We start from the raw sequence: 53,313 nt of genomic DNA, 5'->3' as shown, positions 1-53,313 counted from the left end.
TGATCGGCGGCCGCGCCGGATGCGAGTACTGGACCATGCGCTGCACCGATTGCGGCGGCATTCATCTCGATATCCTCGAGCCGAACGTCACCGCCGGAGACGAGGGGCCGCGACCGACGGCGTGAACCGCAAGGCTGCTGCCAACCTGCTGTCAGCAGCCTGCATCGCGACGGGCATTCGCCCTTTATCGCGGGGCGGACTCGTCCCATATTCGCTCCATGGCGAAGAAACCTGCATCCTCCGAAAAATCCGGCAAATCCCCCAAGACCAAGGCTCCGAACTCGAAGGCGCATCGCCCCGATGTGCAGCCGATCGGGCCGGCGCTGGCCGAATTGCTCAATCCCGCGATCAATCGCGGCGATGCGGGCCTGGGATCGGGCACCGGCCTGCAGCCGCCGCCGGACAATTCGCGCGACCGCCGTGCCGGGGGCGAGGCCGCCGCGCATCGCGCGCGGGCTTCGACGCCGAAGGAGTTTCCGCAAGACGCGGCGCGGCCGATGCCGCTGCGGCCCAATCCGCAACCGCCGGGCGCCCGGCAGTCCAGTGAGCTAGCTGGGCTGGAGGAGGCGCCGCAGGCCAATTACGGAACCGCGGCCACCATTCCGACACTCGATCCGGAACTGGCGCGGCAACTCGGCTTGCCCACCGAGGAGGACGATGCCGAGGCGCTGGCACGGCCGCCGCGTTCCAAGATGGAGGCACTCGGCGTCAAGGCCACCGCGGACGCGCTGGAATCGCTGATCCGCGAGGGCCGGCCGGAGTTCCGCAAGGACGACGGCTCCATGAAGGTGTGGACGCCGCACCGGCCGCCGCGCCCGGAGAAGTCCGAAGGCGGCGTGCGCTTCGAGATCAAGTCGTCCTACGAGCCCAAGGGCGACCAGCCGACCGCGATCGCCGAACTGGTCGAGGGCATCAACCGCAACGACCGTTCGCAGGTGCTGTTAGGCGTCACCGGCTCCGGCAAGACCTACACCATGGCCAAGGTGATCGAGGCGACGCAGCGCCCGGCCCTGATCCTGGCGCCGAACAAGACGCTGGCCGCCCAGCTCTATGGCGAGTTCAAGAACTTCTTCCCTGACAACGCGGTCGAGTATTTCGTCAGCTATTACGACTACTACCAGCCGGAAGCGTATGTGCCCCGCACGGACACGTACATCGAAAAGGATTCGTCGATCAACGAGCAGATCGACCGCATGCGCCACTCGGCGACGCGCGCGCTGCTCGAACGCGACGACGTCATCATCGTCGCCTCGGTGTCCTGCATCTACGGTATCGGCTCGGTCGAGACCTACACCGCGATGACCTTCGCGCTGAAGAAGGGCGAGCGCATCGACCAGCGCCAGCTGATCGCCGATCTCGTCGCGCTGCAATACAAGCGCACCCAGGCCGATTTCACCCGCGGCACGTTTCGCGTGCGCGGCGACGTCATCGACATCTTTCCGGCGCACTATGAAGACCGCGCCTGGCGCGTGAACCTGTTCGGCGACACCATCGAGAATATCGAGGAGTTCGATCCGCTCACCGGCCACAAGCAGGACGAGCTCGAATTCATCAAGATGTACGCCAACTCGCACTATGTGACGCCGCGGCCGACGCTGGTGCAGGCGATCAAGTCGATCAAATCAGAGCTCAAGCAGCGGCTCGACCAGCTCCACAACCAGGGGCGCCTATTGGAAGCGCAGCGGCTGGAGCAGCGCACCACCTTCGATCTTGAGATGATGGAGGCGACGGGCAGCTGCGCCGGCATCGAGAACTATTCGCGCTACCTCACCGGCCGCCGCCCCGGCGAGCCGCCGCCGACGCTGTTCGAATACGTGCCCGACAACGCGCTCATTTTCGCGGACGAGAGCCACGTCACCATCCCGCAGATCGGCGCCATGTTCCGCGGCGACTTCCGCCGCAAGGCGACGCTGGCCGAATACGGCTTCCGCCTGCCGTCCTGCATGGACAACCGGCCCTTGCGCTTCGAGGAATGGGACATGATGCGGCCGCAGACCATCGCGGTCTCGGCAACCCCGGGCAGCTGGGAGCTGAACGAGAGCGGCGGCGTGTTCGTCGAGCAGGTCATTCGCCCCACCGGGCTGATTGATCCTCCCGTTGATATTCGCCCCGCCCGCACGCAAGTCGACGATCTCGTCGGCGAAGTCCGCGCCACCGCGCAAGCGGGCTATCGCTCGCTGATCACGGTACTCACAAAACGCATGGCCGAGGACCTCACCGAATATCTGCACGAGCAGGGCATTCGCGTCCGCTACATGCACTCGGACATCGACACGATCGAGCGCATCGAGATCATCCGCGATCTGCGGCTCGGTGCCTTCGACGCGCTGGTCGGCATCAACCTGCTCCGCGAAGGCCTCGACATTCCCGAATGCGCGCTGGTCGCCATTCTCGACGCCGACAAGGAAGGCTTTCTGCGCAGCGAGACCTCGCTGATCCAGACCATCGGCCGCGCTGCGCGCAATGTCGACGGCAAGGTGATCCTCTACGCCGACCAGATGACCGGCTCGATGGAGCGCGCCATCGCCGAGACCAACCGCCGCCGCGAGAAGCAGGTCGAGTACAACAACGCCAACGGCATCACGCCGGAGAGCGTGAAGAAGCAGATCGGCGACATCCTCAACTCGGTCTACGAGCGCGACCACGTGCTGGTCGAGGTCGGCGGCCACGACATGACCGACGACGTCATTTCGATCGGCCACAATTTCGAGGCGGTGCTCGCCGATCTCGAAACGAGGATGCGCGAGGCCGCCGCCGATCTGAATTTCGAGGAAGCCGCGCGCCTGCGCGACGAGGTCAAGCGCCTGCGCGCCACCGAGCTCGCCGTGGTCGACGATCCCACTGCCAAGCAGCGCATTGTCGCGGGCAAGGCCGGCGCCTATGCGGGGGCGAAGAAATATGGCGATGCCGCCAACCTCCCCGTCAGCGCCATGAAGAACAAGAGCGCCGCAACCGCGCTCAAAGCCGGCGGGGCTAAGGGCTCCCGCGTGCACAAGCCGCATCTCGACGAGATGCACGGCCCGGAATCGCTGCCCTATCGCGAGAGCCGCGCGCTGCCGTCAAAGCCGTTCGGGAGCACCAGCCGCATCATCCAGCCGACGGATTCACGGCAGTCGGGGCCGGAGTTCGGGCCGGCGCCGAAGTCGACGGGCGGCGCGCCGGGCCGGCGCGGCGGGTGGAAGAAGAGGTAGGCGCGCGTAGGGTCATCCGCGACGTTCGTGGTTATGGAGTCTCAGATGCGCAATTGCGCATCATGGCTCGCCGCTCTGCGGCGCCCCGGAATGACACGAGGAGAGATTATCCCTCACCCCACGCTCGCCGTCACGACCGCCATCACCGACAGCAGCAGCACAATCGTCACCAATTGCAGCGAGGCCGCCGGCTGGGTGCGCCAGGCCGTGATCTTGTCGTCGAGCGACAGATGGGCCTCGAAAAATTTCGGCTCATAGACGGTCTTGAACAGGTGCGGGAAGCTCGGACCCAAGGTCACGGCCAGCATCGCGTGGGCGAGCGAGGCAACCGCGACGAAGATGGCGACGCCGGGATCGCCGACGAGGTCGTGGTCGCCGCAGAGCTTGAGCAGGAAGGCCGCAGCGGCGAAGGTCGGGAAGCTCTGCAGGGTCGCGGTCAGCGCGAGGCCTTCGAGCGCGTTATGCAGGCGGGACTTTCTGGCGGTGGCAATGGCGGCCATGGCACGTCTCCCTGATGACATGCCGATGACGGTAGTCGCAGCGCCGGTGGGGTGATGTGAGATGGGTCACGCGGGAGCGGCGGCGCTCTTCGGATGCGGTCAGTCTCCGCGAACCCACTCAGCGGCCCCGGAGAGACTTCCACGCGACAGGGCAATCGCATTTGAATTTTGCAGAGGTCGTCACGCCCGGGCTTGTCCCGGGCATCCACGTTCTTGGTGCGGCGTGGAAAGACGTGGATGGCCGGGACAAGCCCGGCCATGACGCTGTGGAGACAGCTGATCGAGGTGACCTTGCGCACGGCTCCATGCGCGTTGCGCGCCAGGCCACCGCATGCCGTGCGGATTCGTGCAGCCATGCCGTGACTCAACCGGTAATTGCACACCATGAACCGGGCATTGCGCTCCTGCGTCAAACCCTGTGAAATCTTCCGATTGTCGATCGGCGATGCCACGCGTTAGCGTTGCGGACCGCCGCGGAGCCTAATCAGGGCGGGGCGGAATGACGGTGGAGAAGCTGAATCGCCAACGCGTCGTGCACCTGCTCGATGCCTTCGCGCGCGGCGATATCGAGGCGGCGCTGGCCTGCTGCACCGACGACGTCGACTTCCTCACCCACGCGCCGATCGACGTGCTGCCGCACATGGTGCCGCGCCATGGCAAGCAGGAGCTGCGCGATCTCTGGCAGACGGTCTGGTCGCGCTATTCGGAAGTTCGTTACAAGACGCCGCACATCGTCGCCGAGGGCGAGGCGGTCGCGACCTACATGCACGCTTATTTCAAGAAGCGCAGCAACGGCCGCATGGTGCAGTTCGACATGGCGGTGTTCTATACCTTCCGGGGCGCCCTGGTGGCTGAGATCCGCGAGATCATCGATTCCTACGACCTGGTGCAGCAGGTGCTGGAACGGGAGATCGGGCCGCTGCTCGCCGGGGTGGAGTGAGCGTCGGGACCGGACAATTACGGGGTTCTATTGTAAATTTCACAAAGAACGATCAAGTGTGCATTGCGAAAACGTGAATAGCGTTTTGGCCGAAATCTGCTAATTTATTCGTATACAAATGAGTTGAGCCCCGGCGCCCGAGTGTGCGTGGGGTTGTTTGCCGTTTTTCCGTAAAGCCAGCTTCAGGACTGCCCCAAATGACAGAGCACAGCCTCTGGCGTTTCTCGCGCGCGTTGCACCGCGCGATCAACGACCGGCATTTCAGGGATATCGAGGCCTTGATCGACGAGGACGTCGAATGGGCGCTCTACGGCCCGATCGACATGTTTCCGTTCCTCGGCGCGCGCCAAGGCAAGGATGCCGTGCTCGACGTCATCCGCCAGCTCGCCGACAATTTCCACGTCCGCCGCTTCGACCGCGAGAGCATCATGCTGGGCGTCGATTCCGCCGCCTCGATGCTGCGCTATTCGCTGACGGCGCTCGATTCCAACAAGCCGATCAGCTTGCGCGTGGCGCAGTTCGCCCAGTTCAAGGCGGGCAAGCTGATCAGCATGCGCGTCCTGATCGACACGTTCGACCTGGTCGAGCAGGCACTCGGCCGCGCCATTCATCTGCCGAAGATGACGAGCGTCGGCTAACGCATGATCCGGCCCCGAAGGGCCGCGTTAGCGCAAAGTGCGGAGCGGTCTTCCGAAAAGATCCTGCGCAAACAACAACCTGAAGCGCGATGATGATCATCGCGCTTTAGGGGGGACGCCAACGGGCCCCGCTGTTCGGGACCGATGACGAGGCGATCGCGACATCCCGGCCTCCAGCCCCGCCGGATGCCATCGCATCACGAGCTCGTCATCGGGCGCGCGCCTTTCGCGCGGCCCGTTGGTTCGCGCCCCCTGGCGAACCGCCACAATTCCGCAACGATAAATCGGCACTTTTGGCGGCGGAATGGCGCATGGTCAGTGCGGCCGCTACAGTGAGGCGGATAGCATGCGCTGGGGCTCGTGGGCAGGACGATGGAATTCTCGACAGGGTTTGGCTGGACCAGGCTGCCTTTGCTGGCGGCCGCATTCATCCTGGGCTCGGTGCTGACGTTACAGGCACAGATCATTCCGCCCTTCTCCTCACCGGCAGCCGACGACGAGGCCGAGGCGGCCGAAGCCCCCGAGGTCAATGATCCCGACATCATGAAGGGCATCGACGTCGACAAGCTCGACTGGAGTCAGCTCGCGGTCGATGCCGGGACCGGCATCGACCCGATGGCCGCCAAGAAACGCGCGCAGGCCGCCGCCAGGGAAGGCCTCGACTGGTCGTCGAACCCCAATGCCAACGGCTCCTCGGCGGTGACCGTGAAGCAATCGGTGTCCTCGTTCTGGGATGCGCGGATCGGTGCCGACATGACGGTGACGAGCGAGCCCAGGACGATGTCCGAGCTGCTGGCGCAGAAGGCCACCAACGGCGGCAGCCTGCCGCAATCCTCGGGCAGCGCCTGGGCGACGGCAACCGCGCCGGGCGCGGGCGCGATCTGGGACAAGACCGCGGTGGAAGCCAGGGTCGATCCCGGCGCCGAGCACAGCAAGATCGGGGCGTCACTGACCAAATCGGTGCCGCTGTCGGGCGACACCTCCCTGACGCTGCGAAACGGCTACAGCGTCAACCAGCAAGGCACCACAGCGGTCCCGGGCATCGGCGGCCACGTCACGCGCAATTACGAGACCGACCAGAGCGCCAAGGTCACGGTGACCGACACCGGCACCAGCATCATTGCCGGCCAGACGCTGTCCACCACCGATGACAAATGGCTGCGCAAGCTCGGCGCGGAGCAGAAGCTGTTCGACAACGTCACCGTATCAGGCTCGGTCGGTGAAACCCCGCAAGGCACGCTGAACAAGAGCGTGACGGCGGGATTCAAGAAGAGCTGGTGAGCCGAAGCCTCCACTCTTTCCCCTCATCCTGAGGGGCTCCGAAGGAGCGGGTCTCGAAGGATCGAAGCCTGCGCTGCTACGGCGGGGCCTGCATGGTTCGAGACGCGCGCGAAGGGCGCGCTCCTCACCATGAGGGGTAGAGGTTCGGTTTCCGGCCCCCCATTCACACTTCCCTAACCATACGCCACGGCAAAACCCCCGAATCGTCCGGCCTTGCCGCATCTCGGCCCATTTGCGGTCAAAATCGGACGCCCTGATGCGGCCTGCCTCACAGACGTCGTCGTGCGGGGGACACTCGCGCTGCGCTCAACGCGAACAGGGGAACAACGATGAACGCCATGCGTCCTGAAAAGGTCGAAGCCACCGAGACCGAAACGGTCGATACCAACCTCGCCGCCGTGACCGAGGTCGAAGCCGGCATCCGCGATTTCGTCCGCAACGACATCGCCTATCTACGCCGTCCGGCGTCTGGCACCACCGACGCGCCGCCGCTCGACCCGAGCGCCGAAGCCACCGTCAACAACGTCAACTCGCTGATCCAGCGCGTCGCCGGCACCTCGCTCGCCGAGATCGAGAACCTGATCTCCGAGCTCGAGAGCCTGCGCGACCTGCTGCACGCCGAAGGCCAGCGCGTCCAGCGCGAGATCTCCGGCTACGCCCAGCTCAGCCAGGCCGCGATGAAGTCGACCCGCATGATCGCCGACAACGTCGCGCAGTGGAAGCGCGCCGCCGACGGCCTGCGCAACAGCTGATCGCCAGCGCGAACGCATCATTGGCCGCCGCGTTCCGGAAGGGACGCGGCGGTTTTGATTTGGTTGGTCTCGTGCCCCGGACGCGATGCGGCACGCAGTGACGCGTCGCAGAGCCGGGGCCCATGTCTCAGCATTTCTCCAGTGTGGCCACTGGGTCCCGGCTCTGCGCAGCAGCGTTGCACGCTGCAGCGCGTCCGGGACACGAGACTCCGCTTTGAACCCTCCGCCCCTTCCCGACGACCAACGCCAATTGCCCGTGCAGCTACGGCCGGGCTCAGGGGACATTTCAGATGGAAAGCATTCGGCCCGACACCACGGATCCGATCCCGTTGCGGCCCGCGCCGAATCAATTCGGCACGATCATGCTGCGCTTTGTCGGGCTGCTGGCGGTCGCGATCGCCATCCTGGCGTTTGTCTATAGCCGCTGAGCTGCGGCCGGATGCCGGCCGCGATCGTTAACGAATTCTTACCGGGCCGCTTCCACGGTCGAGGCTTCCAGGGTGTAGGCGCCATCGGCATAGCCCTTCACCACCATGCCGGCGACGAGCATCACGGCCAGCGTCGCAGTCGCGAAGATGAATCCAACAAATTTGAGTGCGCCGCGGTCAGCCATGGTCCTCGTCCCCTGTCGTCTGCCAATTCGTTTCAAATAGACAGCGACAGGTTCATAATTAGTTAGCAACTCACTGGTTCCGCCAAAACGCGGGGTCACCATGTTGCGCAGGCTTATGGCAGCCACCCGGAATCGCGTCCATAGCGCGCGGGCAACACTCGGCTGGTTTCTCTTCTCCCTCTCCCCGTTCTTACGGGGAGAGGGTTGGGGTGAGGGGCCTCTCTCCGCAGATGCGGTTGTCGAAAGCTCTGTACCCCCTCACCCGAATTCGATCTGCGATCGAATTCGACCTCTCCCCGCGAGCCGGGAGAGGTAAAGGAATCGCGATCAGCTCGATCGATTCTAAATCACCCCTTGCGCAGCGGCACGAAGGCAGTCGCGGTGATGGAATAGACCTCCTCGCCGCGCTCGTTGGTGCCGGTGGTGCGGACCGTCAAAATGCCCCAGCCGGGACGCGATGCCGAGGTGCGCTTGTCGACGACCTCGCTGACGTAATTGACCGTGTCGCCCGCGAGCACCGGCCTGATCCAGCGCAGGTCGCGAAAGCCCGGCGACGGGCCCCACACCGCAACCTCTTCGCCGCGCGAGACGGCCTCGCGCGCCAGATGCTGGCCGTCGGCGACAAGCAGGCTCATGCAGGCCGAGCCGACATGCCAGCCCGACGCGGCGAGCCCGCCGAACAGCGAGTTCTTGCCCTCCTCCTCGTCGAGGTGAAAGCGCTGCGGATCGAACTTGGCGGCGAATGTCTTGATCGACTCCGCCGTGAACGTATAGGTGCCGATCTCGCGGCGCTGACCGATCGCAATGTCTTCGAAAAACCGCATCAGGCCGCTCCCTCGCGCCGCTTGATCAGGATCGGCGAGGTCATCTCGGCGAGCGCCTGCCCCGCCGCATTGCGCGCGGTGCATTTGAACTTGACGATGCCGAGCTCAGGTCGGCTCTTCGAGACCCGCGCCTCCACGACGTCAACATCAAGCGTGAGATCGTCGCCGGGCCGCAGCGGCGACAGCCAGCGCACCTCGTCGACGCCAGGAGATCCCAGTGACGCGGCGCGCGTGATGAAGCCGTCGGCCATCATCCGCATCATCAACGAGCACAGGTGCCAGCCCGAACCGGACAGGCCGCGCAGCATGCTCTTGGCCGCTGCCGCCTCGTCGAGGTGCATCGGCTGCGGATCGAACTCGGCGGCAAAGGCCAGGATCTCGTCGCGGGTGACATGGCGCGGGCCGAACGTTCCGAACCGGCCGGGCGGGAAATCTTCGAAGGTCAGGGTCATCTCGGGAAAGCTTTGCGGGAATGACAGATTGTGGCCGCACTTTGCGGCAATCTCAACCCGCCGGCCCGCATGGCTCGTGCTACATACTCGGGATCGGCGTTGATTTGAGTCGGATCGGTCGACGGCCGAAGCCCGATTTGAAGTCCCGATTTGAAGTCCCGATCTGCCCTGGGGAGAGCAATGTTTTCATTCAGCGACCTGTTCCAATGGGACCGCTTCATCACGCCGACGATCATCAAGACCTTCTACTGGCTGGTGATCGCGCTGATCTGCCTGTTCGGCCTCTCCGGCATCTTCTCAGGGTTGGCTGCGATGGCGATCAGCCCGTTCGGCGGCTTTCTGGTGCTGCTGTCGTCGATCGCCAGCGTCGTCGTCGGCATCGTGTTCTCGCGCATCGTCGCCGAGCTGATCCTGATCGTCTTCCGCATCAACGAGCATCTCGGCGCCATCAGGGACCAGGGATCAGGGATGCGGTAGCCCGTCATTCCGGGGCGCGCGCAGCGCCGTAGGGTGGGCAAAGGCGCAAAGCGCCGTGCCCACGATCATTCCGCGATATGAGGAAGGCGGTGGGCACGCTTCGCTTTGCCCACCCTACAGCACCGATGTTGGTGCCTACGTATTGAACCTGAAATGCATCACGTCGCCGTCGGCGACGACGTAGTCCTTGCCTTCGAGGCGGAGCTTGCCGGCATCGCGGGCACCGGCTTCGCCGCCGAGCGCGACGTAATCGTCATACGCGATGGTCTCGGCGCGGATAAAACCCTTCTCGAAATCGGTGTGGATCACGCCGGCCGCCGCCGGCGCCTTGGTGCCGCGATGGATGGTCCAGGCGCGCGCTTCCTTCGGGCCCACGGTGAAGTAGGTGATGAGGTCGAGCAGGGTGTAGCCGGCGCGGATCAGGCGATCGAGGCCGGCTTCTTCGAGGCCCAGCGTCTCCAGGAAATCCGCGCGCTCGTCACGTGAGATGGTCGCGATCTCGGATTCGATCTTGGCGGAAATGACGACAGCGACCGCGCCCTCCTTCGCCGCCTGCTCCTCAACCGCCTTGGAGAATGCGTTGCCGGTTGCAGCCGAGCCTTCCTCGACGTTGCAGACATAGAGCACGGGCTTTGACGACAACAGGCCGAGCATCGAGAACGCCCGCTCCTCCTCCGCCTTGCGCTCGACGAGGCGCGCGGGCTTGCCGTCACGGAGCAGCACCAGGGTGCGGTTGACGAGATCGAGCTGCTCCTTGGCGTCCTTGTCGTTGCCCTTGGCCTTCTTGGTGAGATTGTCGACGCGCTTCTCGAGACTGTCGAGGTCGGCGAGCATCAGCTCGGTCTCGATGGTCTCGATGTCCGCGAGCGGGGCGATCTTGCCCTCGACATGGGTGATGTCGGAATCCTCGAAGCAGCGCACCACATGCGCGATGGCGTCGACCTCCCGGATATTGGCCAGGAACTGGTTGCCGAGACCTTCACCCTTGGAAGCGCCGCGCACGAGCCCGGCGATGTCGACGAAGGTCAGCCGGGTCGGGATGATCTGGCCCGACTTGGCGATCGCCGCGAGCTTGTCGAGCCGCGGATCAGGGACGGCGACCTCGCCGACATTCGGCTCGATGGTGCAGAACGGATAGTTCGCGGCCTGCGCCGCGGCCGTCTCGGTCAGCGCATTGAACAAGGTCGACTTGCCGACATTGGGCAATCCGACGATCCCGCATTTGAATCCCATGGTGGTCCTGGCCTCCGCGCTCCGCGCGTCAATGTATTCCGAAGTCGTCATGCGCGGGCTTGACCCGCGCATCCATCGTCTTCGCAGGATGGATCGCCGGATCAAGTCCGGCGATGACAGGCGTTATTCCTTGCCGTTCTCGTCCTTGGTCAAAAATCCCTTCGCCTGCATGGCCAGATGCACCCTGTTGGCGAAGGTCGCATCCGTACCCTTGGCAAGCAGCCCGGCGTGCTCGGCCACCGCGTCGCAGAGCGTCGTCACCCATTCGTTGTCGGCCTTGGCGAAGTCCGACAGCACGTGGCCGTGCACCAGTTCCTTGACGCCGGGATGACCGATGCCGAGCCGGACCCGGCGATAATCGTTGCCGATATGCGCCGAGATCGAGCGCAGGCCGTTATGGCCGGCGATGCCGCCGCCGATCTTCACCCGCACCTTGCCCGGCGGCAGCTCGAGCTCGTCGTGGAACACGGTGGTGTCGCCTGGGGCGATCTTGAAGAAGCTCGCCGCTTCCTGAACGCTGCGGCCGGACTCGTTCATGTAGGTCGTGGGCTTGAGCAGGATCACGCGCTCAGGTCCGAGTGCACCTTCCGAGGTCTCGCCCTGAAAGCGGCGGCGCCACGGCGCAAAGCCATGACGCCGCGCGATTTCGTCGACGGCCATGAAGCCGATGTTGTGCCGGTTGCGTGCGTATTTCGCGCCGGGATTGCCAAGCCCAACAAAGAGTCGCATGACGCGGCGCGCCCCTCGCTCGGCGCGCGGCGAGGAGCCGCGCGCCAGCTTTGAGAGATTACTTCTTCTTGTCGCCGCCGGCGGGAGCCTTGGCAGCAGCGGCGGGAGCAGCAGCAGCCGGAGCCGCGGCACCAGCGGCCGGAGCTGCCGCAGCGCCCGGGGCCGCACCAGCAGCGGCAGCCGCAGCAGCAGCCTTCTGCTCTTCGGCGTACCCGGACGGCGGCACGATGGTGACGAGGGTCGCGTCCTCGCGGGTCAGCGCCTTGACGCCGGCCGGCAGCTTGATGTCGGCCAGATGCAGCGAGTGGCCGATCTCGAGCGAGCCGACATCGGCCTCGATGGATTGCGGGATGCTCTCGACGCCGCATTCGAGCTCGATCGCGTGGGCGACGATGTTGACGGTGCCGCCGCGCTTCACGCCCGGGGAGGTTTCCGCCTTCACGACGTGCAGGGGAACGCTGATGCGGATGGTGGCGCCTTCACCCAGCCGCATGAAGTCGACATGGATCGGGAAGTCCTTGACCGGGTCGAGGTGGTAGTCGCGGGGAATGACGCGGTGCTTCTTGCCCTCGAGGTCGATGTCGACCAGCGTGGTCAGGAACCGGCCGGCAAGGATGCGCTGGCGCAGTTCACGATCCTCGATCGAGATCGTGAGCGGGGGCTGGTTGTTGCCGTAGATCACTCCGGGCACTCGCCCGGCGCGACGCTCAGCCCGGGCGGCCCCCTTGCCGCTCTTCGGACGTGCGGTCGCCTTCAATTCCTTGACGGTCGTCGCCATGTCGTTAAGTCCTTGTTTTTGCAAAAGTTAATGGGCCGCAAGGCGGCCCATGGCATGGTCCGCAGCAAGCCTCCAGGGGTGCGGGGGCCGCGGACGTGGCGGGCTTTTACCCGGAAGCTGCGGAAATGACAAGGAGAATGGGCTGGTACCCTCCCCTGGAGGGGGAGGGTTAGAGAGACCGCGCTTTACGACGTCGGGGTCCCCCCCAGCCTTGCCTCCAGCGCTGCGATCCGCGCTTTCAGCGCCTCGTTCTCCTCGCGCGCCAGGCGCGCCATGTCCTTGACCGCCTCGAACTCCTCACGCTTGACGAGGTCCATGTCGCGCAGGAATTTTTCGGCCTGGCTGCGCATCACGGAATCGAATTCGCGCTTGACGCCCTGAGCAGCACCGGCGGCGTCGTTCATCAGGCGGCCGATCTCGTCGAAAAACCGGTTGCTGGTCTGGGTCATTGCGGGCCTCCGATAAACTTTGCGCGAACTCACCGAGACAATGGCAATCCGACGGGGTCGGTTCAAGGGCGAAGCGGGCGGTATCCTTGTCATGCGCCGGTTTCCTTGCAATCGTATTCAACGTCCCTGCATAAGAGGAATCACGGGGCGTCAGCCGGCGCCCGACCGCCGCGACCCCGCTTCGACATAGAAGGCGCGATGCCGCTTCTGCTGATCGACTTCCCCGCCTTCAACCCGATCGCGCTCGAGATCGGTCCATTCGCGATCAAATGGTACGCCCTGGCCTATATCTGCGGCATCGTATTCGGCTGGCTCTATGCCCGCGCGCTGCTGAAGAGCGAACGCCTGTGGGGCGGACCGGCACCGATCTCGCTGGTGCAAATCGACGACTTCATCCTGTGGGTCACGCTCGGCATCATCCTCGGCGGCCGCGCCGGCTACGTGCTGTTCTACAACCTGCCGTTCTTCATCGATCATCCCGCCGCGATCTTCAAATTGTGGGAGGGCGGCATGTCGTTCCACGGCGGCTTCCTGGGCTGCGTCGTCGCGGTGATGTGGTTCGCCCACCGCAATGGCATCTCGATCCTGTCGCTTGGCGACATCACCACCGCGGTCGCCCCGGTCGGGCTCTTGCTCGGACGCATTGCCAATTTCATCAACGGCGAATTGTGGGGCCGCGCCACCGACCCGAGCCTGCCCTGGGCGATGATCTTCCCCAACGATCCGACGCAGCTGCCGCGCCATCCGAGCCAGCTCTACCAAGCCGGCATGGAGGGCATCCTGCTGTTCACGGTGCTGGCGATCATGATCCGGTTCGGTGCGCTGAAGCGGCCCGGCATGATCCTTGGCGCCTTCATCCTGGTCTATGGCCTGGCCCGCATTGCCGGCGAGCATTTTCGCGAACCGGACGCGCAGCTCGGTTTTCTCTGGGGCGGATTAACCATGGGCATGCTGCTGTCGATTCCGATGCTTATTGTCGGCCTCATACTTATTGTATGGGCTGTCAGGCGCGGTGCGCCGACGCCCGTCCAGGCAATTCGTTAATTCATTTCGAGAAGATCGCCGTGACCGACCAGCCGCTCCTCAACGAGATCAAGGCGCTGATCAAATCATCCGGGCCCATGCCGGTCTGGCGGTACATGGAACTGTGCCTGATGCATCCGCGCTACGGCTATTACGTCTCGCGCGATCCGCTCGGGCGCGAGGGCGACTTCACCACGGCGCCCGAAGTCAGCCAGATGTTCGGCGAGCTGCTGGGCCTGTGGACCGCCTCGGTCTGGAAGCAGATGGGCTCGCCGCAATTCTTGCGGTTGATCGAGCTCGGCCCCGGCCGCGGCACCATGATGGCGGATGCGCTGCGCGCGCTCCGCGTGCTGCCGCCGCTCTACCAGGCGCTCCACATCCACATGGTCGAGGTCAATCCCGTGTTGCGGGAACGGCAGAGCGCGACGCTCGCCAACGTGCGCAACATCGCCTGGCACGACAGCATCGACGAGGTGCCGGAGGGCCCGAGCGTCATCCTCGCCAACGAATATTTCGACGTGCTGCCGATCCACCAGATGATCCGCCACGAGAACGGCTGGCACGAGCGCGTGATCGAGATCGATCCCAACGGCAAGCTTCAGTTCGGCGCGGCGCCGGAGCCGACGCCCCGCTTCGACGTGCTGCTGCCGCCCCTGGTGCGCGCCGCCCCCATTGGCGCCGTGTTCGAGTGGCGGCCGGACGGCGAGATCATGAAGCTCGCCACGCGCGTGCGCGACCAGGACGGCGCGGCGCTGATCATCGATTACGGCCATCTGCGCAGCGATGCCGGCGATACGTTCCAGGCCATCGCGCGCCACACCTTCGCCGATCCCTTGAAGGCGCCGGGCCAGGCCGACGTCACCGCCCATGTCGACTTCCAGGCGCTGGCGCGCGCGGCCGAAGATGTCGGCGCGCGCGTGCATGGGCCGGTGACGCAAGGCGACTTCCTCAAGCGGATCGGCATCGACACCCGCGCCGCCGCCTTGATGCAGAAAGCAGCGCCCGACGTCGCCACCGACATTTCGGTGGCGCTCAAGCGCCTGACCGATACCGGGCGTGGCGGCATGGGCTCGATGTTCAAGGTGCTCGGCATCTCCGAGCCGCGACTGACAGGTCTTGCCGGCCTCAGCGATCTCGAACAGGCAGGAGAGGCCTCATGACGATTGCTTCGTCGCTGCTGTCCGCCGTGCCCGGCCTGCGCCATGCCTTCTTCACCCGCGAAGGTGGCGTCTCCGGCGGCATCTATTCCGCGCTGAACGGCGGGCTCGGCTCCAACGACGATCAGGCGCTGGTCGCCGAGAACCGGCGCCGCATGGCCGAGCATGTCGGCGTTGCGCCTGAGCGCTTCCTCAGCCTGCACCAGATCCATTCGCCCGACGTGCTCATTGCGGAGACACCGTGGCCGAGCGGACCGCGGCCGAAAGGCGATGCGCTAGTGACGAAAACGCCAGGCATCGCACTCGGCGTCTCCACCGCCGATTGCGGGCCGGTGCTGTTCGTCGATCCGAAAGCGCGGGTGATCGGCGGCGCGCATGCGGGGTGGAAGGGCGCGCTGACGGGCGTGCTGGAAGCCACCATCGCGGCGATGGAGAAGCTCGGCGCCACGCGCGGCGGCATCATCGCCGCGATCGGCCCGTTGATCCGCCAGGACAGCTACGAGGTCGGCAACGAATTCGTCGCGCGCTTCATCGAGGCGGATGCGGAGAACGCCATGTTCTTCATCCCCTCGGTGCGCGAGGGCCACGCGATGTTCGATCTCGCCGGCTACATCCGCCAGCGGCTGGAAGCCGCCGGCATCCTGATGATCGACGACCTCGGTCTCGACACTTACGCCGACGAGCGCTTCTTCAGCTATCGCCGCTCGGTGCATCGCAAGGAGCCCGATTACGGCCGCCACGTTCACGCCATCGCGCTTGAAGCGTGAACACAGGGGCAACCCCGTGTCATTCCGGGGCTCGCGAAGCGAGAACCCGGAGAAATGGATTCCGGGTTCGCGCCAAGTAGGCGCGCCCCGGAATGACCGTGCGCAGACAGTGGCCTGTGTCGCGCCCGCCCTAGACCTTAATCGATTTTAACGATATCGCTGCCCTCCATAATGAGGGACGCGTCATTCATCTTCCGCCGCGCGGGTTCGCGCGTGCTGGCCGTCATGCTGCTGGCGGCAGCGGCCGCGCTGGGCGGCTGCGCCGGTGGTGGCGGCAGTGCCGTCAATTCCTATGCGATGGCCCCGAGCGCCAGCAGCGGAGCCACGGTCGCCTTCGAATCGATCGACGGGCCGCCACCGCAAGTGTTCGACCGCATGGTCGGCGTGCTCGACAGCGAATCCAAGCTGCGCAGCCTGTCCGTGGTCTCCCGCGAGGGCACGGCTGCCTATCGTGTGCGCAGCTACCTCTCCGCCCAGGTGGTGCGCGGCAAGACCGTGATCGCCTGGGTCTGGGACGTCTACGACGCCAACCAACAGCGCGCGCTGCGCCTGTCCGGCGAGGAACCGACCTCGGCCAAGGCTGGGCGCGACGCGACACGTGATGCCTGGGCTGCTGCCGACGACCTCGTGCTGCGGAAGATCGCCCAGGCCGGATTCAGCGGACTTTCCAACATGATCAACGGAACGCCGGATGCCCCTGGCGCGGCTCCGGCATTGCGGGGACCGGCGGTGGCCGGTGTCGTCAAGGACGCTCCCGCGCCGGATATGTCGGCATCAGTGCTCGGCTATGCCGAGCCATAACCCCCGCTAAACCACGGCCCCAACTTGCGGCCAAGCCGTTGGCCCGACTCAGGATTTTCAAAGGGAAAACGTAGCATCCCGGGTTGCCATTGCGGCCTTCCGCCTGATATTTCCTCGCCCGTCGTAACCGTGCTGCCAGCGGGTATTTTCTGATGTTGAAGGTCGTATCCAGCAAAGCGCGGGAGGAAGCGTCCATGTCGGCCAAAAACGGCTCCATCAAGCTCGTCGCCGGCAACTCCAATCCGGCCCTCGCCCAGGCGATCGCGCAGGGCCTCGACCTGCCGCTGACCAAGGCGGTGGTGCGGCGCTTCGCCGACATGGAGATCTTTGTCGAGATCCAGGAGAACGTCCGCGGCTCGGATGCCTTCATCATCCAGTCGACCTCGTTCCCCGCCAACGACCATCTGATGGAATTGCTCATCATCACCGACGCGCTGCGCCGCTCCTCGGCGCGCCGCATCACCGCGGTGCTGCCCTATTTCGGCTACGCCAGGCAGGACCGTAAGTCCGGTTCGCGCACGCCGATCTCGGCCAAGCTCGTCGCCAACATGATCACGCAGGCCGGCGTCGACCGCGTCATGACGCTCGACCTGCACGCCGGCCAGATCCAGGGCTTCTTCGACATCCCGACCGACAACCTCTTCGCTGCGCCGCTGATGGTGCGCGACATCAAGGACAAGTTCGACCTGACAAAGACGATGGTGGTCTCGCCCGACGTCGGCGGCGTCGCCCGCGCGCGCGGCCTCGCCAAGCGCATCAATACCCCGCTCGCGATCGTCGACAAGCGCCGTGAGCGGCCGGGCGAGTCCGAGGTCATGAACGTGATCGGCGACGTCTCCGGCCACACCTGCATCCTCGTCGACGACATCGTTGATTCCGGCGGCACGCTGGTGAATGCGGCCGATGCGCTGCTCGCCAAGGGCGCCAAGGACGTCTACGCCTACATCACCCACGGTGTGCTCTCCGGCGGCGCCGCCGCGCGCATCGCCGGCTCCAGGCTGAAGGAGCTGGTGATCACCGACTCCATTCTGCCGACCGAGGCGGTGACCAAGGCGCCGAACATCCGCACCCTGCCGATCGCTAGCCTGATCTCGGACGCGATCGCGCGCACGGCGGCGGAAGAATCGGTGTCGAGCCTGTTCGACTGACACCGTCATTCCGGGGCGGCGCGCCAGCGCCGAACCCGGAATCCATCCTGCAGCAATTTCTTGTCGATCAATGGATTCCGGGTTCGCGCTTCGCGCGCCCCGGAATGACCATTGCCTACCCCACGATCCCCGCCGCGACCTGGCCGCGCAGCCGCTCCAGGCCGTGCAACGTCTCCGCGCAGGCGGTCGCGACCTCGACGCCCTTGATCGCAAAGTGCTTGCGGAAGAAGTCGTAGTGCACCTCGGTCTCGTGGAATTGCTGCGGCGTCAGCACGGCCGAGAACACCGGCACCTCGGTGCGCAGCTGCACGTCCATCAGCGCCTTGATCACGGTGTCGGCGACGAATTCATGGCGGTAGATGCCGCCGTCGACGACGAGGCCGGCCGCGACGATCGCGGTGTAGCGCCGCGTCTTGGCGAGGACCTGCGCGTGCAGCGGGATCTCGAACGAGCCCGGCACCTCGAACACATCGACGTGGGTGAGGTGGCGGGCTTCCGCCTCCTTCATGAAGGCGATGCGGGCTTCCGCGACAACGTCGCAGTGCCAGCAGGCCTGCACGAAGGCCACCCGCTGCGGCTTGGCGAAGCGCGGATGCGAAGGTGCCGGGTCCGCGGGAACCGGCGGCGGCTGTGTGTGGGACGTTTCGGTTTGGGGATCTTGCAGCATCTGATTCATGGCTTTCCTCGGTTTAAGGACCAGAATCAGGGCACACGGAACGACAAAACAGCCGCACCTCGCGATGCGTCTGCCAGCGACCGTTCTCTTTCATCCGGACTTTAACCGTCGGCTTCGGAGTCGCACCGAATCTGCTGACCCTTCCCTTCGGGATAACCCTCGCGGAAGGCGCTCGCGGGCTTGGGCCTTTCGGCCCTTACCGCCGGTGGGGACTTTCACCCCGCCCTGAGAACATCGGCCGTCCGGAATGAACGGCCTGGGCGGAACTATGCCGCCGGCATGGCGGCGCGGCAAGCGCGTTCCGCATGGGCAGAGCGCATGGTCCCATGCCCGCACGGCGGTCCCGCCCTCGCCCGGCGGAATTTGCGGCGGGCGCTTTTGCGGAATCCGATTCCGGTTTGTTCTCGTCTGTTAAGAATTGTGGCGGAGATGAGCTGTGGACGAACGAGTCCTGGCTTGTGGACGGACTCGCGACCCCGTTGCGCAGATTCCGCAAATCACATCACTTGATCCGCGACAGGCCCGCGCTGATCCGAGGGATCGCAACAGCGACTCTGAGGAGATTGCAAAGGCGATTTCGAGGGGACGCCGTAGCGACGTTTAGGGAGCGCGCGTCGGGCCCAACCGCGTGCGTATCAAAGACAACAAGAAGGCAAGAGGTCGAGACGGCATGTCCCTGCTCGAAGGCACTATCGATTCCAGGAACCATCCGCTCGCGGTGGTCGAGGACATCGCCGCCAGCAACAACTGGCCGTTCGAACGTTCCGGCGAGGACGAGCTCACCATTGTCTCCAAGGGGCAATGGACCGACTACCAGCTCTCCTTCACCTGGATGGGGGAGATCGAGGCGCTGCATCTGGCCTGCGCCTTCGACATGAAGATTCCGCTCGCGCGCCGCAGCGAGGTGCAGCGGCTCGTCGCTGCCGTGAACGAGCAGCTCTGGGTCGGCCATTTCGACCTGTGGACCAACACCGGCATGGTGATGCACCGTCAGGCGCTGGTGCTGCCGGGCGGCCTCACCGCCTCGCCCGCGCAATGCGAAGTCATGCTCGCCGGCGCCATTCATGCCTGCGAGCGCTACTTCCCGGCGTTCCAGTTCGTGGTGTGGGCCGGCAAGAGCACGGCGGAGGCGATGGACGCGGCGATGTTCGATACGGTCGGAGAAGCGTAGGGCTCGCAATGCATGGGGAGCCGCAGCTCCCTCCCTACGTCATCCCGGACAAGCGCGCCCAAAGCGCGCGCCGATCCGGGATCCATCCGGCGTGATGGCCACTTGTAGCACGCGGCTTGTTGCCAACACCTCGATCCACTAGAACCGCCTGTGGTTATGGATCCCCGCCTTCGCGGGGATGACGCCTGAGTGTGTGGCAACGGCGATGGCAAACAATCCTCTCCAAAGCATCTCCGGCACCATCCTGCTCGCTGGCGCCGGCAAGATGGGCGGCGCGATGCTCACGGGATGGCTGGCAGGCGGGCTCGATCCGCGCCGCGTCGCGGTGATCGATCCGCACATTGCGCCGGAGATCTCCGCGCTGGCCGCCAAGGGCGTCGTGCTCAATCCTGATGTGAGCACTGCCGGCGTTGTCGAGACACTCGTCGTGGCGGTGAAGCCGCAGATGTTCCGCGAGGCCGGCGCCAAGCTGAAGCCGTTCGTCTCGGACAAGACCTCGGTGGTCTCGATCATGGCGGGCACCACGATCGCCGCGCTCCAGCAGGTCTGCGGCGGCGCCGTGGTGCGCGCGATGCCGAACACGCCGGCCGCGATCGGCCGCGGCATCACCGTCGCCGTTGCGGCGGACGACGTCAGCGCCGCGCAGCGCGCGGTGGCCGATGCGCTGCTGCGCGCCACCGGCGCGGTCGAATGGGTCGAGGACGAAGGATTGATGGACGCGGTCACCGCCGTGTCCGGCTCGGGCCCGGCCTATGTGTTCCTGCTCGCCGAAGAGCTCGCCCGCGCCGGCATTGAGGCGGGATTGCCCGAAGCCCTGGCGACGCGGCTCGCCCGCGAGACCGTCGCCGGCTCCGGCGAGCTGCTGCACCAGTCGGAGCTTCCGTCGAGCACGTTGCGCCAGAACGTCACCTCGCCCGGCGGCACCACGGCCGCAGCGCTCGGCGTGCTGATGGGCGAGCCGGGATTGCGCGATCTCATGATCCGCGCGATCGCCGCGGCGACGCAGCGGTCGAAGGAATTGGCGAAGTAAGACGGTGCGGTAGGGTGGGTTAGGCGAAGCCGTAACCCACCATGGTCTCAGCGATTGCGGAATGAAGTTGGTGGATTACGCCTTCGGCTAATCCACCCTACGAAACTCCGGGCTTTGCCCCCAGTCGCTTGTTGAACATCTCGACATTGACGAGCCCGCGCGCGTGGCGGCCTTCGCCGAGCTTGCGCGTGCCCTCGAACGCCTCGACCTCGAAGCGGATGACGCGGCGCTCGACCGCGACCACCTTTGCGGTGGTCCGCACGGTCGCGCCGACGAGCGCGGCGGCAAGATGGCGGATGTCGACCTCGGTACCGACAGTGACCCAGCCCGGCTGGAGCGCTGAGCGGATCGCATCGCCCGATGTCATCTCCATCTCCAGGATCATCATCGGGGTCGCGTAGACAAACGGCATACCGGGCACGAAATGCCCGACGGTGCGCTCCACCGGCACCACCAGCGTGCGCTCGGCGCTCATGCCTGTTGTGATGAAGTCGCGTGCGTCCATGGACCCTCACACTCAGTGTCGTCCCCGACCTGCGCTGACGCTTGTCCGGGACGACAGCGGCGTTTGCCGCAACGGCAATGGCTATTTTTTCGCGGCCGCCGCGCGCTCCACGAAGGTCTTGCCGCCCTTCATCTTGTGGCGGAGCGGGGCTTCATTGATCTGGATGACGACGGCATCGGCATCGATACCGAGGTTCTTCACCAGCGCCTGGGTGATGTCGCGCATCATGCCGGCCTTCTGCTCATCGGTACGGCCTTCGGCCATGCTGATGGTGATCTCAGGCATCGTCGTCTCCCTGTTGCTCTTTCCTCGTCCACTCGTCATTGCCGGGCTTGACCCGGCAATCCATCATTTTGAAGATGGATGCGCGGGTCAAGCCCGCGCATGACGATCGAGGCGAATAGCTAGCCCCACTTCACGTCATGGCGGGCCAGGACCTCGCGCACCTTGGCGACGAGATCGGCTTCGCTGCACGAGAACTGTGCCGGCCGGGTCTCGCGCCATTCCTGGTTGGAAGCGATCGCGGCGGCCGCCTTGGCGCCTTCGATCAGGTCCTTGACCTGCACCTCGCCGCGCGCCTTTTCGTCCGAGCCCTGGATGATGACGCACGGTGAGTTGCGGCGGTCGGCATATTTGAGCTGGTTGCCCATGTTCTTTGGGTTGCCGAGATAAAGCTCGGCGCGGATGCCGGCGGTGCGCAAGCTCGCGACCATCTTCTGGTAGTCGGCGACGCGGTCGCGGTCGAACACGGTGACGACGACGGGGCCGAATTCGGGCCGCGTGTCGAGCTTGCCGAGCAGCGTCAGCGCCGCTTGCAGCCGTGACACGCCGATCGAGAATCCGGTTGCCGGCACCGGCTCGCCGCGGAAGCGCGAGACGAGGCCGTCGTAACGTCCGCCGCCGCCGACTGAGCCGAACCGCACTGGGCGGCCCTTCTCGTCCTTGGTGTCGAGGAGGAGTTCGACCTCGTACACGGGGCCGGTGTAATATTCGAGGCCGCGCACCACGGACGGATCGATCTTGATGCGATCCGCGCCATAGCCCGACGCGGTGACCAGTTTTGCAATCTCTTCCAGCTCGCTGACGCCGGCCTGGCCGACCTCGCTCTTGGCGAGATAGGCTTCTGCTGCGGCAATTGCTTCTTTCCAATCCTCGCGCGGCTTGGTGATGGCGAGAACAACGTCGGCTTCCGCCGCGCTCAAATTGGCGCCTTTGGTGAAGTCGCCCTTGCCTTCCTCGCCGCCGTCCCAGCGTCCGGGACCGAGCAGCTTGCGCACTTCGTCCGCGGAAAACTTGTCGAGCTTGTCGATCGCCCGCAGCACGGTCAGTCTGCGCGCCGCATTGTCCTCACCCGCAAGGCCAATGGCCTCCAGAACGCCGTCGAGCACCTTGCGATTGTTCACCTTCACCACGTACTGGCCGCGCGCGATACCGAGCGCCTCCATCGTGTCCGCCGCCATCATGCAGATCTCGGCATCCGCCGCCGGCGTCGCCGAGCCCACCGTATCGGCATCGAACTGCATGAACTGGCGGAAGCGGCCGGGACCGGGCTTTTCGTTGCGGAAGACATAACCGACTCGGTAGCTGCGATAGGGCAGAACCAGACCGTCGGTGCCGTAGCGCTCACCGACGTAACGCGCGAGCGGCGCGGTCAGGTCGTAGCGCAGGCTGATCCATTGCTCGTCGTCGTCCTGGAACGAGAACACGCCCTCGTTCGGACGGTCCTGGTCGGGCAGGAATTTGCCGAGCGCGTCGGTGTATTCCATCGCCGGCGTCTCCACCGGCTCGAAACCGTAGAGCTCGTAGACGGCGCGGATCTTCTCGACCATCTCGCGCGTCGCCCGGATCGCGGCAGGATCGCGATCCTCAAGCCCGCGCGGCAGGCGCGCCTTCAGTTTCTGGGGTTTTTTGGGTTTCTCGGCCATGCGCGGCGTTTACCAGCCGGCGCGGGAGGCGGCAACCGCGGCTTAGAGGCCGACGTCATTCCGGGGCTCGCGAAACGAGAACCCGGAATCTCGAGATTCTTAGGTGCGCGATTGCGCACCATAGTTCGCCCCTCGGGCGCCCCGGAATGACGCCCTATACTTACGGCTGCTCCATCCGCGCCCGGAGCGCGTCGGCGTCGGCTTTCGGCATGGATTTGAGCAGCGGCTTGATGGTTTCGCCGCCGACGATCTTGCCGTTCCGCATGAACATCCAGTCCGAGATGTCGGCCGCGGTGAACTTGACCGGGTCGCCTGCGTGTTTGCCCGGCAAATCGCGCGGTTCGTTGGCGAACAGGCCCGAATACGTCCCGCCGGGCTGCTTCTTCAGCTCGCCGATCCAGACATGCTCGCCGCCCCTGCGGGTCGTGAAGTGCACCTTCAGGGCGTGGCCGGTCTCGGACGGCTTTGGCGATTCATAGGAGGTCCAGAAGGTGGGGAGCGTGGCGCGGGCCCGCGCGATCGCAGCGTTCATCTCGGGATCGCTGGTGCGGACGTCGACGATCGGCGAGCGGTCCTGCGCGGCGACCTCGTGGGTCGGGCCGATGGCCAGGATGCCGAAAACGCAAACGCCGGTGATGGCGGCGAGAACGACCCATTTCATGGGTTGGGAGAGCTTTGTCGCCATGACCGCGATATCCAGGATGCGTCAATGTCTACGGGCTTTGTCGCGGGATCGTGGCGGGCCGTTCATGGCATGCCGGCCTGTCGCCTGGTGTTCCCCGGATGCTGCGCAACGCGCCGCCTCTTGGCGGCGTGGTGCGCTGCTAATCCGGGGTCCAGCCGCTGGCACTCTGGGTCCCGGCTCGCGCTTTGCGCGTCCGGGACACGAGACCTCAAAACACCTTGCGGATCCAGTTGTGCGGATCGTTGGTGCGGCCGTACTGGATGTCGACGAGCTGCTTGCGCAGGCCCATGGCGACGGGGCCGGCGGCGCCGCCCGAAATCTCGAAGTCGCCGCTGACCGAACGCACCTTGCCGATCGGCGAGATCACGGCGGCGGTGCCGCAGGCGAAGGCTTCCTTGAGTTTGCCGCTCGCCGCATCCTTGCGCCACTGCTCGAGCGAATAGGGTTCTTCGCGCACCGTCTTGCCGGCATCGCGGGCGAGCGTGATGATGGAGTCGCGGGTGATGCCGGGCAGGATGGTGCCGAGCGGCGGCGTCGACAGCGAGCCATCGTCGAACACGAAGAACACGTTCATGCCGCCGAGCTCTTCGATGTAGCGGCGCTCCACCGCATCGAGGAAGACGACCTGGTCGCAGCCGTGCTGGATCGCCTCGGCCTGAGCGCGCAGGCTCGCGGCATAATTGCCGCCGCATTTGACCGCGCCAGTGCCGCCGATCGCGGCGCGCGTGTAGTTCTCCGACACCCAGATCGAGACCGGCGCAGGCCCGCCCTTGAAGTACGAGCCGACGGGCGAGGCGATCACCGCAAAGATGTATTCGGACGACGGCTTGACGCCGAGGAAGGTCTCGCTCGCGATCATGAACGGGCGCAAGTAAAGGCTGCCCTCGCCGCCCGGCATCCAGGCGCGGTCGATGCGCACGACCTGCTCGACCGCCTCGATGAAGACGTCTTCAGGCAGCTGCGCCATCGCCATGCGATCGGCCGAGTCCCTAAAACGCCGCGCATTGGCGTCGGGACGGAACAGGTTCACGCCGCCGTCGTCGCGCTTGTAGGCCTTCAGGCCTTCGAAGATCTCCTGCGCATAGTGCAGGACCGCGCCGGCGGGATCGAGCTGGAAGTTGGCGCGCGCCTCGATCTTCGCCTCGTACCAGCCGCCCTTGGCCTGGTTGTAGCGGACGATCGCCATGTGATCGGTGAAGACCCGCCCGAAGCCGGGATCCACCAGCTTGGCGACGCGGTCCTTCTCAGGTGTCGGATTGGATGCGGGCTGGATGTCGAATGTCATGCTCATGTCCTTGCCTCCCGCTGCCGGTGGCGGCGCTGTTCTCGCGCCCGCCTTGCCCGTTCGGGCCCGGCTGGCTTGATTGGTTTCTGGCCGGACCGCCGCCAGCCATGTTACGGCCGGTTTCCGCGGCCAGCATGTCGGGCAGGACATGCTTTTGCGGAAGGCGGAAGTCCAGTATGTTTTGCCGAAATGCCGCTCGACAATCGCACGGTAGATCTGCTTCGGCCGTCGCCGCTGCCCGGCTCTCTCCGGCCGTCCTGCTATGATGCCACCCGGCGCGAAACGATCTAAAATTTCGTGCGGGTCGATCGTTTTGTAACATAGAACCCAAGATACGTCAATATGCCTGACATAAATTTCGCAGCCGCTCCTCCTGACGTCGCCGAATCTCGGCCCGCCGCGTCGGATGGAGGCAATTTGCGCTGGGATATCATCGAGCTGCTGTTCTTCGCCTATCGCGATTTCGTCGGCGATCCCGACCAGGAGTTGGAGGCGTTCGGCTTCGGCCGGGCCCACCACCGGGTCATGCATTTCGTCTACCGCTATCCCGGGCTGAAGGTCGCCGACCTGCTCGACGTCCTGCGCATCACCAAACAGTCGCTCGGCCGGGTGCTGAAGCAGCTCCTGGACGAGGGCTACATCGTGCAGAAGACCGGCGACAATGACCGTCGCCAGCGCCTGCTCTACGCGACGCCGAAGGGCGAGGCGCTGGTGCAGAAGCTCGCCGGGCTGCAGACCACGCGGATCACCAGGGCGCTTGCGGAGATGGGTCCGCAGGACGCCGAGACTGTGAAGCGCTTCCTGCGCGCGATGATCGACCGTGACGATCCGGACAAGGTGCTGGAGACGATCTTCGCTTCCGTCAACCAAGACGCCAAGGAGTGACCGTGCCGCTCGCTGCCACGCTCGCCCGCCCGCCGGTGCAACCGGCCGACGATGCCCCGCATCTCTTGCTGGTCGATGACGACCGCCGCATCCGCGACCTGCTCTCGCGCTTTCTTGCGAGCGAAGGCTACCGCGTCACCACCGCGGCGAGCGCCGGCGATGCGCGCTCGAAGCTGCTGGGCCTGCATTTCGATCTCCTGATCCTCGACGTCATGATGCCCGGCGAGACCGGCTTTGACCTCGCCCGCTTCATCCGCACCTCGTCGTCGGTGCCAATCGTGATGCTGACGGCGCGCCACGAGGCGGAAGCCCGCATCGAGGGCTTGCAGATCGGCGCCGACGATTACGTCGCAAAGCCGTTCGAGCCCCGCGAACTGGCGCTGCGCATCAACAACATCCTCAAGCGCGCCGCGCCGCCGCCGCAGGCCACGACGATCGAGAAGATCGCCTTCGGGCCCTATGTCTACCATCTCGAGCGCGGCGAATTGCGCCAGGGCGAGGAGGTCATCCACCTCACCGACCGCGAGCGCGAGATGCTGCGAATTCTCGCGGAGACGCCGGGCGAGACCGTGCCGCGCAGCGCGCTGACTGGCAATGGCAGCGTCAACGAGCGCGCCGTCGACGTGCAGATCAACCGCCTCCGGCGCAAGATCGAGACCGACCCTGCCAATCCGCTGTTCCTGCAGGCGGTGCGCGGCATCGGCTACCGCCTGGTGGCCTCGCCCTAGACCGCAGTGAAGCGCGCCAGATGAGCACGATCGATACCGGCCTGACGCTTCTGAAGAGCGCCGCCGGCCGCGTCTCGGCCGCCAACGGCTGGATGGGCAACGCGTTCAAGGGCTGGATGCCGACCGGCCTCTACGCCCGCGCGCTCCTCATCATGATCGTGCCGATGGTGATCCTGCAATCGGTCGTCGCCTTCGTGTTCATGGAGCGGCACTGGAACACGGTCACGCGCCGCCTGTCGGCCGCAGTGGTGCAGGATATCGCCGCACTCATCGACGTCTACAAGGGCTATCCGCAGGACCGGGATCGCGACCAGATCCGCCGCATCGCGCAGCAGCGGCTCGGCCTCGTCGTCGATTTCCTGCCCGCCGGCGACATGCCGCCGCCGGGACCAAAACCGTTCTTCTCGCTGCTCGACCAGACGCTGTCGGTGCAGCTCGGCCGCCAGATCGGCCGCTCGTTCTGGATCGACACGGTCGGCCGCTCCAACCTGGTCGAGATCCGCATCCAGCTCGACGATGCCGTGATGCGCGTGTTCGCGCAGCGCAGCGCCGCCTATGCCTCGAACTCGGAGATCTTCCTGTTCTGGATGGTCGGCACGTCCTCGATCCTCTTGATCGTCGCGGTGCTGTTCCTGCGCAACCAGATCAAGCCGATCCTGCGCCTTGCCGATGCCGCCGAGAGTTTCGGCAAGGGCCGCGAGGCGCCGAATTTTCGCCCTCGCGGCGCGCGCGAGGTGCGGCGCGCGGCGGTCGCCTTCCTGGAGATGAAGTCGCGCATCGAGCGCACGATGGAGCAGCGCACCGCGATGCTCGCCGGCGTCAGCCACGATCTGCGCACCATCCTGACCCGCTTCAAGCTCGAGCTGGCACTGATCGGCGACAGCCCCGAGCTCGAGGGCATGCGCAAGGACGTCGACGAGATGTCGATGATGCTGGAGGATTACCTCGCCTTCGCCCGAGGCGATTCCGGCGAGCAGTCGCAGCCGACCGACATGGCGCAGGCACTCGAGGAGCTGCGCAGCGATGCCGAACGTCACGGCCACACCGCGACCGTCGCGTTCAACGGCCTGCCCGTGGTGACGGTGAAGCCGGCTTCGTTCAAGCGCTGCCTCGCCAACCTCGTCACCAACGCAGCGCGCTACGGCAAGAACATCGCCATCACCGGCCAGCGCGATCACCGTTATTTGACCGTCACCGTTGATGACGACGGTCCGGGCATTCCCGCGCACTTGCGCGAAGAGGTGTTCAAGCCGTTCCTGCGGCTGGACAACGCCCGCAACCAGGATGAAGGCGGCACCGGCCTGGGGCTCGCGATCGCCCGCGACATCGCCCGCTCGCATGGCGGCGACATCACGCTGGGTGACAGCCCGATGGGGGGATTGCGGGCGAGCGTAAGGATACCAGTGTAGCCTTTCTTGCCTCTCCCCGCTTGCGGGGAGAGGTCGGATCGCTCTTGCGATCCGGGTGAGGGGGTACAGGTCTCGTGACAATCTCATTCGCGGAGAGAGGCCCCTCACCCCAACCCTCTCCCCGTAAGAACGGGGCGAGGGAGCGCACCGGCTGCGCGGCGAGCACACTACTTCGGCAGCAGCGCCTTCAGCTTGTCCATGTCGCGCGTGTTCATCTTGAAGCCGCCGGGCATGACGATGTCGCCGGGCTTCTGATCCGGCTTGCAGGCTCCGAGCCACTTGGCCTGCAAAGTCGTGGTGCTGTCGCGCCCGGCCGCACCGGCAACGCCGCCTTTTGCGTGCGAGGTCGTCTTCACCGTGTAGGCCGAGTTGAAATCGCCTGATATCTCGGCATGCGAGGTCGTGCTGACGCCGGCGACGTTGCACTCGGAATCGCTGACATAGCCGGTCGCGGTCTTCTTGATCTCCTGCTTGGCGCAGATCTGCTTGGCCATCGGGGAGACGTTGTTGCTCATCTCCTTGTCAACAGTCTCGTCGGTGCAGTGCTGCATGGTCATCTCGGGCACGGGCGAACCTGAAGTGATCAGCTTCATTTCCCAAAGACCTGCCTTGCGCAGCGGGAGGTCGTCGGCGTCGGCGCTGCCTGCCGACAATCCGAGGCAAAGCATCCAGCCGAGCAAAGCGAGTTTGCGCGTCATGTCGAAGACTCCCGGCTGAGAGACGTGCGGCGCTACGACAGCGCCTCAGTAGAGCGTGCGGATCGGCCGATCGGCGGCGCCATAGGGCACCCAGCGGCAGGCGAACGAGACGTAGCCGCCCTCATAGGCCTGCACGCCCAGGAATTTCGCGACCTTGCCGTAGCGGGCGCAGTGATCGACCGCGACCTGACGCGCATCGACCTGGGTCGCCATCGAATAGGCGATGATGCCGCCAGTGTCGTTGCCCTTGAACGGCGGCACCGGAGAAAAGATGTCGGCGCGCGCCGACTGGCTCGCCATGCCCGAGACAATCAGGCTGGCAAGAAGGCCCGCGGCCGCAATGATTCGCATTCCCGTTACTCCAATTGGCTTGGGGCCAGTTTACGGTGCCGGGACGGACGTGAAAAGAACCGAACCCCTGTTGGCCGCGACATCCTGGTCAAGTCCTGGCGAAGTGTTGCCGCGCTGCACTTGACCTCCCCCAGCCTTCGCGGCACCGTCCGACCTTCGCAAGACCTTAGCTGCCCGGATTGACCATGCCCGCCCCCTCCCAGAAATCGCTCCGCTTTGCCGCCGTGCTCGGCCTCATGTTCGGAGCACTATCGCTCGGCGAGGCCAAGGCTGCCAATCCGCTCGAGTTGAATTTCTGGCTGAGCGGGCCGCGTTATGACGGTGCCGTCGCCGATTGCGACAGGGCGCTGCCGACGATCGCCACCCAGTTCTGGGAAAAGGAAAGCTCGTTCTGGAATTCCCCGTTGAAGATCACCGGCTTCTCTGCCGTTCGTGAGGTCGCGTTCCGTCCCTGGCAGTCCGACAACATTCCGCGCCGCTATTGCACCGCTGAGGCCATGCTCACCGACGGCAAGGTGCGCAAGGTGCATTTTTCGCTGATCGAAGACGGCGGCTTTGCCGGTTACGGCAACGGCGTCGAATGGTGCGTGGTCGGACTCGACCGCAACTGGGCCTATAACCCGGCCTGCCGCGCCGCCAAGCCCTGATCCCGAAGCGGCTGATTCGGGTTGAACTCACGGCAGACGAGTGCCGCCCGCATTTTGTTCTTGAAATGTTCCAGCTCCCTGCTAGGCTGTGTACACAGTCTAGTTGAGGGGCGTCGTCATGTTTGACTCCAGATTGCGTTCGTTGTCCCGCCTGATGATCTCGCTGACCCTCGCTGCGGGGTTGGCCACCCTCGCCGGCGGTGCGAAGGCGCAGGACAAGCGGCAGAACGCACCGGGCGAGTTCGATTTCTATGTGCTGTCGCTGTCGTGGTCGCCCTCGTTCTGCGAGGAAGCCGCCGAGCGCGGCGGCCGGTCCCAGATGCAATGCGGCGGACGGCCCTACGCCTTCGTGGTGCATGGGCTGTGGCCGCAATACGAGAACGGTTTTCCGGAATACTGCCAGCGGCCGGCGCCGCGGCTGAACCGCAACATCGTCTCCTCGATGCTCGACCTGATGCCGGCGCCGGGCCTGATCTTCAACGAATGGGACAAGCACGGCACCTGCTCCGGGCTCGAGGGCCGCGGCTATTTCGAGACGATCCGGAAAGCGCGCGCCGCGATCAAGATCCCGGCTGAATATCTCGATCTGTCGCAGGCCAAGACCGTGGCGCCGGCGGAGGTGGAGGAGGCCTTCATCAAAGCCAATCCGGGTCTCAGCAATGCCGCCGTCTCGGTCACCTGCAACCGGACACGGCTGTCCGAGGTCCGCATCTGCCTCAGCAAGGACCTGCAATTCCGCGCTTGCGACGAGATCGAGCGCCGCGCCTGCCGCCGCGACCAGGTGACCATGCCGCCGATCAGGGGCGGTTAGTTCTGCGTACGTAGCGCCCGCACCGTCATGGCCGGGCTTGTCCCGGCCATCCACGTTTCACAACGCGGCGCGAAGGACGTGGATGCCCGGGACAAGCCCGGGCATGACGAGTAAAAGATGCTGCGCATTCTCTTTTCTGAGCCGCAGATCTTTCCATGAACTACCGCCACGCCTTCCACGCCGGCAGCTTCGCCGATGTCATCAAGCACATCGTGCTGGCGCGCATCCTCACTTATCTGCAGGACAAGCCGGCAGCGTTCCGCGTCATCGACACCCATGCCGGCGCCGGCCTCTACGATCTCGACAGCGACGAGGCGCGCCGCGGCGGCGAATGGCTGACCGGCATTGCGCGGCTGCTGCAGGCCCGCCTGTCGAACGAGAGCGCGGCGCTGACGAAGCCCTATCTCGACATCGTCCGCGCCTTCAATCCGAAGGGGAAGCTCAAGGTCTATCCGGGCTCGCCGTTGATCGCGCGCGGCCTGCTCAGGCCGCAGGACCGGCTCGTCGCCTGCGAGCTCGAGCTGAAGGCACGGAAAGCGCTGATTGATGCGCTGCGCCGCGACGAGCAGGCCCGCGTGGTCGATCTCGACGGCTGGGTGGCGCTGCCGGCCTTCGTGCCGCCGAAGGAGCGGCGTGGGCTCGTGCTGATCGATCCGCCCTTCGAGGCCAAGGACGAGTTCGAGCGGCTCGGCGAAGCCTTCGCGGCGGCGTTCGCGAAATGGCCGACCGGTATCTACGTAATCTGGTATCCCGCCAAGAACCGGCGGGCCACCGACACGCTGGCACAAACCGTGGCGCGGCTCGCAGCTGCAGCAAAGCCGCTCGGAAAATGCCTGCGGCTCGAATTCAGCGTCGCGCCGCAAGCCGACAGCGCCGCCCTCACCTCCACCGGTCTCCTGATCGTCAACCCGCCCTACACGCTGCACGGCGAGCTCAAGACCATTCTGCCGGAGCTGGAAATACCGCTCGGCCAGGGCGGGGCTGCCAGATTCCGACTGGAGGTGCCCAAGCCTTAACGCCAGGCCGTAACACTCCGGCATTCTTGGGAAAAATATGCAGGACCGGTAGTCAATCTGCAAAGAACCGTATTATGCTATTTCCATGACTGGCTTTACGTTCCGCTTCCGCGAATGGTTGCGGCGGAGTGAAGGCCCTAAGAAAGATCCCGCCGGACCGATAGGTCCGTCCAAGGATGGCCAGCTCCCGGGCTCCGTAAGGCCCGGTCATGTCGTGACGTGAGTCTGCGTCGCGGCGGAGGAGCAATGAGGGGGAGTTTCCCGATGGCCATGACGGGAACGGTCAAGTTCTTCAACGGCGAGCGCGGCTACGGCTTCATCAAGCCTGACGACGGCGGTCGCGATGTCTTCGTTCACATCACCGCTGTGGAGCGGGCTGGACTGAAGGACCTTGCTGAAGGACAGCGTATTACTTTCGAAGTCGAACCGGACAAGAAGGGGAAGGGACCGAAGGCGGTCAATCTGGTGATCCTCTCCTAGCGAGTCTGGCGCGAAAAAAAATCCCGGCCGCGAGCGGCCGGGAGGCTGGTCCGGTATTTTCTTCTTTGGATGTCAGAAGTGATAGTTCACGCCTGCGCGGACAACGCTGGCGCTATAGCCGTTTGACACGCCCGTAATTGCGAACTGGCTGGTCGACAGATCGATGTAGAGATATTCGAGCTTGGCGCTCCAGTTCGGTGCGAGGCCGACTTCCGCACCGGCACCGATGGTCCAGCCGGCGGTGGTGTGCGACTCCGTCCAGCCGAAGGTCTGCGCCCGCAGCTCGCCGAAGGCGAGGCCGGCGGTGCCGTAGAACAGCACGTTGCTGAACGTATAGCCGGCGCGGCCGCGCAGGGTGCCGAACCACGGATTGGAGAATTTCCACGGCGCGAAGGTATCGTCGGCGCCAGCTGCCTGGATGTCGCCCTCAACGCCGAACACCCACGGGCCGTTCTGGAAATTGTAGCCGGCCTGCACACCGCCGACGAAGCCGGACGGCTTGGTGGGGTTGTTGTCGACCGAGCCCCATTCATAGCCGATGTTGCCGCCGAGATAGGGGCCCGCCCAGCTATAGGCATTGAGCGGCTGATTGACGGTGTAGGGCGCACGCTGCCCGTAATTGAGATCGGCGGCCTCTGCCGAAGCTGTCCAGCCGGCTGCAACCAACGCGGCTGCGCCCACAACGAGCCTCTTCATCACTCACTCCAACGCAACTGTCGCAACCCGAGCCATGCCCGCGCCGCCGCGCGAGCAAAACCGCATGGTTACGGAACCAAGAACTTTTCGCGTAGGATTTATCGAGAGTTTTAAGTTAAAGGGCTGTTAAGTCGGGTTACCGCCCGCTTAACAGACTTAAGGAAGCGTTACCGGGAACTGGCCGCCTGTGCGTGCCGCATGGCCGGAACTTCAAATCGGCATCCCCAGCGCCTAAATTCGCTCCATGGTTCACGATTCCTCCGACAATCCGGACGACCGCGCGCGCAAGTCGCCGGCTGCTGCGAGCGACGCGCCGCCCGAGCGGCTGGCCGCGCCGGACGTCGATCCCGCGGCGGCAGGGGGCGATGACGAGGACGATGCCCTGCTGCCGGACATCCTGGAAGAGAGCGGCGCCGTCGGCGAAGGCCCGCTCGCGACCGGTCACGAGGCGATCGAGCGCGCGGTCCGCCTCGCGCCGACCTCACCCGGCGTCTATCGCATGCTCAATGCGAACGCCGACGTGCTCTATGTCGGCAAGGCCAAGAACGTCAAAAAGCGCCTGTCCAGTTATGCGCGCCAGAGTGCGCCGCTGCCGGCCCGCATCCTGCGCATGATCGCGGCCACCGTCACGGTGGAGATCGTCTCGACCGCGACCGAGACCGAGGCGCTGCTGCTGGAAGCCAACCTGATCAAGCAGCTGCGGCCGCGCTTCAACGTGCAGCTTCGCGACGACAAATCGTTTCCCTACATCCTGATCACCGGCGACCATTGGGCGCCGCAGATCCTGAAACATCGCGGCGCGCAGACCCGGCCCGGGCGCTATTTCGGCCCGTTCGCCTCCGCCGGCGCGGTCAACCGCACCATCACGGCGCTGCAGCGCGCGTTTTTGATCCGCTCCTGCACCGATTCCTTCTTCGAGAGCCGCACCCGGCCCTGCCTGCTCCACCAGATCCGCCGCTGCGCCGGCCCCTGCACCCGCGAGATCGATTTCGGCGGCTATTCGACGCTGGTGCGCGAGGCGAGCGACTTCCTCTCCGGCAAGAGCCATGCGGTGAAGCAGGAGCTCGCCGGCGAGATGGAGAAGGCCTCGAGCGAGCTCGAATTCGAGCGCGCCGCGCTCTACCGCGACCGCCTCGCTGCGCTGTCGGCGATCCAGTCGCAGCAGGGCATCAACCCGCGCACGGTCGAAGAAGCCGACGTGTTCGCCATCCACCAGGAGGGCGGCTTCTCCTGCGTCGAGGTGTTCTTCTTCCGCACCGGACAGAACTGGGGCAACCGCGCTTATTTTCCGCGGGCGGAGAAGAGCTTTACGCCTGAGGAAGTGCTCGGCTCCTTCCTCGCCCAGTTCTACGACGACAAGCCGCCGCCGAAGAACATCCTGCTCTCGCACGAAATCGAGGAGAGCGAGCTGCTCGCCAACGCGCTGTCGATCAAGGCCGGCCACAAGGTCGAGGTCACCGCGCCCAAGCGCGGCGAAAAGAAAGAGCTGGTCACCCACGCGCTGACCAATGCGCGCGAGGCGCTCGGCCGCAAGCTCGCGGACACCGCGACGCAAAGCCGGCTGCTCGAGGCCATGGCCGCGACGCTGAGCCTGCCGCACGTGCCCAAGCGCATCGAGGTCTACGACAACAGCCACATCCAGGGCACCAACGCGGTCGGCGCCATGATCGTCGCGGGCCCCGATGGCTTCGTGAAGAACCAGTACCGCAAGTTCAACATCAAGTCGGAAGGGATCACGCCCGGCGACGACTTCGCCATGATGCGCGAGGTGCTGGAGCGCCGCTTCAAGCGCCTGATCAATCCGCCCGAGGACGCCGCCAGCAAGGCCAAGGACGACGATTTCCCGCAATGGCCCGACCTCGTGATCATCGACGGCGGCCGCGGCCAGCTCAACGCCGTGCGCGAGATCTTCGCCAATCTCGGCCTGACCCAGGTGTCGCTGATGTCGGTCGCCAAGGGACCGGACCGGGATGCCGGCCGCGAGACCCTGTTCATGCCGGAGCGCGAGGCGATCAAGCTGGAGCCGCGCGATCCCGTGCTCTATTTCATCCAGCGCCTGCGCGACGAAGCCCACCGCTTCGTCATCGGCTCGCACCGCAAGCTGCGCAAGAAGGACATCCGCGAGGCCGGCTTGCAGGAGATTCCGGGCATCGGCCCGTCACGCAAACGTGCCTTGCTGCACCATTTCGGAACCCTGAAGGAGATCGAACGGGCCTCGATCGCCGATCTCGGCAAGGTTCCGGGGGTGAGCGCCGAGAGCGCGCGCAGGATTTTCGAGTATTTCCATCCCCAGCCGGGATGAACTAAAGGGGGACCGCAGTCATATGATCGTCGTGTCCGCACCTCATTTGGGGCGCGGGACGGTTGACGTTCAGGCAGCAGCGGTATTGGTAGGACGGATGAACATCGCCACCACACGAGGGACGACCAGCCGCGCGATGTCCCTCCCCAACATCCTGACCTATGGCCGGATCGCCGCGATCCCGGTCGTGGTCGGATGCATCTATGCACAGTCGATCCTGGATCAGCCGCTCTGGCTGCGCTGGGTCGCAGTGGCCATCTTCATCGGCGCCGCGGTGACCGATTACCTTGACGGCTATTACGCGCGGATCTGGAATCAGCAATCGGCATTCGGCCGCATGCTCGATCCGATCGCCGACAAGCTGCTGGTCGCATCGTGCCTATTGATGTTGGCCGCGGACGGCATCATCCACGGCTGGTCGCTGTGGGCCGCCATCGTGATCCTGTGCCGCGAGATCCTGGTCTCGGGCCTGCGCGAATATCTCGCCGCGCTGCGCGTCAGCGTGCCCGTGACCAAGCTCGCCAAGTGGAAGACAACTGTTCAGCTCGTCGCTATCGGCTTCCTGCTCGCGGGACCTGCCGGCGACGAGGTCGTGCCTGTCGTCTCGATGATTGGCCTCGCGCTGCTGTGGGCCTCGGCGCTCCTGACCATGTACACCGGCTACGACTATTTCCGCGCCGGCATCCATCACCTCATCAAGGAGGACGAGGGATGAAGGTGAAGTATTTCGCATGGGTGCGCGAGCGCGTCGGCAAGGCCGAAGAGACGATCGAGCCTCCCGCGAGCGTGCGCACCGTCGAGGAGCTGATCGCCTGGCTCTCCGGCCAAAGCGAGGCCTATGCGCATGCGTTCGAGAAGCCGAAGGTGATCCGCGCCGCGATCGACCGCGCTCACGTCAGGCAGGACGCTGCCATCGCAGGCGCCCGCGAGATCGCGTTCTTTCCGCCCATGACCGGCGGCTAGGCTCATGACCTGCCCCGTCACCATCCGTATCCAGGAAGACGATTTCGACATCGCGCGCGAGATCGCGGTCCTGACGAACGGCCGGACCGATAGCGGCGCTGTGGTGACATTTTCCGGCATCTGCCGCGCCGACGAGGACAGCGCCAAGGTCGCCGCGCTGACGCTCGAACATTATCCCGGCATGGCCGAGGAAGAGATCAGGCGCCACGCCGACGAAGCCATGGCGCGCTGGCCGCTCGACGGCATCACGGTGATCCACCGCGTCGGCCGCCTCATGCCGGGCCAGAACATCGTGCTGGTGGTGACCGCCTCGCAGCACCGACAGGCGGCGTTCGCGGCCGCCGAGTTCCTGATGGACTATCTCAAGACCAGCGCGCCGTTCTGGAAGAAGGAAGAGAGCGCCACCGGCACCGGCTGGGTCGAGGCCCATGCCCGTGACGACGAAGCCGCCGCACGCTGGACCAAATCCTGATGGCCAAAGTTACGAAAAAGACCGCGCGCGGCCGCGCCGCGCCGAAGCTCGCGAAGGTGGGACCCGGCGAGCTTCTCACGCTGCTCGACTTCGTCCGCTATGCCGTGAGCCGCTTCGTCGAGGCCAAGCTCGCCTTTGCCCACGGCACGACCGATCCGGTGGCGGAAGCCGCGTTCCTGGTCTGCGAGGCGCTGCACCTGCATCCTGAGCAGCTCGACACCTTTGCCAACGCGCGCGTCACCGCCGCGGAAGGCAAGCGCATCCTCGATCTCATCCATCAGCGCGTCACGACGCGCAAACCGGCCGCCTATCTCGTCAACAAGATCTACATGCGGGGCCTGCCCTTCTATGTCGACGAGCGCGTCATCGTTCCGCGCTCCTTCATCGGCGAGCTCCTGGAGTCGCATTTCGGCGCCGACGGCGAGGCCGGATCGCTGATCGACGACCCGACGGCGGTCGAGCGCGTGCTTGATCTCTGCACGGGCTCGGGCTGCCTTGCGATCCTCGCCGCGCATCATTTCCCGAACGCCACCGTCGACGCGGTCGACATCTCCAAGGGCGCGCTCGAGGTCGCTGCGCGCAATGTCGGCGAATACGGGCTCGAGGACCGCATCAGCCTCTATCGCGGCGACCTGTTCGCCCCGCTCGGCGGCAAGAGATACGACCTGATCATCACCAACCCGCCCTACGTCGACGCCGAGGGCATGGCCGCATTGCCGCCGGAGTGCCGGGCCGAGCCGAAGCTCGCCTTCGATGGCGGCGCCGACGGGCTCGACGTGGTGCGCCGGATCCTGCGCGATGCGCCCGATCACCTGACGCCGGATGGCGGGCTGATCTGCGAGATCGGCCGCGGCCGCGAGCTGGTCGACCAGGCCTTTCCGGAACTGCCGCTGCTCTGGCTCGACACCGAAGAATCCGAGGGCGAGGTGTTCTGGATCGCAGCCGCCGATCTCGGCTGATTCATCGCGGCGGGTCACGCTCCGTCGGAACAAGTCAAATATCGCCACGTTCATCCCCCGACGAATTTTCTAGTCCTTGGAGGATGTCCGCATGCTCGCGCCATCGGGCGAATTGCTGCGCGCCGGGATGGCGCTCAAGCTCAATCACGTCAAACGCGCTGCTCAATCCTATCTGCGTGACCAGACCAGCCAGGCAACGGGCAAGGTGACGTCATACGCGGTGGCCGGCGGGCTGTTCGCGGCCGCCGGCCTGTTCGTGATCGCGGCATTTTTCGTCGGACTGATCGCCCTGTACCGCTGGGTCGGGATCACCTACGGGCAGTTCTGGGGATTTGGCGCCGTTGCCGCAGTCCTGCTGGTGCTGGCTGCAGTCTGTGCCGGGGTGGCCGTGGCCCAGATGAAACGCAAGGCCAAGCCGGTTGTGCCGCTCGCGAGCCGCCTGCGCGTGGCCGTCGCCACGCCCCGGATCCCGCGTGGCACGGTCAAGGAGGCGGTGAAGGAGGTCGCAACGACGATTCCCCTCGCGCCGCTCGCACCCGGCGAGCGCGGCGGCATCAAGACCTGGCCGGCCCGCGCCAATCGGCCCGTGCAGCTTGGCCTGATGCTCGCGGCGGTCGGCCTGGTCGGGCTGACGGCCGCCCGGCGGCGACGCAACAGGCACAGTCTGGGGGCGTGATGCTGGCGCGGCGCTCCGAACAGATCGACTCCCGGATCGATTCCTGGCTGCTGGTGGCGGCGACGGCCGTGTTCGTGCTGACCGCGGAGCGCTACTTCCAGGAGTCCGGCCTGGCGAGGCCGGGGCCTCCGAAAGACCACCGCAAGGGCGAAGCGAATTCCCCGGAAACGCACCCGGCCGGTGCGGCGATGCAGCCGGGCCGCGGCCGCCGGGCGAAAAGTCCGTTCGAGATTCCCTGGGCGGGCTGGACGGATATTTTCTGGCGGACCTATCAGCGCATCGACGAGGATCGCCTGCTCGCGACGGCGGGCGGCGTCGTCTTCTTCGGGCTGCTCGCGCTCTTCCCCGCAGTCACCGCGCTCGTCTCCTCTTATGCCCTGTTCGCCGATCCCGCCACGATCAGCTCCAATCTGCACACGCTTGCCACCATGCTGCCCGAGGGTTCGTTCCAGATCGTCGAGGACCAAGTCGCGCGCGTGGTGTCGAACGGCAATACGACCCTCGGCGTCGCCTTCCTGGTCGGCCTGCTGCTTGCGATCTGGAGCGCCAATGCCGGCGTCAAGGCGATCTTCGACGCCCTCAACGTCGCCTATGAGGAACGCGAGAAGCGCAGCTTCATCCGGCTGAACATGGTCTCGCTGGCCTTCACCGTCGGCGGCATCGTGGCGCTGCTGTTGATGGTGGGAGCGGTCGTCGCCTTCCCGCTTGCGCTCAACCATCTCGGCATGGCGCCGGAAAGCAAGCTGATCGTGGCACTGGCACGATGGCCGCTGCTGTTCGTCATCCTGCTGGTCGCACTCGCCATCCTCTATCGGTTCGCGCCCAGCCGTGACGCGCCGCGCTGGCAATGGCTAAGCCTCGGCGCCGTCACGGCCGCGATCCTCTGGATCGCGGGCTCTGCGCTGCTGTCGTGGTATCTCTCGGAATTCGCCAATTACAACGCGACCTACGGCTCGCTGGGCGCGGCGATCGGCCTGATGATGTGGATGTGGATGTCGGCGATCGTCATCATGTTCGGCGCCGAGCTGAATTCGGAGATCGAGCGGCAGACGCTGCGCGACACCACCACCGGGCGGCCGAAGCCGCTCGGCACCCGGGACGCCGTCTCCGCCGACACGGTCGGCGCCACCGCGCCATTTTGATTGGCGGCGGTCAGGCCCGAGGCCGGCCTGACCGCATCTCAGGCGCGATCAGCGCTTGGTGATCACGGCTTCCAGATATTCGCTGTGCACCACGATCGTGCCGTCATCGGCGTGGTTGAACTCTTCGAGCAGCGCCAGGAGATCGCGCGTCAGCGTGGCCTGCCCGTTCGCGTCGAGCGCAGCAAACGCCTTCAGCGTGGGGCCGTAGAAGGTCTTGAAGATGTCGAGCCAGTGGCCCGGCGAGCGATAGCGGAACACGAACATGCGCGGCTCGGCGGCGATCTCCGCGGCCACGCCGCCGAACATCTCCTTGAGCCGTGCCGTCGTGCCCCACATGGCGGGCGATTTCACCCCCGCCGGCGGCGGCAAGTGCTTGCCGATGGTCTTGAACAGCTGGCCGATGAAGCCTTGCGGCGTCCAGTTGGCAAGGCCGATCTTGCCGCCGGATCTGCAGACCCGCGCGAGCTCGGAAGCGGCCTTGTCCTGATCCGGTGTGAACATCACGCCGAAAGTCGAGAGCACGACGTCGAAGGCGGCATCCGCAAACGGCAGCGCCTCGGCATCCGCCTCGCGGAACTCGACGGCGAGGTGTTCGGCCATGGCGCGCTCGCGCCCGCGCTTGAGCAGCGCCGGCACGTAGTCGGTGGATGTGACGTCACACCAGCGCCGCGCCGCCGCCAGCGTCGCATTGCCGTTGCCCGCCGCGACGTCCAGCACCTTGCTGCCGGCGCGCAAGTCGATGGCCTCGCAGAGCTGTTCCCCGACGATCTGCAAGGTGGTGCCGACCACGGCATAATCGCCCGACGACCAGGCGCCGTGCTGGCGCTGCTTGACGGCGGCAAGATCGGGTTGGGGGGCGGCTGGCTTGAGCGCGGCGGATGTCGACATGGCAATCTCCTGCGGTTGAAAACGCCGGGACGATAGGGCGCATGCGGCTCGCTGGCCTTGAGGGCGGCATGATTTTCCGCTGAGAGCGTCTTGATTTCCGCACCGGAGCCGGAAGACGTGTGACGTAAGGCTTTCGCGGCACGGGCCTGAATCGGCTCCGACACAGTCACTATCCCCTCGAATCAACAATGATGTTAGGCTCATCGATGCTTGGGAAGCATGAGGCGTGACGGTGTCGAGCGCGACCCGTGTTTTCCCGGGTGAGGCAGTCAGCCCTTAAAGGCATAACGCGCGGCATGATTCGCATTTCGACGATCTTCATCGCCATCTGCATGGTCCTGGTCGCGGCCTCGCTCGGGCTCGTGCTCTATTCGGTCGCCGGCATCAGCGGAACGGAATCGGCCATCGTGGCGCTGACCGCGCTGACCTTCCTGATCCTCTACAACGCCGTGTCGATGCGGCTGCGCGACCGCAGCGATGTCGGCGGCCAGATCGCCGACCTGTCGCGCGGCACCGCCGACCTCGCCCGCCAGGTGGCCGAGTTCGGCCGCCGGTTGGCTGCAATCGAGAGCCGCGTCGCCGCGTCCAATTCGACCAATTCCGACCGCATCCAGTCGGTCATCGGCGAGATCAACGAACTGGGCGGATTGGTCAGGCAGCTCGCCACCACCGTGGCGGCTCACGAGGACCTGCTCGTCGGCAACGCGCCGGCACACGCCCCGGTCACAAGGCCCGAGCCGGAAACGCCGATCGACCTGGCTGCCCCCTTCGAGGAGAAGCCAGTCGCTGCTCCTCCGCTTCCGCAGCCCCCGCCACGGCCGGCGCCGCCGGCAGTGCAGGTCCAGGCCGCCACCCCGGTTCAGACCGCCAATGGACGCAACCAGACCCAGTTGCTGGCGACGCTGCGCAATGCGGTCGACGAGAACCGCATCGATATCTTCCTGCAGCCGATGGTGACGCTGCCGCAGCGCAAGGTGCGGTTCTACGAGGCGGTGACGCGCCTGCGCGACGAGCGCGACCAGCTGATCGCCGCCGAGGAGTTCATCAGCATCGCGGAAGCCTCGGGCCTGATCGGGCGCATCGACAACATGGTGATGCTGCGCTGCGTGCAGGTGCTGCGGCGCCTGATGGTGCGCAACAAGGACGTCGGCGTGTTTTGCAACGTCGCGGCTTCCACGCTGGGCAATTCCACCACCTTCGCGCAATGCCTCGATTTCCTGGAAGCCAACCGCGCGCTGGCGCCCTCGCTGGTGCTGGAGTTCAAGCAGTCGACCTTCCGCAATCTCGGCCCTGCCGAGACCGAGAACCTCGCGGCGCTCGCCCAGCGCGGCTTCCGTTTCTCGATCGACCATGTCACGGATTTGCGCATCGAGCCGCGCGAGCTGGCCGATCGCGGAGTCCGCTTCATCAAGGTGCCGGCCGCGTTGCTGCTCGATCCCAAGCAGGCGTCCGCCTCCGACATCCACCCCTCCGATCTCTCCGACCTGCTCGGCCGCTTCGGCATCGACCTGATCGCCGAACGGATCGAAGGCGAGCGCGCCGTGGTCGATCTGCTCGACTATGACGTGCGGTTTGGACAGGGCTTCCTGTTCGCGCCGCCCCGGCCATTGCGGCCGGAGGGGGCATCTGCTACCGGCGGGGCCTCGCCGAACCAGGCGCAGGACATTCAGGGATCCAATGGCTCCGCCACACCCAGCTCAGGCGCGACCTCTTCGGCGCCTCCGCCCCAACGCATCACCGGCAACGCAGCGCTCGCGCGCCGCATCTGATCGGCCGCGCACGTCATGACCGCGCTGCACTTTGCCGAAGGCCTGCGCGAGCTCGTGGCTGGTGTGGAGGTCGTGCTCAGCGATATCTGGGGCGTGGTCCATAACGGGCTGGAATCCTTCCCCGAAGCCTGCGAGGCGCTGCACACCTATCGCAGCCGTGGCGGTACGGTCATCCTGATTACCAACGCGCCGCGCCCGGCCGATTCCGTGCAGCGGCAATTGCGCAAGCTCGGCGTCCCCGATGAGACCTATGACGCGATCGTATCTTCAGGCGACCTGACGCGGCTCTATGTCGCCGAGCATCCCGGCCGCAAGATGTTCTGGCTCGGCCCCGAGCGCGACAACTCGATCTATCGCGGCCTCGATGCGGTGACCGCGCCGCTGGAGGAAGCCGATTACATCGTCTGCACCGGCCTCTACGACGACGAGACCGAGACGGCGGAAGACTATCGCGGCATGATGCTGAAGGCACGCGAGCGCAAGCTGACGCTGGTCTGCGCCAATCCCGACATCGTGGTGGAACGCGGCGACCGGCTGATCTACTGCGCCGGCGCGATCGCGGAGCTCTATCGCGAGCTCGGCGGCGAGGTGATCTTCTACGGCAAGCCGCACCGGCCGATCTACGAGCGCGCCATGGCGCTCGCGGGGGAGCGCCAAGGCTACCAGATCGACCGGAAGAAGGTGCTCGCGATCGGCGATTCCGTCCGCACCGACTTAACCGGCGCCCGCGAATTCGGCATCGACTGCCTGTTCGTCACCCGCGGCATCCATGCCGAGGAGTTCGAGGGCCTCGACCAGCTCGACCCGAATTCGGTGATGGAGCTGTTCGGCCACCCGCCGAAGGCGCTGATGCGCGAATTGAAGTGGTGACGGAATAGCTCGATAAGCTCTGCAGGCTTAGACGAATTGCTAGTTGTTAGACGCCGTCATGGCCGGGCTTGACCCGGCCATCCACGTCTTTCTTCCGGCATCCAAGAACGTGGATGCCCGGGACAAGCCCGGGCATGACGTTCCAAATGGAAAATTGCGTCGGGCGAAGAGCTCGCGCTTACGCGCTCGCCATGTCCGGGAAGACCGCCTCGATCTTGGTCTTCAGCGTCGCCGCGTTGAACGGCTTGACGATGTAATTGTTCACGCCGGCCTTCTTGGCCGCGATCACGTTCTCGGTCTTGGATTCGGCCGTGATCATGATGAAAGGCGTGGTGGCGAGGTTCGGATCCGCGCGGACTTCGCGCAACAGGTCGTAGCCCGTCATCGGCTCCATGTTCCAGTCGGAGATCACGAGCCCGTACTTCTTGCCGCGCATCTTGTTCAGCGCGGCCGAACCGTCGCTGGCATCATCGATGTTCTCGAAGCCAAGCTGCTTCAGCAGATTCCGGATGATACGGATCATGGTGCTGTAGTCATCCACCACCAGAACCGGCATCGACAAATCAACCGCCATCTCGACTCCCCCAACGCAAACCCAGGAATATTACGATCGGACCTGCCAGGCCGGCGCCCGGCAGTTCCACGCCTCAAGGACTAGCACCAAGGCCTTAAACAGCGCGTTAACTGCGGGCGGCCCCGAAGGATTGAAATCTTGTTCAGTGCCCGCCGCTTGACTTCGCAGGGCCGGTCGCGCCACGGTCCGGCCGGTCCTGCCCGGTTCGAGAATTCCCCTGATGGCTCCGCCTTTTACCGTCATCCGCGATACAACGCCGGTTTCCGCGATTCCGAGGGGCGCCGTGGTTGCCATGGGCAATTTCGACGGCGTTCATCTCGGCCATCGCGCCGTCATCGCGGCCGCCTTGGAGATGGGCAGGGCGCATGGCCGGCCTGCGCTGGCCTTGACCTTCGAGCCGCATCCGCGGCGGTTTTTCAGCCCCAACACCCCGCAATTCCGCCTGACGGACGAGCGGGCCAAGCTGCGGCTTCTGGCCGGCACCGGACTTGCCGGCGCCGTGGTCATGACCTTCGACAAGGCCCGTGCCGGAACCAGCGCGCAAGATTTCATTCACCATGACCTGATCGGGCGGCTCGGCGTCAGCGGCATCGCGGTCGGCTACGACTTCCATTTCGGCAAGGGTCGCGTCGGCTCTCCGAGCCTCCTAGTCAACGAGGCGCCCCGGCTCGGCATCGAGGTCGACGTCCAGCCGCATGTCGATATCGACGAGCGGCCGGTCTCCTCCAGCGCGATCCGGATCGCCCTCGCCGAGGGCCAGCTCGACGAGGCCACGACCATGCTGGGCGCGCCTTGGTTCATCACCGGCGAGGTGATCCATGGTGAAAAGCGCGGCCGCGACCTCGGCTATCCCACCGCCAACATCCGCCTGGACGCCAATTGCGGCCTCAAGCACGGCATCTACGCGGTCCGGGTCGGCCGCGGCACCGAGCGTCTGGACGGGGTGGCCAGCTTCGGCCGCCGCCCGACCTTCGACAATGGCGCCCCGCTCCTCGAAATCTTCCTGTTCGACTTCAAGGGCGACCTCTACGGGCAGGCGCTCGACTGCGCCTTCATCGGCTTCATCCGCGAGGAGCTGAAATTCGAGGGCATTGAGGCCCTGATCCGGCAGATGGACGACGATTCCGCCCGCGCCCGCGCCTTGCTCGCCGCCGCCCCGGACGCGTTTCCGCGGCTGGGCGTGATCGATTGAGAGGCGAAACCAGGCCTCGCCGGCCCTTTGCGCTTCCTCCGCCCCCCTGCTATGGAGAGCCCATGTTTGCGCGGCGCATCATAGGGATTAGCGGCCCGGCTTCCGCCTGAGCCTGAAGGCTCGGCGCAAGACCGGGATTTCGTCGTTTCGCCCGCGATTCCGCATCGCCATTCGTTTCCGCGCCCTTTCCGAGCCAGTCAGCCTCATGTCCGAAAAGCCGCAAAAGTCCCCGAAGTCTGAAGCCAAAGACTATTCAAAGACCCTGTTCCTGCCGCAGACCGAATTCCCGATGCGCGCCGGCCTGCCGCAGCGCGAGCCGGAGATCCTCAAGCGCTGGTACGAGATCGGCCTCTACGAGAAGCTGCGCCAGAGTGCGAAGGGCCGCGCCAAGTTCGTGCTGCATGACGGTCCGCCCTACGCCAACGGCAACATCCATATCGGCACGGCACTGAACAAGATCCTGAAGGATCTCGTCACCAAGAGCCAGCAGATGCTCGGCTTCGATTCCAACTACGTGCCGGGCTGGGACTGCCACGGCCTGCCGATCGAGTGGAAGGTCGAGGAGGAGCATTATCGCAAGAAGGGCAAGCAGAAGCCCGACTTCCGCGACTCCGCCGCGATGATCGATTTCCGCAAGGAGTGCCGCGCCTATGCCACGCACTGGCTCGGCGTGCAGCGCGAGGAGTTCAAGCGCCTCGGCGTGATCGGCGATTGGGATCATCCCTACGCCACCATGAGCTATCCGGCCGAAGCCCAGATCGCGCGCGAGCTGATGAAGTTCGCCGCCAACGGCACGCTCTATCGCGGCTCCAAGCCGGTGATGTGGAGCGTGGTCGAGAAGACCGCGCTCGCCGAGGCCGAGGTCGAATACGAGGACCACACTTCCGATACGGTGTGGGTGAAATTCCCGGTGACCTCGCCCGCGCACGGTGCGCTCGCCTCCGCAAGCGTTGTGATCTGGACCACGACGCCCTGGACGCTCCCCGGCAATCGCGCCATCTCGTTCTCGCCGAAGATTGCCTATGGCCTCTACAAGGTGACGGACGCCCCCGCCGACAATTGGGCCAAGACCGGCGACCTCCTCATCCTCGCCGACGCGCTCGCTGCAGACGTTTTCAAGCAGGCGCGCGTGACGGCTTATGAGAAGGTCCGCGACGTCCCCGGCGACACCATGGACGCGATCGAGTGTGCCCATCCGCTCAAAGGCGTCGGCGGCGGCTACGACTTCGTCGTGCCGCTATTGCCCGGCGACCACGTCACCGACGACACCGGCACCGGCTTCGTGCACACGGCGCCCGGCCATGGCCGCGAGGACTTCGACGCCTGGACGTCGCAGACGCGCGATCTCGACGCGCGCGGCATCAACACCGCCATCCCCTATACCGTCGACGAGAACGGCGCCTACACCGATCATGCGCCGGGCTTTGCCGGCAAGCGCGTCATCACCGACAAGGGCGAGAAGGGCGATGCCAACGAGGCCGTGATCAAGGCGCTCGTCGACAGAGGCATGCTGCTCGCCCGCGGCCGGCTCAAGCATCAATATCCGCACTCCTGGCGTTCCAAGAAGCCGGTGATCTTCCGCAACACGCCGCAATGGTTCATCGCGATGGATAAGAACATCGCGCAGGGCGGCAAAGCCAAGAGCGGCGACACGCTGCGCGCCCGCGCGCTGCACGCGATCTCGGTCACCCAATGGGTGCCGCCGTCGGGCGAGAACCGCATCAACGGCATGATCGAGGCACGTCCCGACTGGGTGATCTCGCGCCAGCGCGCCTGGGGCGTGCCGATCGCCGTGTTCGTGCGCGAGAAAGGTGACGGCTCCGCCGAGATCCTCCAGGACGAGGCCGTCAATGCGCGCATCGGCGAAGCCTTCGAGAAGGAAGGCGCCGACGCCTGGTACGCGACGGGCGCGCGCGAGCGCTTCCTAGGGCCCCGCGCGAACGAAGATTGGCAGAAGGTCGACGACATTCTCGACGTCTGGTTCGATTCCGGCTCCACCCACGCCTTCGTGCTGGAAGACCCCGTGCAATTCCCGGGCCTGTCAGGCATCAAGCGCAAGGTCGACGGCGGCGCCGACACGGTGATGTATCTGGAAGGCTCGGACCAGCACCGCGGCTGGTTCCATTCCTCGCTGCTGGAAAGCTGCGGCACGCGCGGCCGCGCGCCTTACGACATCGTGCTGACCCACGGCTTCACGCAGGCCGAGGACGGCCGCAAGATGTCGAAGTCGCTCGGCAACACCATCGAGCCGCAGGCCGTCATCAAGGAATCCGGCGCCGACATCTTAAGGCTCTGGGTCGCGTCCTGCGACTACACCGACGACCAGCGCATCGGCCCCGAGATCCTGAAGAACACCGTCGAGACCTATCGCAAGCTGCGCAACACGGTGCGCTGGATGTTGGGAACGCTACATCATTACAAGCCGGCCGACGCAGTCGCGCCGGCCGAGATGCCCGAGCTCGAGCGCTTGATGCTACACGAGCTCGCGGTGCGCGCCTCTGCCATCGGCAAGGCCTATCGGGAGTTCGACTACAAGACCGTGGTCGCGATCCTGTCCGCCTTCCTGAACAGCGAGCTCTCCGCCTTCTACTTCGACATCCGCAAGGATACGCTGTATTGCGATCCGCCTTCGTCGCTGACGCGCAAGGCGGCGCTGACGACCATCGACCTGTTGTGCGCCTCGATCCTGAAATGGCTGGCGCCGATCCTCAGCTTCACTGCTGAGGAGGCCTGGCGCATGTACCGGCCCGACGCCGAGCCGTCCGTGCATCTGACGCTGTTCCCGACCGATCTCGAAGCCTTGCGCGACGACAAGCTCGCCGCGAAATGGGAGATGATCCGCAACGTGCGTCGCGTCGTCACCGGCGCACTCGAGCTGGAACGCGCCGCCAAGAACATCGGCTCCTCGCTCGAGGCATCGCCGGTGATCTATGTCGCCGATCGCGGCATGCTGGCGACCTTGTTCGACATCGATCTGGCTGAAGTCTGCATCACCTCGAATTACGAGGTGCGGGAGGGCGAGGCGCCGGCCTCGGCGTTCCGCCTCGATGCCGTCCCCGGCGTCGCGGTCGTGGTGGAGAAGGCGGTCGGCACCAAATGCGCCCGCTCCTGGAAGATTTCGCCGGCGGTCGGCGAGGATCCTGAGTACCCCGACGTCACCCCGCGCGACGCCAAGGCACTGCGCGAGTGGAAGGCGCTGGGGGTGAGCGTCTGATCGGTCGGCCATGACCCCACTCCGTGCCGGCATCCTCGCGGCAATGGTCACGCTCGTGGTCGACCAGGCCTCGAAGCTCTGGCTGTTGAACGTGTTCGACCTCGCCCGTCGCGGCGCGGTCCGGGTGACGCCGTTCTTCGACCTGGTGCTGGCCTGGAACATCGGCATCAGCTTCGGTTGGCTCCAGAACGACGGCCAGGCCGCGCAGCTCGCGCTGATGGCGGTCAAAGCGATCGCGGTGGTTGCGCTGGCGATCTGGATGGCGCGCTCGCACACCGTGCTCGCGACCGTCGCGCTCGGCCTGATCATCGGCGGCGCCATCGGCAATGGCATCGACCGCCTGGCCTATGGCGCGGTGGTGGATTTCGCCCTGTTCCACATCGAGATCGCCGGAAATACCTATCATTGGTATGTGTTTAATCTCGCGGACGTGGCCATCGTTGCTGGGGTGGCAGCGCTATTGTATGATTCCTTCCTGGGGGTACCCGCCGCAAAAGCGCCCTGATCCCGGCCGATACGGACGGGCAGGTGGAACCCGGTTTTGCAAGGGTTGGAGCCGCGTGCGAGCGGCAATCTGCCACAATATGAAACAGGTACGGTAATGCGCAGCTCGAAGACCAGCGGTTCGATGGTTCGAGGCTCCCGATCGGGGGGCCGGCGGGCACTGAAATTGTCCGCCGTCGCGCTCGGCATTGGTCTGGTCGTGTCGGCCGGCGCCGCCCGCGCGGCTGACGATGACGACGACGACATGACCTTCGAAGAGAAGCTCATCGACAATCTGATGACCGGCCTTGGCGCCAAGAGCATGGAAAAACCCGGCATCGAATACCGCGAGCGCTCGCCACTGGTCGTGCCGCCCAAGCTCGACCTGCCGCCGCCTGCCGCAACCGAGGCCGCGGCCGCGCCAAACTGGCCGAAGGACCCTGACGAGAAGCGCCGCAAGGAAGCCATCGCCCAGCGGAAGAAGTCCGGCAACAAGGCAGCGGAGTACTGGAAGAACGCCCAGCCGCTGTCGCCCGCCGAGTTGAACGCTCACAGGACGGCGGCCGCCGACAAGACCAGCAATGATCCGGTTCAGCCAGGCACCAACGTCGCCAACCCGACCATGAGCCCTGCCGAACTCGGATATACCGGCGGGCTGTGGAAACTGTTCAAAGGGAATGGGCCCGAGTCGAAGCAGTTTACGTCGGAGCCACCGCGCACATCGCTGGTGGAGCCGCCGCCCGGATATCAGACCCCGTCGCCGAACTACGCCTACGGCGCCGGCCCGGATAATTCGAAGCGAACCTATTTTGACGTCCGATCTGGCAAGGAGAAGGAGCAATAGCGTTCCTGCTCTTGCCCCGACATTGCGCAGCCGCGCCGGGGCTGCCGGCACGCCACGCAGCTTCAACTGCTGGCTGCTCCCGAGTTGATAGCGTTCTCTGCTTCGTGACGCGAAGCCTCAGCCGCACGGTGTAGCATGCCGTGCCCTCCGAGCCGGAGATCCGGGCTCGGCATCTCACAACCAGGGATCATGATGTCCTCTTACCGATCGGCTGCCTGCCTCCTTGCCGCGCTGCTTTCGACGAGTGTCCTTTCGGCCGGCGCCGCCCTTGCCCAGACCACGGTGACATCGGCTCCGCCCGCCAGCTTCACGCTTGCCAACGGCATGCAGGTCGTGGTGATCCCGGACCGCCGCACCCCCGTCGTCACCGAGATGATCTGGTACAAGGTCGGCTCGGCTGACGAGACGCCCGGCAAGTCCGGCCTCGCCCATTTCCTCGAGCACCTGATGTTCAAGGGCACCTCGAAGCATCCGGCCGGCGAATTCTCCCAGACCGTGCTGCGCGTCGGCGGCAACGAGAACGCTTCGACCTCGGTCGACTACACCAACTACTATCAGCGCGTGCCGAAAGAGCAGCTGCCGACCATGATGGAGTTCGAGGCCGACCGCATGACGGGCCTCATCCTCAAGGACGAGAACGTGCTGCCCGAGCGCGACGTCGTGCTCGAAGAGTACAATATGCGCGTCGCCAATAATCCGGATGCGCGGTTGAACGAGCAGATCATGGCCGCGCTCTATCTCAACCATCCCTACGGGCGGCCGGTGATCGGCTGGCACCAGGAGATCGAGAAGCTCGATCGCGAGGATGCGCTCGCCTTCTATCGTCGCTTCTATGCGCCGAACAACGCGATCCTGGTGATCGCCGGCGACGTGGACGCCGCCGAAATCCGCCCGCTAGTCGAGCGCAATTTCGGCTCGATCCCCGCGCAGCCCGCGATCCCGCCGCGGCGCGTTCGTCCGCAGGAGCCGGAGCCTGCTGCCCCGCGCACCGTCACGCTGGCTGATCCGCGCGTCGAGCAGCCGAACATGCGGCGCTATTATCTCGTGCCCTCGGCAACCACGGCCGCGGCGGGCGAGAGCGCGGCACTCGACGTGCTGGCGCAGCTGATGGGCAGCGGCAGCAATTCCTATCTCTACCGCGCCCTCGTGGTCGACAAGCCGCTCGCGGTCTCCGCCAACGCCAGCTATTCGAGCATCTCGCTCGACCCGACCCAATTCGCGATCTCGGCTGCGCCGAAACCCGGCGTCAGCTTCGCCGAAGTGGAACAGGCGGTCGACGGCGTCATTGCCAACGTGGCGCAGAACCCGATCCGCGCGGAGGATCTGGAGCGCGTCAAGACCCAGCTCATCGCCGAAGCGATCTACGCCCAGGACAACCAGGCTGTGCTGGCGCGCTGGTACGGCGGCGCGCTGACCACGGGCCTGTCGATCGAGGACATCAGGAGCTGGCCCGACCGCATCCGCGCCGTCACCGCCGAGCAGGTCCGCGCCGTTGCGCAGAAATGGCTCGAGAAGAGGCGCTCGGTGACCGGCTATCTGATCAAGGACACTGCAACCGCCAAGCGCGAGGAGAAGCGCTCGTGACCTATTCCTTCCTTCGACGCGTTGCATTCTCCGTTGTCGCCGGCGCGGTCCTCGCGTTCTCTGCGGCCTCGCCCTCGCAGGCCGCCGCAAAGATCCAGCACCTGATCTCGCCGGGCGGCATCGAAGCCTGGTTCGTGCAGGATGCGACCGTGCCGCTGATCGCGATGGAATATTCCTTCGCCGGCGGCTCGGCGCAGGATCCCAAGGACAAGCCCGGTGTCGCCAACCTGGTCGGCGATCTCCTCGACGAGGGCTCTGGCGATCTCGATTCCAAGACGTTCCATGAACGGCTCGACCGCCGCGCCATCGAGCTCTCCTTCAGCGCCACCCGCGATACCTTCCGCGGGAGCCTGCGCATGCTGCGCGACAACAAGGACGAGGCCTTCGACCTGCTCAGGATGGCACTGACCTCGCCGCATTTCCACACGGCCGATGTCGAACGCATCCGCTCGCAGGTCATCTCGGGCCTGCGCCGCGAGACCACCAATCCGACCTCGCTGGCGAGCCGCAAGTTCCTGGAGGTCGCATTCGGCGATCACCCCTACAGCCGGCAGAGCAACGGCAACCTCGACAGCGTGCCGACCATCACGGTTGCCGACCTGAGGAATTATGTCGGCCGTGTCCTCGCCAAGGATGGGCTCAAGATTGCGGTCGTCGGCGACGTCGATCCGGCCACGCTCGGAAAGCTGCTCGACCACACCTTCGGCAGCCTGCCGGCCAAGGCCAATCTGACGCCAGTCCCCGACATCGAGGCTGCAAAGCCGCCGCAACGCGCCTTCGTGACCCTCGACGTGCCGCAGACGGTGATCACCTTCGGTGGACCCGGCGTGAAGCGAAGTGATCCGAACTTCATGGCGGCCTATGTGGTCAATCACATTCTCGGCGGCGGCGGCTTGTCATCCCGGCTCTATCGCGAGGTGCGCGAAAAGCGCGGTCTGGCCTATTCCGTGTACGAGTCGCTGCTCTGGATGCAGCACTCGGCGGTTTTCATCGGCAACACCGGCACCCGCGCCGACCGCGCCGGCGACACCATCGAGGCCATCGAACAGGAGGTGCGCCGCATCGCCGAGGAGGGCCCGACGCAGAAGGAGCTCGATGAGGCCAAGTCCTACCTCAAGGGCTCGCAGATGCTGGCGCTCGACACCTCGTCCAAGCTGGCGCAGGCGCTGCTGCAATATCAGCAGGACAAGCTGCCGATCGACTATATCGAGAAGCGCAACGCCATCGTCGACGCCGTGACTCTGGACGATGCCAAGGCGGCCGCCAAGCGGCTCTGGGGCCAAGGGCTGCTGACCGTCGTCGTCGGCCGGGCCCCCCAGGCCGCCGCGCAACCGGCGGCTGCACCGGCGACGAAGTCGAACTGATCTCTTTTCTCGAGGTTTCCTGAATGGCCGGGTCCATCCCGGCCATTTGCGTTTCGCGGCAGCGCCATTGCTGACGGCGGATGTCCGCGGTATGTCCTGACATCACGAATGGTGCCAGCATGCTGCGGATATCCCGCGATCTCGTCATCGACGAGGACGACATCGAGATCGGCTTTGTCCGCGCCTCCGGCCCGGGCGGGCAGAACGTCAACAAGGTCGCAACCTCCGCGCAGCTGCGCTTCGACACCCGCAAGCTGACCTTGCCCGAGGACGCGGCGCTGCGCCTTGCCCGCATTGCCGGCCAGCGCATGACCAAGGACGGCGTCATCGTGATCCACGCGCAGCGCTTTCGCACCCAGGAGCGCAACCGTCAGGATGCCATCGACCGTCTCGTCGAAATCCTCAAGGAGGCCATGGTCCGGCCGACGCCTCGCCGCGCGACGCGGCCGACCTTCGCCTCCAAGCAGCGCCGGCTCGAGGGCAAGAAACGGCGCAGCGACATCAAGGCCGGCCGCGGCCGAAGCTTCGACGATTGATGCGAAAAAACCTCCGATCGCGCGCGACCGGAGGTTTGCCGTTCGCAAGCTGGCGTCAGTAGCGCTTGCCGGCCGCAGCACCGCCGGTCGCCGCATCGTCCGCGGTGCCCTTGCGCGTCGCGCTGCCGGTGGTTCCGGCGGACCCCTTCGTGCCCTTGCTCGACTTCATGCCGACCTTCTCGCCGGCTGCGCCCTGCTGGGCACCGAGATCCTCATCCTCGCTGCCTGACGCGCCGCCTTGCATGGGCTTGCTTTGTACGGTGCCGCCAGGCCTCGTCCCAGACGAGGTGCCTTGGGCGAGAACGGGCGTTGCAACGAGGGCCGCGAGAGCGCAAGCGATCGCAGAGGTCTTCACCAACTTCATCCATTTCTCCTGGAATGTCGCGATGAACCGTTCGGCTGCCTTCTGCACCGTTCGCCTGCACCGGACCGGTTCATCGCGAAGAGACTTCGAACGGCGCGCTGTGATGCAAGCCGCGTCGTGTGGTGATCGTTTAGGGTTTTCGGGGCGCTTTCGCGGAATTGTGCTCCTCATATGCGGCGGCGCGGCGACACCGCCGCATTCGTTGGAACTGCCCGAAGCTCGGGATTTCCCACATCTGGTATGTGGGAAGTGTGACCTTCCCCATGCATTTGTTGCGAGGCGGCATTAGACTGGGACATTCGCCGAGTGAGCCCATGCCCGTCCGCCAACTTCCCGAACAGATCGTTAACCGGATCGCCGCCGGCG

Annotated in this window: 58 protein-coding genes and 1 riboswitch (1 of these 59 only partly in view); of the genes, 38 read left to right on the top strand and 20 right to left on the bottom strand. The window is 65.4% G+C overall.

Annotated elements, in window-relative coordinates; genetic code table 11:
* Nucleotides 1-125: the 3' portion of a hypothetical protein gene (locus tag HZZ16_RS30760; RefSeq protein WP_197953702.1), read on the top strand. The gene continues 100 nt to the left of window position 1, outside the view; the window shows 125 of its 225 coding nt (coding positions 101-225); the start codon falls outside the window, past its left edge; the stop codon is at nucleotides 123-125.
* 93 nt (nucleotides 126-218) lie between these two features.
* Nucleotides 219-3,191: an excinuclease ABC subunit UvrB gene (gene uvrB / locus HZZ16_RS30755; protein ID WP_197953700.1), complete on the top strand. Its 2,973-nt coding sequence runs from the start codon at nucleotides 219-221 to the stop codon at nucleotides 3,189-3,191.
* A gap of 113 nt (nucleotides 3,192-3,304) precedes the next feature.
* On the opposite strand, the gene HZZ16_RS30750 is transcribed toward uvrB, so the two are convergent.
* Nucleotides 3,305-3,691 carry a hypothetical protein gene (locus HZZ16_RS30750; RefSeq protein ID WP_197953698.1) on the bottom strand — a complete coding sequence of 129 codons (387 nt, stop codon included), beginning with the start codon at nucleotides 3,689-3,691 and terminating at the stop codon, nucleotides 3,305-3,307.
* A 499-nt stretch (nucleotides 3,692-4,190) separates the two neighbouring features.
* On the opposite strand from HZZ16_RS30750, the gene HZZ16_RS30745 reads away from it, so the two are divergent.
* The 5 genes from HZZ16_RS30745 to HZZ16_RS30725 all read left to right on the top strand — a co-directional run bounded on the left by HZZ16_RS30745 (nucleotide 4,191) and on the right by HZZ16_RS30725 (nucleotide 7,730).
* On the top strand, nucleotides 4,191-4,631 hold the full coding sequence (locus HZZ16_RS30745; RefSeq protein WP_197953696.1) for a nuclear transport factor 2 family protein: 441 nt from the start codon (nucleotides 4,191-4,193) through the stop codon (nucleotides 4,629-4,631).
* Between the two features lie 197 nt (nucleotides 4,632-4,828).
* Nucleotides 4,829-5,269 (top strand): nuclear transport factor 2 family protein, encoded by a 441-nt coding sequence (locus tag HZZ16_RS30740; RefSeq protein WP_197953695.1) that lies wholly within the window; start codon nucleotides 4,829-4,831, stop codon nucleotides 5,267-5,269.
* 372 nt (nucleotides 5,270-5,641) lie between these two features.
* Entirely contained in the window at nucleotides 5,642-6,550 is a 909-nt protein-coding gene (locus tag HZZ16_RS30735) for a hypothetical protein (protein WP_197953694.1), read from the top strand.
* Nucleotides 6,551-6,879: 329 nt separating this feature from the next.
* On the top strand, nucleotides 6,880-7,302 hold the full coding sequence (locus HZZ16_RS30730) for a hypothetical protein (protein ID WP_197953693.1): 423 nt from the start codon (nucleotides 6,880-6,882) through the stop codon (nucleotides 7,300-7,302).
* Between the two features lie 290 nt (nucleotides 7,303-7,592).
* Nucleotides 7,593-7,730, top strand: a complete 138-nt coding sequence (locus tag HZZ16_RS30725; RefSeq protein ID WP_007614812.1) for a hypothetical protein — start codon at nucleotides 7,593-7,595, stop codon at nucleotides 7,728-7,730.
* A 38-nt stretch (nucleotides 7,731-7,768) separates the two neighbouring features.
* On the opposite strand, the gene HZZ16_RS30720 is transcribed toward HZZ16_RS30725, so the two are convergent.
* The 3 genes from HZZ16_RS30720 to HZZ16_RS30710 all read right to left on the bottom strand — a co-directional run bounded on the left by HZZ16_RS30720 (nucleotide 7,769) and on the right by HZZ16_RS30710 (nucleotide 9,191).
* A complete protein-coding gene (locus tag HZZ16_RS30720) occupies nucleotides 7,769-7,915 on the bottom strand; it encodes a hypothetical protein (RefSeq protein WP_027545961.1) in 147 nt (48 codons plus the stop codon).
* 347 nt (nucleotides 7,916-8,262) lie between these two features.
* Nucleotides 8,263-8,739: a MaoC family dehydratase gene (locus HZZ16_RS30715; RefSeq protein WP_197953692.1), complete on the bottom strand. Its 477-nt coding sequence runs from the start codon at nucleotides 8,737-8,739 to the stop codon at nucleotides 8,263-8,265.
* The gene (locus HZZ16_RS30710) at nucleotides 8,739-9,191 is read right to left on the bottom strand and encodes a MaoC family dehydratase (RefSeq protein ID WP_197953691.1); all 453 of its coding nucleotides are present in this window, start codon (nucleotides 9,189-9,191) and stop codon (nucleotides 8,739-8,741) included. The genes HZZ16_RS30715 and HZZ16_RS30710 overlap by 1 nt, the downstream gene beginning before the upstream one ends.
* Before the next feature lie 180 nt (nucleotides 9,192-9,371).
* On the opposite strand from HZZ16_RS30710, the gene HZZ16_RS30705 reads away from it, so the two are divergent.
* Nucleotides 9,372-9,668 carry a DUF4282 domain-containing protein gene (locus HZZ16_RS30705; RefSeq protein ID WP_028134403.1) on the top strand — a complete coding sequence of 99 codons (297 nt, stop codon included), beginning with the start codon at nucleotides 9,372-9,374 and terminating at the stop codon, nucleotides 9,666-9,668.
* A gap of 135 nt (nucleotides 9,669-9,803) precedes the next feature.
* Here the strand turns inward: HZZ16_RS30705 and ychF are convergent, their stop codons facing one another.
* The 4 genes from ychF to HZZ16_RS30685 all read right to left on the bottom strand — a co-directional run bounded on the left by ychF (nucleotide 9,804) and on the right by HZZ16_RS30685 (nucleotide 12,857).
* On the bottom strand, nucleotides 9,804-10,901 hold the full coding sequence (gene ychF / locus HZZ16_RS30700) for a redox-regulated ATPase YchF (protein WP_197953690.1): 1,098 nt from the start codon (nucleotides 10,899-10,901) through the stop codon (nucleotides 9,804-9,806).
* Between the two features lie 123 nt (nucleotides 10,902-11,024).
* Complete coding sequence (pth, locus tag HZZ16_RS30695; protein WP_197953689.1) at nucleotides 11,025-11,630, bottom strand: aminoacyl-tRNA hydrolase; 606 nt, start codon at nucleotides 11,628-11,630, stop codon at nucleotides 11,025-11,027.
* A 58-nt stretch (nucleotides 11,631-11,688) separates the two neighbouring features.
* The gene (locus HZZ16_RS30690) at nucleotides 11,689-12,408 is read right to left on the bottom strand and encodes a 50S ribosomal protein L25/general stress protein Ctc (RefSeq protein ID WP_197953687.1); all 720 of its coding nucleotides are present in this window, start codon (nucleotides 12,406-12,408) and stop codon (nucleotides 11,689-11,691) included.
* Nucleotides 12,409-12,593: 185 nt separating this feature from the next.
* Entirely contained in the window at nucleotides 12,594-12,857 is a 264-nt protein-coding gene (locus tag HZZ16_RS30685; RefSeq protein WP_197953685.1) for an accessory factor UbiK family protein, read from the bottom strand.
* A 198-nt stretch (nucleotides 12,858-13,055) separates the two neighbouring features.
* On the opposite strand from HZZ16_RS30685, the gene lgt reads away from it, so the two are divergent.
* From lgt to HZZ16_RS30660, 5 genes are all read left to right on the top strand, one after another.
* Nucleotides 13,056-13,901 (top strand): prolipoprotein diacylglyceryl transferase, encoded by an 846-nt coding sequence (gene lgt / locus HZZ16_RS30680; RefSeq protein WP_197953683.1) that lies wholly within the window; start codon nucleotides 13,056-13,058, stop codon nucleotides 13,899-13,901.
* Between the two features lie 20 nt (nucleotides 13,902-13,921).
* Nucleotides 13,922-15,040: a class I SAM-dependent methyltransferase gene (locus HZZ16_RS30675; RefSeq protein WP_197953682.1), complete on the top strand. Its 1,119-nt coding sequence runs from the start codon at nucleotides 13,922-13,924 to the stop codon at nucleotides 15,038-15,040.
* On the top strand, nucleotides 15,037-15,804 hold the full coding sequence (gene pgeF / locus HZZ16_RS30670; protein WP_197953681.1) for a peptidoglycan editing factor PgeF: 768 nt from the start codon (nucleotides 15,037-15,039) through the stop codon (nucleotides 15,802-15,804). The genes HZZ16_RS30675 and pgeF overlap by 4 nt, the downstream gene beginning before the upstream one ends.
* 171 nt (nucleotides 15,805-15,975) lie before the next feature.
* Complete coding sequence (locus HZZ16_RS30665) at nucleotides 15,976-16,605, top strand: hypothetical protein (RefSeq protein ID WP_197953680.1); 630 nt, start codon at nucleotides 15,976-15,978, stop codon at nucleotides 16,603-16,605.
* 194 nt (nucleotides 16,606-16,799) lie between these two features.
* Nucleotides 16,800-17,753, top strand: coding sequence for a ribose-phosphate pyrophosphokinase (locus tag HZZ16_RS30660; protein WP_197953679.1), 954 nt, complete (start codon nucleotides 16,800-16,802; stop codon nucleotides 17,751-17,753).
* Nucleotides 17,754-17,868: 115 nt separating this feature from the next.
* Here the strand turns inward: HZZ16_RS30660 and HZZ16_RS30655 are convergent, their stop codons facing one another.
* Nucleotides 17,869-18,429 (bottom strand): 6,7-dimethyl-8-ribityllumazine synthase, encoded by a 561-nt coding sequence (locus HZZ16_RS30655; protein ID WP_197953678.1) that lies wholly within the window; start codon nucleotides 18,427-18,429, stop codon nucleotides 17,869-17,871.
* Nucleotides 18,430-18,507: 78 nt separating this feature from the next.
* Nucleotides 18,508-18,666: riboswitch (FMN riboswitch) on the bottom strand.
* Nucleotides 18,667-19,099: 433 nt separating this feature from the next.
* On the opposite strand from HZZ16_RS30655, the gene HZZ16_RS30650 reads away from it, so the two are divergent.
* A complete protein-coding gene (locus HZZ16_RS30650; RefSeq protein WP_197953676.1) occupies nucleotides 19,100-19,600 on the top strand; it encodes a type III secretion system chaperone family protein in 501 nt (166 codons plus the stop codon).
* A 205-nt stretch (nucleotides 19,601-19,805) separates the two neighbouring features.
* Nucleotides 19,806-20,630: a pyrroline-5-carboxylate reductase gene (proC, locus tag HZZ16_RS30645; RefSeq protein ID WP_197953674.1), complete on the top strand. Its 825-nt coding sequence runs from the start codon at nucleotides 19,806-19,808 to the stop codon at nucleotides 20,628-20,630.
* 97 nt (nucleotides 20,631-20,727) lie between these two features.
* Here the strand turns inward: proC and HZZ16_RS30640 are convergent, their stop codons facing one another.
* From HZZ16_RS30640 to HZZ16_RS30620, 5 genes are all read right to left on the bottom strand, one after another.
* A complete protein-coding gene (locus HZZ16_RS30640; RefSeq protein WP_197953672.1) occupies nucleotides 20,728-21,135 on the bottom strand; it encodes a thioesterase family protein in 408 nt (135 codons plus the stop codon).
* Nucleotides 21,136-21,216: 81 nt separating this feature from the next.
* A complete protein-coding gene (locus tag HZZ16_RS30635) occupies nucleotides 21,217-21,459 on the bottom strand; it encodes a tautomerase family protein (RefSeq protein WP_197953670.1) in 243 nt (80 codons plus the stop codon).
* 80 nt (nucleotides 21,460-21,539) lie between these two features.
* Nucleotides 21,540-23,060 carry a histidine--tRNA ligase gene (hisS, locus tag HZZ16_RS30630; RefSeq protein ID WP_197953668.1) on the bottom strand — a complete coding sequence of 507 codons (1,521 nt, stop codon included), beginning with the start codon at nucleotides 23,058-23,060 and terminating at the stop codon, nucleotides 21,540-21,542.
* 160 nt (nucleotides 23,061-23,220) lie between these two features.
* Complete coding sequence (locus tag HZZ16_RS30625; RefSeq protein WP_197953665.1) at nucleotides 23,221-23,745, bottom strand: YegJ family protein; 525 nt, start codon at nucleotides 23,743-23,745, stop codon at nucleotides 23,221-23,223.
* Between the two features lie 208 nt (nucleotides 23,746-23,953).
* Entirely contained in the window at nucleotides 23,954-25,036 is a 1,083-nt protein-coding gene (locus HZZ16_RS30620) for a branched-chain amino acid aminotransferase (protein WP_197953663.1), read from the bottom strand.
* A 336-nt stretch (nucleotides 25,037-25,372) separates the two neighbouring features.
* Here HZZ16_RS30620 and HZZ16_RS30615 point away from each other — a divergent pair, with 336 nt between their 5' ends.
* The 3 genes from HZZ16_RS30615 to HZZ16_RS30605 are packed head-to-tail and all read left to right on the top strand — an operon-like array spanning nucleotide 25,373 to nucleotide 28,052.
* Nucleotides 25,373-25,915 (top strand): MarR family winged helix-turn-helix transcriptional regulator, encoded by a 543-nt coding sequence (locus HZZ16_RS30615; RefSeq protein ID WP_197953662.1) that lies wholly within the window; start codon nucleotides 25,373-25,375, stop codon nucleotides 25,913-25,915.
* Nucleotides 25,912-26,643 (top strand): response regulator, encoded by a 732-nt coding sequence (locus tag HZZ16_RS30610; protein WP_197953661.1) that lies wholly within the window; start codon nucleotides 25,912-25,914, stop codon nucleotides 26,641-26,643. The genes HZZ16_RS30615 and HZZ16_RS30610 overlap by 4 nt, the downstream gene beginning before the upstream one ends.
* A 20-nt stretch (nucleotides 26,644-26,663) precedes the next feature.
* Entirely contained in the window at nucleotides 26,664-28,052 is a 1,389-nt protein-coding gene (locus tag HZZ16_RS30605; protein WP_197953660.1) for an ATP-binding protein, read from the top strand.
* 167 nt (nucleotides 28,053-28,219) lie between these two features.
* Here the strand turns inward: HZZ16_RS30605 and HZZ16_RS30600 are convergent, their stop codons facing one another.
* Nucleotides 28,220-28,750, bottom strand: coding sequence for a DUF3617 domain-containing protein (locus HZZ16_RS30600; RefSeq protein WP_197953659.1), 531 nt, complete (start codon nucleotides 28,748-28,750; stop codon nucleotides 28,220-28,222).
* A 45-nt stretch (nucleotides 28,751-28,795) separates the two neighbouring features.
* Complete coding sequence (locus HZZ16_RS30595) at nucleotides 28,796-29,101, bottom strand: hypothetical protein (RefSeq protein ID WP_197953658.1); 306 nt, start codon at nucleotides 29,099-29,101, stop codon at nucleotides 28,796-28,798.
* A gap of 185 nt (nucleotides 29,102-29,286) precedes the next feature.
* Between HZZ16_RS30595 and HZZ16_RS30590 the strand changes: the two genes are divergently transcribed.
* The 4 genes from HZZ16_RS30590 to HZZ16_RS30575 all read left to right on the top strand — a co-directional run bounded on the left by HZZ16_RS30590 (nucleotide 29,287) and on the right by HZZ16_RS30575 (nucleotide 32,055).
* Entirely contained in the window at nucleotides 29,287-29,748 is a 462-nt protein-coding gene (locus HZZ16_RS30590) for a hypothetical protein (RefSeq protein WP_197953657.1), read from the top strand.
* 118 nt (nucleotides 29,749-29,866) lie between these two features.
* Nucleotides 29,867-30,559, top strand: a complete 693-nt coding sequence (locus HZZ16_RS30585; protein ID WP_197953656.1) for a ribonuclease T2 family protein — start codon at nucleotides 29,867-29,869, stop codon at nucleotides 30,557-30,559.
* Nucleotides 30,560-30,714: 155 nt separating this feature from the next.
* On the top strand, nucleotides 30,715-31,575 hold the full coding sequence (locus tag HZZ16_RS30580) for a 23S rRNA (adenine(2030)-N(6))-methyltransferase RlmJ (protein ID WP_197953654.1): 861 nt from the start codon (nucleotides 30,715-30,717) through the stop codon (nucleotides 31,573-31,575).
* A gap of 264 nt (nucleotides 31,576-31,839) precedes the next feature.
* Nucleotides 31,840-32,055 (top strand): cold-shock protein, encoded by a 216-nt coding sequence (locus tag HZZ16_RS30575; protein WP_008544396.1) that lies wholly within the window; start codon nucleotides 31,840-31,842, stop codon nucleotides 32,053-32,055.
* A 72-nt stretch (nucleotides 32,056-32,127) separates the two neighbouring features.
* On the opposite strand, the gene HZZ16_RS30570 is transcribed toward HZZ16_RS30575, so the two are convergent.
* On the bottom strand, nucleotides 32,128-32,751 hold the full coding sequence (locus HZZ16_RS30570) for an outer membrane protein (RefSeq protein WP_197953651.1): 624 nt from the start codon (nucleotides 32,749-32,751) through the stop codon (nucleotides 32,128-32,130).
* Between the two features lie 244 nt (nucleotides 32,752-32,995).
* On the opposite strand from HZZ16_RS30570, the gene uvrC reads away from it, so the two are divergent.
* From uvrC to HZZ16_RS30535, 7 genes are all read left to right on the top strand, one after another.
* Nucleotides 32,996-35,053: an excinuclease ABC subunit UvrC gene (gene uvrC / locus HZZ16_RS30565; RefSeq protein ID WP_197953649.1), complete on the top strand. Its 2,058-nt coding sequence runs from the start codon at nucleotides 32,996-32,998 to the stop codon at nucleotides 35,051-35,053.
* A 97-nt stretch (nucleotides 35,054-35,150) separates the two neighbouring features.
* The gene (gene pgsA / locus HZZ16_RS30560) at nucleotides 35,151-35,768 is read left to right on the top strand and encodes a CDP-diacylglycerol--glycerol-3-phosphate 3-phosphatidyltransferase (RefSeq protein WP_197953648.1); all 618 of its coding nucleotides are present in this window, start codon (nucleotides 35,151-35,153) and stop codon (nucleotides 35,766-35,768) included.
* The gene (gene moaD / locus HZZ16_RS30555) at nucleotides 35,765-36,016 is read left to right on the top strand and encodes a molybdopterin converting factor subunit 1 (RefSeq protein WP_197953647.1); all 252 of its coding nucleotides are present in this window, start codon (nucleotides 35,765-35,767) and stop codon (nucleotides 36,014-36,016) included. Before pgsA ends, moaD begins: the two co-directional genes overlap by 4 nt.
* A gap of 4 nt (nucleotides 36,017-36,020) precedes the next feature.
* A complete protein-coding gene (locus tag HZZ16_RS30550; RefSeq protein WP_197953646.1) occupies nucleotides 36,021-36,488 on the top strand; it encodes a molybdenum cofactor biosynthesis protein MoaE in 468 nt (155 codons plus the stop codon).
* On the top strand, nucleotides 36,488-37,447 hold the full coding sequence (prmB, locus tag HZZ16_RS30545; RefSeq protein WP_197953645.1) for a 50S ribosomal protein L3 N(5)-glutamine methyltransferase: 960 nt from the start codon (nucleotides 36,488-36,490) through the stop codon (nucleotides 37,445-37,447). The genes HZZ16_RS30550 and prmB overlap by 1 nt, the downstream gene beginning before the upstream one ends.
* A gap of 91 nt (nucleotides 37,448-37,538) precedes the next feature.
* Nucleotides 37,539-38,123 carry a phage holin family protein gene (locus tag HZZ16_RS30540; RefSeq protein ID WP_197953644.1) on the top strand — a complete coding sequence of 195 codons (585 nt, stop codon included), beginning with the start codon at nucleotides 37,539-37,541 and terminating at the stop codon, nucleotides 38,121-38,123.
* On the top strand, nucleotides 38,123-39,265 hold the full coding sequence (locus HZZ16_RS30535; RefSeq protein WP_197953643.1) for a YihY/virulence factor BrkB family protein: 1,143 nt from the start codon (nucleotides 38,123-38,125) through the stop codon (nucleotides 39,263-39,265). The genes HZZ16_RS30540 and HZZ16_RS30535 overlap by 1 nt, the downstream gene beginning before the upstream one ends.
* Before the next feature lie 48 nt (nucleotides 39,266-39,313).
* Here the strand turns inward: HZZ16_RS30535 and HZZ16_RS30530 are convergent, their stop codons facing one another.
* Nucleotides 39,314-40,153 (bottom strand): class I SAM-dependent methyltransferase, encoded by an 840-nt coding sequence (locus HZZ16_RS30530; protein WP_197953642.1) that lies wholly within the window; start codon nucleotides 40,151-40,153, stop codon nucleotides 39,314-39,316.
* Between the two features lie 296 nt (nucleotides 40,154-40,449).
* Between HZZ16_RS30530 and HZZ16_RS30525 the strand changes: the two genes are divergently transcribed.
* Both HZZ16_RS30525 and HZZ16_RS30520 read left to right on the top strand, forming a co-directional pair.
* Nucleotides 40,450-41,922: an EAL domain-containing protein gene (locus tag HZZ16_RS30525; protein WP_197953641.1), complete on the top strand. Its 1,473-nt coding sequence runs from the start codon at nucleotides 40,450-40,452 to the stop codon at nucleotides 41,920-41,922.
* Between the two features lie 15 nt (nucleotides 41,923-41,937).
* The gene (locus HZZ16_RS30520) at nucleotides 41,938-42,792 is read left to right on the top strand and encodes a TIGR01459 family HAD-type hydrolase (protein ID WP_197953639.1); all 855 of its coding nucleotides are present in this window, start codon (nucleotides 41,938-41,940) and stop codon (nucleotides 42,790-42,792) included.
* Nucleotides 42,793-42,970: 178 nt separating this feature from the next.
* Here HZZ16_RS30520 and HZZ16_RS30515 read toward each other — a convergent pair whose 3' ends face one another.
* The gene (locus HZZ16_RS30515; RefSeq protein WP_008567674.1) at nucleotides 42,971-43,366 is read right to left on the bottom strand and encodes a response regulator; all 396 of its coding nucleotides are present in this window, start codon (nucleotides 43,364-43,366) and stop codon (nucleotides 42,971-42,973) included.
* 220 nt (nucleotides 43,367-43,586) lie between these two features.
* Between HZZ16_RS30515 and HZZ16_RS30510 the strand changes: the two genes are divergently transcribed.
* The 7 genes from HZZ16_RS30510 to arfB all read left to right on the top strand — a co-directional run bounded on the left by HZZ16_RS30510 (nucleotide 43,587) and on the right by arfB (nucleotide 52,583).
* Nucleotides 43,587-44,558 (top strand): bifunctional riboflavin kinase/FAD synthetase, encoded by a 972-nt coding sequence (locus HZZ16_RS30510; RefSeq protein ID WP_197953637.1) that lies wholly within the window; start codon nucleotides 43,587-43,589, stop codon nucleotides 44,556-44,558.
* 205 nt (nucleotides 44,559-44,763) lie between these two features.
* Entirely contained in the window at nucleotides 44,764-47,772 is a 3,009-nt protein-coding gene (ileS, locus tag HZZ16_RS30505; protein ID WP_197953636.1) for an isoleucine--tRNA ligase, read from the top strand.
* Nucleotides 47,773-47,782: 10 nt separating this feature from the next.
* A complete protein-coding gene (gene lspA, locus HZZ16_RS30500) occupies nucleotides 47,783-48,277 on the top strand; it encodes a signal peptidase II (RefSeq protein WP_197953635.1) in 495 nt (164 codons plus the stop codon).
* Nucleotides 48,278-48,373: 96 nt separating this feature from the next.
* Nucleotides 48,374-49,099, top strand: a complete 726-nt coding sequence (locus tag HZZ16_RS30495; RefSeq protein ID WP_197953766.1) for a hypothetical protein — start codon at nucleotides 48,374-48,376, stop codon at nucleotides 49,097-49,099.
* Between the two features lie 189 nt (nucleotides 49,100-49,288).
* Nucleotides 49,289-50,683: a M16 family metallopeptidase gene (locus HZZ16_RS30490; protein ID WP_376707606.1), complete on the top strand. Its 1,395-nt coding sequence runs from the start codon at nucleotides 49,289-49,291 to the stop codon at nucleotides 50,681-50,683.
* Complete coding sequence (locus HZZ16_RS30485; protein ID WP_197953633.1) at nucleotides 50,680-52,047, top strand: M16 family metallopeptidase; 1,368 nt, start codon at nucleotides 50,680-50,682, stop codon at nucleotides 52,045-52,047. The genes HZZ16_RS30490 and HZZ16_RS30485 overlap by 4 nt, the downstream gene beginning before the upstream one ends.
* A gap of 119 nt (nucleotides 52,048-52,166) precedes the next feature.
* Entirely contained in the window at nucleotides 52,167-52,583 is a 417-nt protein-coding gene (arfB, locus tag HZZ16_RS30480) for an alternative ribosome rescue aminoacyl-tRNA hydrolase ArfB (protein WP_027575820.1), read from the top strand.
* A 55-nt stretch (nucleotides 52,584-52,638) separates the two neighbouring features.
* Here the strand turns inward: arfB and HZZ16_RS30475 are convergent, their stop codons facing one another.
* Nucleotides 52,639-52,947 carry a hypothetical protein gene (locus HZZ16_RS30475; protein ID WP_197953632.1) on the bottom strand — a complete coding sequence of 103 codons (309 nt, stop codon included), beginning with the start codon at nucleotides 52,945-52,947 and terminating at the stop codon, nucleotides 52,639-52,641.
* Nucleotides 52,948-53,313: the final 366 nt, after the last annotated feature.

The organism is Bradyrhizobium glycinis, assembly GCF_016031655.1.
Classification (GTDB): Bacteria; Pseudomonadota; Alphaproteobacteria; order Rhizobiales; family Xanthobacteraceae; genus Bradyrhizobium; species Bradyrhizobium glycinis.
The sequence above is the reverse complement of the archived record's forward strand: the minus strand, read 5'-3'. Positions and strand labels throughout refer to the sequence as shown.

What these genes read in the sequence shown, in the direction of transcription:
- uvrB (WP_197953700.1), top strand. Translation starts at nt 219, where the DNA reads ATGGCGAAGAAACCTGCATCCTCCGAAAAATCCGGCAAATCCCCCAAG.
- HZZ16_RS30585 (WP_197953656.1), top strand. Translation starts at nt 29,867, where the DNA reads ATGTTTGACTCCAGATTGCGTTCGTTGTCCCGCCTGATGATCTCGCTG.
- HZZ16_RS30750 (WP_197953698.1), bottom strand. Translation starts at nt 3,691, where the DNA reads ATGGCCGCCATTGCCACCGCCAGAAAGTCCCGCCTGCATAACGCGCTC.
- HZZ16_RS30735 (WP_197953694.1), top strand. Translation starts at nt 5,642, where the DNA reads ATGGAATTCTCGACAGGGTTTGGCTGGACCAGGCTGCCTTTGCTGGCG.
- lgt (WP_197953683.1), top strand. Translation starts at nt 13,056, where the DNA reads ATGCCGCTTCTGCTGATCGACTTCCCCGCCTTCAACCCGATCGCGCTC.
- HZZ16_RS30510 (WP_197953637.1), top strand. Translation starts at nt 43,587, where the DNA reads ATGGCTCCGCCTTTTACCGTCATCCGCGATACAACGCCGGTTTCCGCG.
- HZZ16_RS30690 (WP_197953687.1), bottom strand. Translation starts at nt 12,408, where the DNA reads ATGGCGACGACCGTCAAGGAATTGAAGGCGACCGCACGTCCGAAGAGC.
- lspA (WP_197953635.1), top strand. Translation starts at nt 47,783, where the DNA reads ATGACCCCACTCCGTGCCGGCATCCTCGCGGCAATGGTCACGCTCGTG.
- ychF (WP_197953690.1), bottom strand. Translation starts at nt 10,901, where the DNA reads ATGGGATTCAAATGCGGGATCGTCGGATTGCCCAATGTCGGCAAGTCG.
- HZZ16_RS30475 (WP_197953632.1), bottom strand. Translation starts at nt 52,947, where the DNA reads ATGAAGTTGGTGAAGACCTCTGCGATCGCTTGCGCTCTCGCGGCCCTC.
- proC (WP_197953674.1), top strand. Translation starts at nt 19,806, where the DNA reads ATGGCAAACAATCCTCTCCAAAGCATCTCCGGCACCATCCTGCTCGCT.
- pgeF (WP_197953681.1), top strand. Translation starts at nt 15,037, where the DNA reads ATGACGATTGCTTCGTCGCTGCTGTCCGCCGTGCCCGGCCTGCGCCAT.
- HZZ16_RS30635 (WP_197953670.1), bottom strand. Translation starts at nt 21,459, where the DNA reads ATGACGAGTGGACGAGGAAAGAGCAACAGGGAGACGACGATGCCTGAG.
- HZZ16_RS30520 (WP_197953639.1), top strand. Translation starts at nt 41,938, where the DNA reads ATGACCGCGCTGCACTTTGCCGAAGGCCTGCGCGAGCTCGTGGCTGGT.
- HZZ16_RS30685 (WP_197953685.1), bottom strand. Translation starts at nt 12,857, where the DNA reads ATGACCCAGACCAGCAACCGGTTTTTCGACGAGATCGGCCGCCTGATG.
- HZZ16_RS30600 (WP_197953659.1), bottom strand. Translation starts at nt 28,750, where the DNA reads ATGACGCGCAAACTCGCTTTGCTCGGCTGGATGCTTTGCCTCGGATTG.
- HZZ16_RS30665 (WP_197953680.1), top strand. Translation starts at nt 15,976, where the DNA reads ATGAGGGACGCGTCATTCATCTTCCGCCGCGCGGGTTCGCGCGTGCTG.
- HZZ16_RS30655 (WP_197953678.1), bottom strand. Translation starts at nt 18,429, where the DNA reads ATGAATCAGATGCTGCAAGATCCCCAAACCGAAACGTCCCACACACAG.
- HZZ16_RS30595 (WP_197953658.1), bottom strand. Translation starts at nt 29,101, where the DNA reads ATGCGAATCATTGCGGCCGCGGGCCTTCTTGCCAGCCTGATTGTCTCG.
- HZZ16_RS30715 (WP_197953692.1), bottom strand. Translation starts at nt 8,739, where the DNA reads ATGCGGTTTTTCGAAGACATTGCGATCGGTCAGCGCCGCGAGATCGGC.
- hisS (WP_197953668.1), bottom strand. Translation starts at nt 23,060, where the DNA reads ATGGCCGAGAAACCCAAAAAACCCCAGAAACTGAAGGCGCGCCTGCCG.
- HZZ16_RS30720 (WP_027545961.1), bottom strand. Translation starts at nt 7,915, where the DNA reads ATGGCTGACCGCGGCGCACTCAAATTTGTTGGATTCATCTTCGCGACT.
- uvrC (WP_197953649.1), top strand. Translation starts at nt 32,996, where the DNA reads ATGGTTCACGATTCCTCCGACAATCCGGACGACCGCGCGCGCAAGTCG.
- pgsA (WP_197953648.1), top strand. Translation starts at nt 35,151, where the DNA reads ATGAACATCGCCACCACACGAGGGACGACCAGCCGCGCGATGTCCCTC.
- HZZ16_RS30705 (WP_028134403.1), top strand. Translation starts at nt 9,372, where the DNA reads ATGTTTTCATTCAGCGACCTGTTCCAATGGGACCGCTTCATCACGCCG.
- HZZ16_RS30625 (WP_197953665.1), bottom strand. Translation starts at nt 23,745, where the DNA reads ATGGCGACAAAGCTCTCCCAACCCATGAAATGGGTCGTTCTCGCCGCC.
- pth (WP_197953689.1), bottom strand. Translation starts at nt 11,630, where the DNA reads ATGCGACTCTTTGTTGGGCTTGGCAATCCCGGCGCGAAATACGCACGC.
- HZZ16_RS30745 (WP_197953696.1), top strand. Translation starts at nt 4,191, where the DNA reads ATGACGGTGGAGAAGCTGAATCGCCAACGCGTCGTGCACCTGCTCGAT.
- HZZ16_RS30605 (WP_197953660.1), top strand. Translation starts at nt 26,664, where the DNA reads ATGAGCACGATCGATACCGGCCTGACGCTTCTGAAGAGCGCCGCCGGC.
- HZZ16_RS30640 (WP_197953672.1), bottom strand. Translation starts at nt 21,135, where the DNA reads ATGGACGCACGCGACTTCATCACAACAGGCATGAGCGCCGAGCGCACG.
- HZZ16_RS30580 (WP_197953654.1), top strand. Translation starts at nt 30,715, where the DNA reads ATGAACTACCGCCACGCCTTCCACGCCGGCAGCTTCGCCGATGTCATC.
- HZZ16_RS30490 (WP_376707606.1), top strand. Translation starts at nt 49,289, where the DNA reads ATGATGTCCTCTTACCGATCGGCTGCCTGCCTCCTTGCCGCGCTGCTT.
- HZZ16_RS30570 (WP_197953651.1), bottom strand. Translation starts at nt 32,751, where the DNA reads ATGAAGAGGCTCGTTGTGGGCGCAGCCGCGTTGGTTGCAGCCGGCTGG.
- HZZ16_RS30515 (WP_008567674.1), bottom strand. Translation starts at nt 43,366, where the DNA reads ATGGCGGTTGATTTGTCGATGCCGGTTCTGGTGGTGGATGACTACAGC.
- HZZ16_RS30620 (WP_197953663.1), bottom strand. Translation starts at nt 25,036, where the DNA reads ATGAGCATGACATTCGACATCCAGCCCGCATCCAATCCGACACCTGAG.
- HZZ16_RS30575 (WP_008544396.1), top strand. Translation starts at nt 31,840, where the DNA reads ATGGCCATGACGGGAACGGTCAAGTTCTTCAACGGCGAGCGCGGCTAC.
- prmB (WP_197953645.1), top strand. Translation starts at nt 36,488, where the DNA reads ATGGCCAAAGTTACGAAAAAGACCGCGCGCGGCCGCGCCGCGCCGAAG.
- HZZ16_RS30650 (WP_197953676.1), top strand. Translation starts at nt 19,100, where the DNA reads ATGTCCCTGCTCGAAGGCACTATCGATTCCAGGAACCATCCGCTCGCG.
- HZZ16_RS30590 (WP_197953657.1), top strand. Translation starts at nt 29,287, where the DNA reads ATGCCCGCCCCCTCCCAGAAATCGCTCCGCTTTGCCGCCGTGCTCGGC.
- HZZ16_RS30710 (WP_197953691.1), bottom strand. Translation starts at nt 9,191, where the DNA reads ATGACCCTGACCTTCGAAGATTTCCCGCCCGGCCGGTTCGGAACGTTC.
- HZZ16_RS30660 (WP_197953679.1), top strand. Translation starts at nt 16,800, where the DNA reads ATGTCGGCCAAAAACGGCTCCATCAAGCTCGTCGCCGGCAACTCCAAT.
- moaD (WP_197953647.1), top strand. Translation starts at nt 35,765, where the DNA reads ATGAAGGTGAAGTATTTCGCATGGGTGCGCGAGCGCGTCGGCAAGGCC.
- arfB (WP_027575820.1), top strand. Translation starts at nt 52,167, where the DNA reads ATGCTGCGGATATCCCGCGATCTCGTCATCGACGAGGACGACATCGAG.
- HZZ16_RS30740 (WP_197953695.1), top strand. Translation starts at nt 4,829, where the DNA reads ATGACAGAGCACAGCCTCTGGCGTTTCTCGCGCGCGTTGCACCGCGCG.
- HZZ16_RS30730 (WP_197953693.1), top strand. Translation starts at nt 6,880, where the DNA reads ATGAACGCCATGCGTCCTGAAAAGGTCGAAGCCACCGAGACCGAAACG.
- HZZ16_RS30525 (WP_197953641.1), top strand. Translation starts at nt 40,450, where the DNA reads ATGATTCGCATTTCGACGATCTTCATCGCCATCTGCATGGTCCTGGTC.
- ileS (WP_197953636.1), top strand. Translation starts at nt 44,764, where the DNA reads ATGTCCGAAAAGCCGCAAAAGTCCCCGAAGTCTGAAGCCAAAGACTAT.
- HZZ16_RS30535 (WP_197953643.1), top strand. Translation starts at nt 38,123, where the DNA reads ATGCTGGCGCGGCGCTCCGAACAGATCGACTCCCGGATCGATTCCTGG.
- HZZ16_RS30530 (WP_197953642.1), bottom strand. Translation starts at nt 40,153, where the DNA reads ATGTCGACATCCGCCGCGCTCAAGCCAGCCGCCCCCCAACCCGATCTT.
- HZZ16_RS30495 (WP_197953766.1), top strand. Translation starts at nt 48,374, where the DNA reads ATGCGCAGCTCGAAGACCAGCGGTTCGATGGTTCGAGGCTCCCGATCG.
- HZZ16_RS30550 (WP_197953646.1), top strand. Translation starts at nt 36,021, where the DNA reads ATGACCTGCCCCGTCACCATCCGTATCCAGGAAGACGATTTCGACATC.
- HZZ16_RS30615 (WP_197953662.1), top strand. Translation starts at nt 25,373, where the DNA reads ATGCCTGACATAAATTTCGCAGCCGCTCCTCCTGACGTCGCCGAATCT.
- HZZ16_RS30725 (WP_007614812.1), top strand. Translation starts at nt 7,593, where the DNA reads ATGGAAAGCATTCGGCCCGACACCACGGATCCGATCCCGTTGCGGCCC.
- HZZ16_RS30540 (WP_197953644.1), top strand. Translation starts at nt 37,539, where the DNA reads ATGCTCGCGCCATCGGGCGAATTGCTGCGCGCCGGGATGGCGCTCAAG.